Source organism: Spirosoma pomorum, assembly GCF_054776615.1.
The window spans coordinates 1-57671 of record NZ_BAAHBP010000024.1; the positions used below are offsets into that span (position 1 = coordinate 1).

The following is a 57671-nucleotide window of genomic DNA, read 5'->3' on the forward strand; positions in this document are numbered from 1 at the left end:
TGCCACCTAAGATTTTGCGAAAGCGGGCGACAGAGCCGATCTCAGACGAGGTCGGCTCTTCGCGTTTATATGGTATATAATAAGGAAAGTCCTAAAAGACTGACTGCACTTCTGCACTTTGCTTCAGAGAAACCTTTTCCGCGAACTGTTCTTCGAGCAAGCTTGCCCAGGTGTTCATGTACGTAATAACATCTTCGCGTACGTTGTGCCGTAAATGACGTTTTTCTAATGGTAGGCGTTGAAGCACAGTTCGGTCATCGAGCTTCTCCAAGTGCTTTAAATCTTCAATTTGGAGGCCAGCTGCAATCATTTCGTTAATGATTACGTCAATTGGCATCTGGCTGGTAGGACAGTAATCATCTAGTTGCCTGTTCCAGTCGCCATATCGCTCCATAGCATAGCGATGTATTTGGTTCTTATCCAGTTTCGTTAGCTCCTGCGCTAAATTACCGCAATTACAGCCTCCCATGTGTCCCCACTGGTAAGAAACTCCATGTTTAAGATTACGCGCTGTCTGGCGAAGCGCTTCGATAAGCATCGGTGTTGGACGCGCCATAGCTTTCTTGATGAATTGGTTTACTTAAAGCTAACAAAATTTGGGGCTAGAAAGCTGCAATTTGATTATAAAAAAAACCCGCTCTGAGCGGGCTTTTTGTTATTTGACGAGTTCTACTTTGACAAGCTCCATTAGATCTTTATCGTTGACTTGCTTACGGATGTCAGCCATGTCCAGGAATCGTGCGTAGATTATGTCAAGAGCTGGTTTATCGTATTGAAAGCCTAATAGCTCTAATCGATGGCGCAGGGCATGGCGACCACTACGAGCGGTTAGGACGATAGATGATTCAGGAACGCCAACGTCTTGTGGGTTCATGATTTCATAATTCTCCGAGTGTTTCAGGAAGCCGTCCTGATGGATACCCGACGAGTGAGCAAAAGCGTTACGTCCAACAATCGCTTTATTAGCCTGAACGGGCATGCGCATCAGCTCTGACACCAACTGGCTAACCGGGAAAAGGCGAGTTGAATCGATATTAGTGTAAAGGCCAAGCTCTTTACGGACTTTCAGGGCCATTACAACCTCTTCTAACGACGTATTTCCTGCACGCTCGCCGATACCGTTCATCGTCACTTCCACTTGTCTAGCGCCGTTCATGACGCCTGATAAGGTATTAGCCGTTGCTAAACCTAAATCATTATGGCAGTGGATCGAAATCGTTGCCTGATGTACATTTGATACGTGCTCGTAGATGTAAGCAATCTTTTTACCGTATTCGTCGGGTAAGCAATAGCCGGTTGTGTCGGGAATATTGACAACGGTAGCCCCAGCTTTGATTACCGCTTCCGTTAGCTGAGCCAGGAAAGCAAGGTCGGCACGACCAGCATCTTCAGCGTAAAATTCAACATCCTCAACGTATGTTTTCGCATGCTTCACAGCAGCTACAGCTTGCTCGACAATTTTCTCGCGGGTACTGTTAAATTTATTCCGGATGTGAATGTCCGAAGAGCCGATACCCGTATGGATACGTCCCCGCTTGGCCCATTTCAATGCTTCACCAGCTGCATCAATATCACCCTTAACGGCACGGCTTAGCGCACAGACAGTCGGTTCGGTAACAGCTTTTGAAATCTCGACAACAGAACGGAAATCTCCGGGGCTCGAAATTGGGAAACCAGCTTCAATTACATCAACACCCATTTGCTCCAGCTCTTTGGCAACGATGACCTTTTCATCAGTAGTAAGCTGGCAGCCGGGAACTTGCTCGCCGTCCCGCAGAGTGGTGTCGAAAATATAGACTCGTTGGCTCATATCCGGTTTGTATTGAAATGTTTACAAGTTTACAGACTTTCAAGCAAAAAGCCCTTTCTGGGGAGAAAGGGCTTTTTAAGCATCATATAACTTTCTCCGTCTTACAAAACGATTAGCTTGGGCAGTCGATTGATAAGAATGAAGGTTATCATCAGATTTTGCGAAATTTCGCTGATTGCGTAAATGCGCTACAAAAGTAGCTAATTGTCTGAAATTTGCAAGCAGTCAATATTTTTTTAGCAAGTGTAAGCTGCTTCTGAATCAAGCGTTTAAACGCTGGAGAATTTGCTCTCCCATATCCGATGTTCCTAATACCTTTTCGGAATCTGTGGTGGCATCAGCAATATCGCGCGTCCGATAACCAGCTTTCAGCACGGCGTCAACAGCGTCAATAACGGTTTGCGATTCTTCTTTCAAGCCAAAAGAAATATCGAGCAGCAAAGCAACCGATAGAACTGAGGCTAATGGGTTAGCTACACCTTTGCCTGTAATGTCGTGAGCAGAACCGTGAATTGGTTCGTAAACGCCCGTTTTATCGCCTACGGAAGCTGATGCTAGCATGCCCATCGAACCGGCAATCTGGCTTGCTTCGTCCGTCAAGATATCGCCAAAGAGGTTGCCCGTTACGACAACGTCAAATCGCTTAGGATCTTTGATGAGTAACATGGCCGCTGCATCGATAAACTGGTGCTCGACCGTTACGTCCGGATATTCGGGAGCCAGCGCCTGTACTACTTCGCGCCACAGCCGACTACTTTCCAGTACATTGGCCTTGTCCACTGAACACAGTTTTTTGCTACGGGTACGAGCGGCTTCAAACGCTTTACGAACGATACGTTCTACTTCATATTTACTGTAAATCATCGTATCGTAAGCCGTGTTTCCGTCTTCAATACGTTCGCGCTTGCCAAAATAAACGTCACCCGTCAACTCTCGGAAGAACAGAATATCAGCACCCCGTAAAATTTCTGGCTTAATACTCGACGCTTCAAGGAGTTCGTCGAAGAGTTTGATAGGACGCAAGTTTGCGTACAAACCTAGTTCTTTCCGCATTTTCAGCAACCCTTGTTCAGGCCGTACCTTGGCAGACGGGTCATTGTCGTATTTAGGGTGACCAACGGCTCCAAACAGTACTGCGTCGGCAGCCTGCATCTTGTGCAAAGTCTCATCGGGAAGGGGTGAGCCAGTAGCTTCGATGGCAACGTGGCCGATGAGTGCTTCATCGTACGTGAATTCGTGGCCAAACTTCTGGGCGATTGTTTCCAGAACTTGCTTACCTACCGCGGTAACTTCGGCGCCAATACCATCGCCGGGAACAACAAGGATGTGTTTTTTCATATAAAGGGGGAAAGGGAGGAGAAGGAAAAAAGAGACAAAGGAGTAGGAATATTGTCATAGCTATTCCTTTTCTCCTTCTACGGCGAACCGTTCCCTTTCTTCCTTTCCTCCCTATTCTAAAGTATTCAACATTTTCTGGGTGGCCTTAATAGCTGATACAGTCTGATCCGAGTCGAGGCCCCGTGTTTTAAATTCGTAATTCTGGTGCTTCCAGGTAATGATGGTTTCGCAGAGGGCGTCGGTGTGGCCACCCGTTGGAATCCGCACGGCATAGTCAGTCAAAAGAGGAAGCGTCATTTTCTTTTTGCCGTAAATTTTCTTAAGGGCATTCATAAACGCATCGTACTGACCATCACCCTGGGCGTTTTCTTCAAAGTGTTCGTCGTCGATACGTACCCGCAGGGTTGCCGAGGGTTTGAGATCCTTAGAGTGCGTTAGAACGTAATTAAGCACTTCCACCCGCGACACAAGCGTGTTCGTATTCAATACGTCGGAGATGATATACGGCAGATCTTCACGCGTAACCATTTCCTTCAGATCACCAAGTTCGATTACGCGCTGCGTAACTTTCTTCAGATCACTTTCCGATAACTGAATCCCTAATTCACGCAGGTTATTTTCAATGTTGGCCTTGCCTGACGTTTTGCCCAGTGCGTAGCTTCGCTTCCGGCCGAAACGCTCGGGCAGCAGCGTATTGAAATACAGATTGTTTTTCTTGTCACCGTCGGCATGAATACCGGCCGTCTGCGTAAAGACGTTATCGCCCACCACAGGCCTATTATCCGGAATTCGCAACCCGGAGAACGTTTCGACCAGTTTACTGACCTGGTACAACGATTTCTCGACCACGCCCGTTTTAACGTCCGGCATGAAATCACGTAACACGGCGATGGCACTGGCCATAGGGGCGTTACCAGCGCGCTCGCCCAGCCCATTCACGGTCAGGTGCAGGCCGTGTGCTCCGGCCCGGATAGCCTCCATGACGTTGGCAATGCTCAGGTCGTAGTCATTGTGCGCGTGAAAGTCAATATGCAGACTGGGATACCGATTGACAATTGCGTGAATGAATTGATACGTATCGGCAGGGGTCAACACACCTAGCGTATCAGGAAGAAGTACCCGACTAATGGGCTGTGTGCTAAGAAAGTCCAGAAACTGGTAGACGTAGTCTGGCGAGGTATGCATCCCGTTGCTCCAGTCTTCCAGGTAGACGTTAGCCTGCAAATTATGCTGTTGCGCTTTGACGAGCAACTCCTGAATGTCGGCAAAATGCTCTTCCGGCGTCTTCTTAAGCTGATACGTCAGGTGATTAATCGAACCTTTAGTGAGTAGGTTCATCACCTTGGCACCCGAGGCTAATACCCAGTCGATCGAAGCCTGCCCGTCGACAAAGGTTAGTACCTCTATCTTCTGTAAATAGCCTGCGCCTTCGGCCCAGCGAGTGATCTGCTGCACCGCTTCTAATTCTCCCGCCGATACACGCGCAGAAGCAACCTCCACCCGATCTACCTTCACCTCGGTTAGCAGCGACTGCGCCAGGGCTAGTTTCTCAGATGCGGAAAACGACACTCCGCTGGTTTGTTCACCATCGCGCAGCGTCGTATCCATGATCTCAATGTAACGACGTTTCATGTCTAAAGAGCGAGAGAGTGAATGAGCGAAAGAGCGAAAGGAGGTCTAGCGGAAAATAATACAACCGCATTAGTCACTCTTTCACTCTTTCGTCCTTTCGCTCTTTAAAATGGTCTCGTATCGGCGAAGGATTCGATTTCGGTCTTCATCGATAAGAGATAATCGATGTCGTCGAAGCCGTTCATGAGGTTGTTCTTCTTGTAGCCATTGATGTTGAAGCTCTCGCTCTCGCCAGTGGCCAGCAGAGTAATGGTTTGTTCGGGGAGGTTTACTTCCAGCTCCGTGTTCGGATCGGCATTGATAGCCGCGAAGATTTTGTCCGCGAACTCCGGACTTACCTTCACGGGCAGAATGCCAATGTTCAGCGAGTTGTTCTGGAATATGTCAGCGAAGAAACTGGATACGACGCAACGGAAACCATAGTCATAAATCGCCCAGGCTGCGTGTTCGCGGCTGGAGCCGCTGCCGAAATTTTTACCCCCTACCAGAATTTTACCGCTGTAGGTCGGATTGTTCAGAACGAAATCCGCTTTGGGCGTATCATCGTTGTTGTACCGCCAGTCGCGGAAGAGGTTATCGCCGAAACCTTTACGCTCGGTTGCTTTCAGAAAGCGAGCGGGGATAATCTGGTCCGTATCGACGTTCTCAATCGGCATTGGAACGGCCGTGCTGCGGAGTATAGTGAATTTATCGTAGGCCATTGGAAAAGGTCATTTGCTAGTTATTCTGCTGTGATCGCTACACTACTGGTATAACGATCACAGCAGAATAAGGCGTTAAATCAATTGTCTTGGATCAGTAACAACACCCGTTACGGCAGCCGCAGCGGCAACTAATGGGCTAGCCAGCAGCGTGCGGGCTCCGGGTCCCTGGCGCCCTTCAAAATTGCGGTTCGAGGTCGAGACAGCGTATTTGCCAGCCGGTATCTTATCTTCGTTCATGGCTAGACAGGCCGAGCAACCAGGTTGACGGAGTTGAAAACCGGCTTGCATCAGCACATCGAGAATACCTTCTTCCTGAATCTGCTTTTCGACAATGTGCGAACCCGGAACGAGCCAGGCCGTTACGTTATCAGCTTTCTGACGACCTTTTACAATCGACGCAAACGCCCGGAAATCTTCAATCCGGCCATTGGTGCAACTGCCGAGGAAGACGAAGTCGACCGGTTTTCCAATCATACTTTCGTTTTCGGAGAAGCCCATGTACTGCAACGATTTCTTGTAGCTGGCAGCTCCGTCCTTGACGGCATCGGCTTGTGGAATGTGCTGGGTTACGCCGGTTCCCAAACCTGGGTTCGTACCGTACGTAATCTGTGGTTCGATGTCCGCAGCGTTATAGGTCAGATCAACGTCGAACGTAGCGCCTTCATCGGTTTTCAACGATTCCCAATAGGGAACCAACTTGTCCCACTGCTCGCCTTTAGGGGCTAGCTCGCGACCGTTCAGATAGTTGAGCGTCGTCTGGTCAGGGGCAATCATACCACCCCGGGCGCCCATTTCGATACTCATATTACAGACCGTCATCCGGCCTTCCATACTCATGTTTTCAAACACATCACCCGCGTATTCGACGAAATAGCCGGTAGCACCACTGGCTGAGATCTGCGCGATGATGTACAGAATTACGTCTTTCGGCAACACGGCTTTGCTTAACGTGCCGTTAACCGTAATCCGCATTTTCTTCGGCTTCGGTTGCATGATGCATTGCGTTGCCAGCACCATTTCAACCTCCGATGTACCAATTCCAAACGCAATAGCACCAAAAGCGCCATGCGTCGATGTGTGAGAGTCTCCGCAGACGATGGTCATACCGGGCAGGGTAATGCCGTTTTCCGGTCCTACTACGTGTACGATACCGTTCTTAATATGCCCCAGGCCCCAGTGGGAAATGCCGTATTTCGTTGCGTTACGTTCCAGCGCAGCCAATTGATTTGCTGACAGCGGATCAGCGACGGGCAAATGCTGGTTCATGGTCGGCGTATTATGGTCGGCGGTAGCAAACGTCCGGCCGGAATACATGACCGGTACATGCCGGCTTTCCAAACCTAGAAATGCTACCGGGCTGGTTACTTCGTGAATGAAATGCCGGTCAATAAACAACACGTCAGGACCATCCTCTACGTGCCGGACAACATGGGCATCCCATACTTTATCGAATAAGGTCTTTGGGGAACTCATATGATTTGCGATTTATGACACAAAGTTGGCAAAGTACAATTAATACCACATCTCGCCATTCGTCCAGTAAATAGCGATTTTAGTTCAAAAGACTCTTGAGAGTTTAAAACTACATCTGAGGTTTGCCGAGTAAAGCCAATGCGCTTGATAATGTAAGGAATGAATCAGCCGCTGAGATAAAAGAACAGTCTATTGATCAGATAGGCTTAGATTGGCCCGACTGCCTGTTTGGGGGTAAACCCGTAGTGGCTCTTATACGCTTTAATGAAGTGAGATACACTTTCGTAGCCAATCTCCATGCTTACTTCCGATACGTTCTTATCCGTATTACGGAGCAGAAAATGCGCGTGTTCGAGCCGTTTCCGGCGAATCCAGTTTCCGGGGGACGTATGAAAATAATCCTCAAAGTCGCGCTTAAAGGCCGAGAGGCTCCTGCCTGATAGACGCGCCAGCTCATTCATCGATAAAGGCTTAAGAAAATAAGCACTCATCAGATAATCCAAGTCAATTTTTTGCCCCTGGTAAATGTGCAGCAGGATAGCCCGGAGCTGACTGGCCGAATCTAGTTCCAGCAAATGCAGTAGCAGCTCCTGAAACTTGAGTTGCAGCAGTTCGTTCAGGAACGGTGTCGGCGAGTTGAAATACGGTAGTAACGAATCGATAAAGGTTGTAAACGTTGGCGATGCCGAGAAAGACAAAATCAGGTCGGCGGGGGGCGTTGGCGCTGGCCTCTGAAAAATAGCTAGATGCTGACTGACGAACTCCTTCAGCAAACGCTCGTTAAAGAAGAAAACAAGGCTTCGGTAGTTATTATCGATGGATTCGTTCATCGAGTAACAACCGCGCTGGAAAAACAGGATGTCACCCTTGTGAACGTGCAGTTCCTGCGTGGGGGAACTGAACTTCTTTTCACCTTTCAGGACGACAATAACGGCGTGTTCCTCAAAAAATATTTCGTTCCGTTCGGGGTAGACATCGCTCCGATAGGCCACGAACGTCATCTCCGACGCATCCGTCCGGCGGATGCTGAGCGACTGAAACTGGTTGGGCTCGATGGAGGACGGAACACGAAGCATACCGGCTGAATCCCTTCACAAGACGACTGGTTTGTGAAGGACGACTCTTATTGGGGTTTATGGCGTTTAAATCAGAAACTGGAACAGGTCTGGCTGGTCATTCAGGTATTCGTACACAATGCTCTGGGCATCCATCCGCCGGATGAGCGGCTCAAAATCTTCCCGGTTTTTCAACTCAATACCGACAACAGCTGGCCCTGTTTCGCGGTTTGTTTTCTTGGTGTACTCAAAACGGGCGATGTCGTCATTAGGCCCCAGTACGTTCAGGAAATCGCGGAAGGCGCCCGAGCGTTGCGGAAAGCGGATAATGAAGTAGTGTTTGAGGCCTTCGTACAGCAGCGAACGCTCTTTTATTTCCTCCGTCCGGGTGATATCATTGTTTCCCCCGCTAACCAGGCAAACAACGTTTTTTCCTTTGATCTCGTCCTTGATAAGATCCAGGGCAGCAATTGTCAGCGCTCCAGCAGGCTCGGCTACAATAGCATCCTCGTCGTACAGTTTGAGAATCGTCGTGCAGACTTTTCCCTCAGGAATAAGCAGGACCCGGTCAAGATTTTGGCGGCAGACTTCAAACGTAATATCGCCGATTCGTTTGACCGCAGCTCCATCAACGAACTTGTCAATTTTATCGAGGGCGACGACCTGCCCTTCGTCCAGCGAGGATTTCATGGAAGGCGCGCCAAGCGGTTCAACGCCAATCAGCTTTGTTTTAGGGCTGAGTTGCTTGAATACGGTAGAAACACCAGCTGCCAGCCCGCCCCCGCCGATAGCCATGAGCAGGTAATCAATTTTACCGCTGGCGTCTTTAAATATTTCTAGCCCAACCGTTCCCTGGCCTTCGATTACCTGTAAATCATCGAATGGGTGAACAAAGGTGCTGTCGTGAAGCTGACCGAACTCGATGGCCGCGTGAAAGGCGTCGTCGAATGTATCGCCGGTCAGGATAACATCAATGAATTCCTTGCCGAAGAGCTTTACCTGCTTAACCTTCTGGCTGGGCGTAGTTGAGGGCATAAAAATGGTACCGTGAACGGCCATTTTTCGGCAGGCGTACGCAACACCCTGCGCGTGGTTACCCGCACTGGCGCAAACGACGCCTTTCTCCAGCGCTTCGGCGGGTAAACTCGCCATTTTATTGTAGGCTCCGCGGATCTTGTACGACCGAACGATCTGTAAATCTTCCCGTTTGATGTACACATTCGCGTTGTAGCGATCAGACAGGTTGAGGTTTTCCTGGAGGGGTGTCCGAACGGCTACGCCCTGTAACCGCTCGGCGGCCAGGTAAATGTTATCGAGATCGGGGACAAGCCCTATTTTTTCAGTGTCAATCACGGGATAAAGAAGTAAACTCAAAAATACGAAAAGTCAGCGGGCGATACGTAGCCCGGCCGACGCGTCAGTTCTTTCCTGAATAGGTCTTGAGTAACGCATTGGCTTCGTCAGAAGTTAGCTGTGAAACGCAGCCATGCCGAGCTTCGGAAGGAAAATTTACGTCCTCTTCGACTGTCCAGTGAATAAGGTCTGGCGAATACGACGCGCCGAAACGGTTCGTCATGCAGTAATCATATAACAGAAGCCATCCTGGTTTGATGGGGTCTTTCATAATCGTCGGGCCTTCGGTAATGACCGGAACAATCTGCCCTTGATTCAGATGACCGTCGATGATACGGTACGGTCCTTCAAGATTTTTAGCCGTAGCGACGCGGATGGCCCGGCGCTCGCCGGTTTTAGCCCCGAATTCCTCTTCCTTATGAAAAAGATAATAAGTGCCACCCTGTTTCACTAAGGTACCGTCGATAACAGAATAAGAGGGGGCAAAGAGAACTTTAGCCGGTGTGAACGTTTTCCAGTCGCGCGTCCGGCTGTACCACAGCCGGCTTTCTTTCCAGCCAGCATCTTTGAACGAGGAGGACCAGAATAAGACGTAATCACCGGTTTTATCATCGTAAAACCACTCGGGTGCCCAGATATTTCTGGCTAAAGTGCCAGAGTCACTTCGTACGTCTTTCATAAGGGGCAAAGTACCTTCTTCCTGCCAGTGGATTAAGTCCTTGGACGTTACGTACAAACAGCTCGGTCCTACTTTCTCCCGATCAAGCCCCCTGCCGCCACCAGTCGATAGAATTCGCCAGAGGCCATCCGGGCCCCGCCGAACGTACGGATCACGCATATGGTGCTCCCATACGGGTTTGTTATCGTTTAATGGAATCCAGTGTCGACCATCAGTAGAAAGAGCAATGTGAAGCTTGTTGATCAGCATTGGGTCCGAAAGGGGGATCTCAACAACATTGCCTTTTGCATCAATCTCAACGCGGGTCGGGTAGCGCTGTCGAAAATACGTCAGCATCCAGACCGGTTCTCCGTTTTTGATCGTGAACTGTTCAGTTGCAAGCTTGTTAGTAGAAGCCGGTTCTTTACTGGTTTGTGCGAAAGCACTTACGTAGCCAAGCAGTATTGTGAAAAATAACGCGAGTTTCATGAGTATAGCTTTTGCCCGTAGTTAGGAAGAGTCAATGCTGTTTTAAAAGCAATTCTGTTAGCTAGCTTTATGCTGATTTTAGACACAACACTATGATACAGATCGATTTCACAGATAGTCAGGAGCAAGGTTGGGAACAGGTGAGTGAAGGCGTAGAACGGACATTTCTGCGGTCGAAACCAGGCGAAAACAGAGTTCTCATTAAAATTGGGGCAGGAAAAGCGTATCCTCATCACGATCATTTAAGTCCGGACGAAGTATTCGTGGTCGATGGCGTTTACGTTGATCCAGGCGTGGAGAACAGCAAAGAATTTGGGCCGGGATCGTATCTGTATTATCCCGTCGGAACAGAACACAACGCAACGAGTCCAAGCGGCTGTACCATACTGGTCTGGAATGCGGGGAATCCTAAAAAATAACCCATCGTCTGACCCAAAAATTGAACGGGCAGTCATCTGTCTCAAGTGACTGATGACTGCCCGTTGAAGACAATGAACAAGTACTAGCTCCGCTCTGGACGCAGCGAACGAACGGCTTTGCCCGCCTGCCACATTTCAGACTCACGCAGTTCGGCCAGTTCAACTTCCAGTTTCTCACGGTAGTCAGGCTGTGAGTTACGAGTAATGCTGATTTCAGCCTGCTCCTGCGATTTTACCGAGTTATACAGTTGCTCGAATACAGGTTTGGTCGCGTCGCGGAAAGGCTTCCACCAATCGAGTGCTCCCCGCTGTGCCGTGGTCGAGCAGTTTGCGTACATCCAGTCCATACCATTTTCGGCAACCAGTGGCATCAGCGACTGCGTCAGTTCTTCAACCGTTTCGTTGAATGCTTCCGATGGGCTGTGACCATTGGCACGTAACACTTCGTATTGAGCCGCGAAGATCCCCTGAATAGCACCCATCAGCGTACCGCGTTCGCCGGTCAGGTCGGAGGTTACTTCTTTGTAGAAATCTGTTTCGAACAAGTAGCCCGATCCTACGCCGATACCCATAGCGATAGCTTTGGTGCGTGCGTTGCCCGATGCATCCTGATAAACAGCGAAGCTCGAGTTCAGACCCTTCCCTTCGACGAACATCCGGCGCAGCGACGTACCCGATCCTTTTGGCGCAACGAGGAATACGTCAACGTCGGCGGGAGGAATGATACCCGTTTTCTCTTTGTAAGTCACACCAAAACCGTGCGAGAAGTACAACGACTTACCAGGTTTCAGGGCTGCTTTAACCGTTGGCCACAGTTCGATTTGAGCGGCATCGGAGAGCAGAAAGCAGATGATAGTACCTTTTTCCAGCGCTTCTTCAATTTCAAAAAGCGTTTCGCCTGGAACCCAGCCATCAGCTACAGCTTTGTCGTAGGTTTTGCCTTTCCGCTGACCAACAATGACATTGAAACCATTGTCGCGCATGTTCAACGACTGGCCGGGGCCCTGTACACCGTAACCGATAACGGCGATGGTTTCATTGGCCAGCACTTCGCGGGCTTTCTCCAGTGGGAACTCATCCCGGGTAACAACTTGCTCTTCTACTCCTCCGAAATTAATCGTTGCCATGTGTAATTGATTTTGGGTACTCGTATTTGGGGTAATGCGTTACAGATAATAAGCCCATTCAGCTTCGGGCAGGTACTCAACCAGTCCCTTCTCCGTCTTGCCAACGGCAACCCGACCGGAGCGGACAAACTCCAGGATCTCGTGTTGCTTCAGGTATTCGAAGAAACCGAAAATGTCGTCTTCGTTACCGGTTTTCTCAATCACTACGTAATCAAGACCCCAGTACACCACCCAGGCTTTGTACTGCTTGTTGATCGTTTCTACGTCCAGTGACTTAGCGCCCAGCGGGGTGGCTATCTTAAAAAGAGCGATTTCGTTGTAGACGATTTCGTCATTGAGATAGCCGAAAACCGCCATCACTTCCACGATCTTCCGAATCTGGCGAACCAATTTCTCAACGTCCTCCCGCGATTCGTTCTTGATAACAATCGTGAAGCGTGATACCCCTTTTCGCTCGGTTTCCGATACGGTGAGGCTTTCGATGTTGAGCCGCCGACGGGTAAAAATGATCGTAATGCGATTTAGCAGCCCGATCGTGTTCTGGGTAAATATGCAGATTGTGTAGGTGGTCATGACAGTCGGATCTGGGATACGGTGGCGCCTGCCGGTACCATGGGAAATACGTTTTCTTCTTTTTCAACGATAACTTCCAGCAGGAATGGGCCATCGTGCGCCAGCATAGTATCCAGAGCACCCGCCAAGTTTTCCCGACCGTCACAGGTCATTCCGTCCATGCCGAAGCCTCGAGCAATGGTGATGAAATCAGGATTCTGCAGCTCAACGAACGAATACCGGCGATCATGGAAAAGCTGTTGCCACTGCCGCACCATACCCAGGAAGTTGTTGTTCAGAATAATGATCTTGACGGGCTGTTTATTTTGAACGATCGTGCCCAATTCCTGAATAGTCATCTGGAAACAGCCATCGCCGATAATCGCCACCACATCGCGATCGGGAGCGCCAACTTTGGCGCCAAACGCTGCGGGCAAGGCAAAGCCCATCGTGCCCATACCGCCCGACGTAACGAGGCTATTGGGCCGGTGGAACTGATAATACCGGGACGCCATCATCTGGTGCTGACCAACGTCGGTAACCAGAATAGCTTCGCCGTTCGTTTTCAGCGAAAGCGTATCAATAACCTCCGCCATCCGGATCTTACCTTCGGGGTTTGTCAGTGCGGGTAACGTAATCGTGTCGTACTCGATGGTGTCGAACTTCCGGAACTCATTCCGCCAGACAGTATGATCGTTGGCGTAAACGAGCGGTAACAAAGCTTTCAGTGCTTCTTTCGCGTCACCCACGACCGGCGCGTCAGCCCGGATAATTTTGTCGATCTCGGACGGGTCAATTTCGATGTGAACGACCTTAGCCTGTTTGATATAACGGCTGGCATCGCCTGTAACCCGGTCATCGAAACGCATACCGATCGCAATGATCACATCGGCTTCGTCGGTCATTACGTTAGTGCCGTAATTACCGTGCATACCCAGCCAGCCGACATAGAGCGGATGGTCGGTTGAAATGGTGGACTGCCCCAGTAACGTAGTTGCCACGGGAATGCCCGTTTTCTCTGCAAAGGCAATCAGTTCGTTTTCAGCATGCGCAATTTGCACTCCGTGCCCGGCGAAGATGTATGGCCGTTTAGCGTTGTTAATCAGGCGAGCCGCTGCTTCAATCTGCTCCTTTTTAGGTATCAGACGAGGCCGGTAACTAACGAGGGACTGGCAGCAGTCGTACTCGAATGGCTTCGTCATCAACTCCAGCTGGGCACTCTTGGTAATGTCGATCAACACTGGACCCGGCCGGCCAGACTTGGCGATATAAAACGCTTTTGAAATGATTTCCGGAACCTCGTCAGCAGACGTGATCTGGTAATTCCATTTCGTAATAGGCATGGTTACACCCATGATATCGGCTTCCTGAAACGCGTCAGTACCCAGTAACCTTTTTGCTACCTGACCAACCAGGCAGACGATGGGTGTTGAATCGATCAGGGCATCGGCAATACCCGTTACCAAGTTAGTGGCACCAGGTCCCGACGTAGCAAGACATACCCCAACCCGTCCGGAGACGCGGGCATAGCCCTCAGCCGCGTGGGAAGCGCCCTGCTCGTGCCGAACCAGAATGTGATTAAGCCGGTCCTGGTAGTCGTAGAGCGCATCATAAACCGGCATGATGGCCCCACCAGGGTAACCGAAAATAGTATCAACCCCTTCGGCCAGAAGCGCTTTCATAAGCGCCTGAGAGCCGTTGATTAAGACTGGAGTCTGGATTGTCTCCTGAGTGTCTGTGGTTACACTGGCGATTGCTTCCATAACAGTTGGAGTTGGTTGTAAAGCGTTCAGTTTGTTGTTTATAACGTCAATGAATTAGTCTTCGTCCGTAACGCAGCCTTCGCTGGCTGATTTTACGCTCCGGATATATTTACCGAGAACGCCTTTAGTGAAACGAGGTTTGGGTTGTACCCACTCGCTACGCCGTTGCTCCAGTTCCTCGTCAGAAATGTGCAGGGTCATTTCCCGGCCAACGGCGTCAATAGTAATCAAATCGCCGTCTTTAACCAGGGCGATCGGTCCACCTTCGAACGCTTCCGGCGTTACGTGCCCAACGACGAATCCGTGCGTACCGCCCGAGAATCGGCCGTCGGTGATCAGAGCTACTTTATCGCCCAGACCGGCCCCAATGATGGCGGAGGTTGGTTTCAGCATTTCGCTCATACCCGGCCCACCCTTTGGTCCCGCATTACGGATAACAATAACTTGACCCGGAAGAATTTCACCTTTGGACAAAGCTTCGATAACTTCTCCTTCGTGTTCGCAAACTTTGGCAGGTCCTTCGAAGCGTTCGCCTTCTTTACCCGTGATTTTTGCAACCGAACCGGTTGGCGACAGATTGCCGCGCAGAATTTGAATATGACCCGTTTTCTTGATTGGGTTGGTCAGCGGAAAAACGATTGACTGGTTGTCGAAGTCGAGTGTAGCAACTTCGTCCAGATTCTCAGCTACCGTTTTACCGGTTACGGTCAGACAATCGCCATGAATCATACCCTGTTCGTACAGGTATTTCATCACGGCAGGAACGCCACCAATGGCCAGCATGTCTTCCATGTAGTATTTACCACTTGGTTTTAGATCGGCCAGGAGCGGTGTGCGGTCGCTGATTTCCTGAATGTCATCGAGCGTCAGCGGAATGCCAGCTGCGCGCGAGATGGCCAGGTAGTGCAGGACAGCGTTGGTTGAGCCGCCCAGTGCCATGACGATCGTCAGTGCGTTTTCTAATGACTTCCGGGTAATGATGTCAGCTGGCGTAATGTTACGTTCCAGCAACAGGCGCATGGCGGCACCAATCTTCTTGCATTCTTCCTGCTTGCCTTCGTGCGTGGCGGGGTAGGTGCTGCTTAGTGGTAGGCTCAGCCCCAGTGCTTCGATGCTGCTGGCCATCGTGTTGGCCGTGTACATACCTCCGCAGGCACCGGGACCAGGGATGGCGTTCTGAACGACGCCGTTAAAATCTTCGTCGGAAATGTTACCGGCGTACCGCTTTCCAAGTGCTTCAAAAGCCGAAACGATATCGAGCTTCTGCCCTTTATAATGCCCCGACCGGATTGTACCTCCGTACACCATGATACCGGGACGCTCAAGACGCGCCATGGCCATGATAGCACCAGGCATATTTTTGTCGCAACCAACTACCGTCACAACTCCATCGTACCACTGAGCCGCGACAACTGATTCAATCGAGTCGGCAATCAAATCCCGGCTGGGTAGTGAGTAACGCATGCCATCATTACCATTCGTCATGCCGTCAGAAACCCCAATGGTATTAAAAATAAGCCCCACCAGATCGTTCGCCTGAATCCCTTGCTTTACGTAAACAGACAGCCCATTTAAGTGCATGTTACACGGATTCCCTTCGTAGCCAGTGCTCGCAATGCCAATCTGTGGTTTTTTTAGATCTTCCGTTGTCAGGCCTATACCATAGAGCATAGCCTGAGCAGCTGGGTTGCTTACTTCCTGGGTTAGCGTGGCGCTGTATCTGTTGAGTTGCGTGCTTTTCTCCTCGGCAATCATATTTTCTTTATTAGCGAAATTTCGCTGATAGTGTAATGACGCTGTAAATAAACATGGAGTTCCCGGACGAAGCAAGCATTTTTTGAAAAATTTGTCGGAAAAACGGTCTCTACTAGGGAGGAGAAAGCGAACGGTGGGGTTTACGCGCCTTCGCGAAACTATACGTACTTTTGCCACATCTACTGACAACGTTGACCCAACTATGATAACAGAGACCGCTTCGCACTATGATCATTTAGAGCAAATGCCCGTTCGCGAGCTGCTTACCTCTATTAATAATGAAGACAAAAGCGTTCCACTAGCCGTGGAGAAAGCGATTCCTCAGATAGAAGCCTTGGTAACGGAAGTCGTTGTCCGGATGCAGCAGGGGGGACGTTTATTCTACATCGGTGCTGGTACCAGCGGTCGGCTGGGCGTAGTCGATGCATCCGAATGCCCACCAACGTACGGTGTACCCTTTGACCTGGTGGTCGGGATCATTGCCGGTGGTGACGGAGCTATCCGGAAAGCGGTTGAGTTTGCAGAGGACGACGCAGAACAGGCTTGGAAAGATATGGCTCCGTACGAGCCAACCGAATTGGATACCGTGATTGGTATTGCGGCTTCTGGTCGAACGCCCTACGTAATTGGTGGGCTAAATCAGGCGCGGGCGGCCGGATTGCTGACGGGCTGTGTTGTTTGTAATCCGGGTTCGGCTGTAGCCCAGGCGGCAGAGTTTCCGGTGGAGGTCGTTACCGGGCCGGAGTTTGTAACGGGTAGCACCCGGATGAAGGCGGGGACAGCGCAGAAGCTGGTGCTGAACATGATTTCAACGTCGGTTATGATTCAGCTTGGTAAGGTAAAAGGAAACAAGATGGTTGATATGCAGCTGACGAATATCAAACTTCAGGACCGGGCCGCCAAGATGGTTATGAGCGAAATCAATGTAAGTCGCGAAATGGCTGAGGAACTGCTGGCTAAATACGGAAACGTACGTAATGCTGTCGACGGCTTCACCAACGAGAGACGGTCGTAGTCGAGAAGAAGGAATAAGCTAAATTCTAAACCGGGAGAACGGTCTGGGCTGCCGGACCTGGGCGCAGCTTGTTAAGGCCTGAGCCGTTTCAGTCAGGCACTTGATCTGAGAGTAGCAACCAAAGTCTGGCGTAGCCTTTACCGGTAGAGCTGGCTGGCCGCTTTGATCAACAACCTGATGCCAGCCAACGTGTTGTGCATCCGGGAAATGCTGAAACGTGTAGTCATGTAACCGCTTGAACCACTTCAAGCAGTCTGGATTGGACGTTTGCACGTATCCTTTTGCCAAGGCCGAAAGGGCTTCCATCTGAACCCAGGCCCATTTATAATCATGGCTGATCCGTACGAGTGGCTGGTTTTTGAAGTCAACGTACGAATGTAACCCGCCGGAAGATTCATCCCAGGCTTGCTCACAGATGTGTAAACACCAACCTACTGCTTGCATTACTAGTTTGCGGTTGGCGGCAACCGACTGGAATTCCGTTTTACCCAGATCCAGTAAATAACCTGCCGTCTGACAGATGAGGCCAACGCTCAACTGACGTCCCTCTGGGGTATTGATGAACCCGCCATCAGACAAAACGTAGTTGCGTAACGTGTCTGTTCGCCGGTCCAGAAACTCATGCATCAGGACGTCAAGGACATGCTTAACGTCTTCTTTCCAGATATCCTCGGCTAGTAACGGCTGCATGTCGAGCGTGACCTTTACTTGAGCCACCGCTTCCTCCAGGCGTTTACCATGCCGAAATGAACCCAAGTCCGACTCAGAAGCAGCAAGTTGCCAACGGTGTCGTAAGCGGGTGTATACTTGTTTGGCCAACATAGCCCATTCATCCTCACCAGTGGCTCGGTACAACTGCGTATAGGCCATCACTGTAAAACAGTCTGGTAACCCGTCGTTAGCAGGCGCAACTGGTCGGCCCCGCCGATCTACCTCAGCGTAACAAGTCAGCGTCTGACTATGGGCGAACTGGCTCAGAAAGTTAACCCCGTGCCGGGCGTGGTTTAGCCAGTCGGGACGAGCATCAAACGTGTTGTAAAGCCAGGCAAAAGCCCATGTCTGCTGGGCCTGTAACGTAACGAATTTGTCGCCTTCGATCACTTCGCCAGTTGCGGTCAACAGATCGAAATAACCTCCACAGAGTTCATCACGGCTATGCTGCAACCCAAACGGAACTACCTGACGTAACAACGCCTGCTGGTATTCGGCTGAGAGTTTGGGGAAGTCGAGCATAGATACAAACATAAAAACGCGGATTCAGACCGCTACTATTCAAAACGAATCACTTCGCTCAGACTTGTAGTTATTCTGAATCCGCGTTTCTGAATTCGATTAATAGACGCGCTCGGTTTCGCGCTGTTCCTTCCGATAGGAGGAGTCCTCGTCGGGAAGGATGAATTTCATCGGCTTGCCTACCTGGCCAGGAAGAAGCGCAGCTTCTAATACCTGATCGACGGTATCAACGTAATGAAAAGACAGGTTTTTGATATACGCTTGGTTGATCTCTTCGATATCTTTCCGATTCTTAGAGCATAGAACGATTTCCCGAATACCTGCCCGATTAGCCGCCAGAATCTTTTCTTTGATACCACCCACGGGCAGTACTTTACCCCGTAGCGTGATCTCACCCGTCATAGCCATGTAAGGTTTGACCTTGCGCTGTGTGAAAATAGACGCCATCGACGTCAGCATTGTGATACCGGCGGATGGGCCATCTTTGGGCACAGCTCCGGCCGGGATGTGAATATGCAAATCGTAATGGCCAAAAATTCGATAATCGATGCCCAGATCATCAGCATGCGCTTTCAGAAAGGACAAAGCCGTAACTGCCGATTCTTTCATGACATCGCCGAGCTGCCCAGACAGGGTCAGCACACCTTTGCCGCGGCTGAGGCTTGATTCGATTAGCAGAATTTCTCCGCCGACCTGCGTCCAGGCTAGTCCGGTAACAATACCGGCAATGTCGTCATCGGCGTAGAGTTCCTTGTCGAAAATCTCTGCCCCCAGCATTTTCGGAACATCGGTCGCTTTGATGGTATGGTTGTACTCCTCCTCCATAGCAATGGATTTGGCTACTTTCCGAATCATGGTACCGATTTTCTGCTCCAGGTTCCGAACGCCTGATTCGCGTGTGTATCCTTCAATAATTCGCAGAACCGCCTTGTCTTCTAGCTGAAGATCTTTGGTTTTCAAACCGTGGTCTCTCCGTTGCTTCGGGATCAGGTACTTTTTGCTGATTTGGACCTTCTCCTCAACCGTATAACCCGTAATGTCAATGATCTCCATCCGGTCGCGCAGGGCGGGGTGGATGGTATCAAGCGAGTTGGCTGTGGCAATGAACAACACCCGCGACAGATCGAACTCGGTTTCGAGGTAATTGTCCATGAACGTCGAGTTCTGCTCGGGATCCAAAACTTCGAGCAGCGCCGACGACGGATCGCCCCGGAAATCGGAACTTACCTTATCAATCTCATCCAGAATAAACACCGGATTGGCAGTGCCGCATTTCCGAATGTTCTGAATGATTTTTCCTGGCATAGCGCCAATGTACGTTTTACGGTGCCCCCGAATTTCGGCTTCGTCATGAACACCACCCAGCGCCATCCGGCTGTATTTGCGGCCCAATGCTTTCGCTATGGATTTTCCCAGCGACGTTTTCCCAACTCCCGGAGGTCCATACAGGCATAGGATCGGCGCTTTCATGTCGTTTTTCAACTTCAGAACGGCCAAGTACTCGATGATACGTTCCTTTACTTTTTCTAATCCGAAATGGTCAGCATCCAGAATCTTCTGAGCGCGTTTCAAATCGAAGTTATCTTTGGTGTATTCGTTCCAGGGCAGATCGACCATCAGTTCGATGTAGTTCATCGTGACCGGGTATTCTGGTGCCATTGGGTTAATCCGTTGCAGTTTATTCAGCTCCTTGTCAAAATGAGCCCGTACTTCCGGCGACCATTTTTTACGGTCGGCTTTCATACGTAGTTCATCAAGATCACGGTCGGGTGCATCAATGCCCAACTCGTCCTGAAGCACCTTCATCTGCTGCCGCAGGTAGTAGTCGCGTTGCTGCTGATCGAGATCGGACGAGGCCTTTGACTGAATTTCCCGTTTCAGCTCCAGCAATTGCACTTCGCGAAGCATGTACTCCAACAGCAGCGTTGCCTGTTGGCTACCGTCAACCGTTTCCAGCAAGCGTTGCTTATCGGCTACATCAGCGCTGAGGTTCGACGACAGGAAGTGCAGCAGAAACGTCGGACTTTCGATATTGTCGAGTGCAATCCGGGCTTCCTGTGGTATTTCGGGGTTCAGACGTAACGTTTTATAAGCCGCATCCTTTAACGACTGCAACAGCGCTTTTCCTTCTTTCTTGTTGACATTCGGGAAAACATCGTCAATCTGCCGCACCTGCGCCGTCAAGTAAGGCTCTTCTTGACTAATTTGCTCAATCTCGAACCGCTTTTTCCCCTGAATAATAATCGTAATGTTCCCATCGGGCAACGTAATCATCTTGATGATATACGCCACTGTACCAAACCGGTATAAATCATCCGCGGTGGGCTCATCTTTCTGCTGATTCAGTTGAGCCACAACACCGATAATCCGATTTCCTTTGTACGCTTTCTTTACCAACCGAATCGATTTGGCACGCCCAACCGTAACGGGAATAACCATGCCGGGAAACAGCACTGTATTTCGAACCGGCAGAATAGGCAGGTTGGCTGGTAACTCGTAATCTTCATCTATACCCTCCGGCGATCCCAATGGGACAATCTCCAGATTGTCCGAATCGAAATCTGCCAGTAACAAACGGGTCGCTAAATCTCTATCTAAACTCATAAGAACACTGTCAAACTGACAGCTTTCAAGTCATTGTGGGAATTAAATCTATTGAAGGGCAAGGAGATACATCAGGGGCAAGACCCATGCCAGTCTTGTTAAGTAGGCCGTAAAGTGAGTCTTGTTGTAGTTAATACAAAATAACGATTCCCATCAGGTTATGACTAAATAAATTTATTATTTAGAGCGAAATGGCCTGAATAGGCTGATTCTTTCGAAACACAAACGTCTTCTTCTGACCCTTGTATTGAATATTAACCATGTTGACTTGGTCGTCAAAAACCTCCATCAATATGTTTTGCCGCATCACCCCGCCCTGAAAGGCCTCATCGTATGGCATCTCTAAATAGAGCCAGTTTGCGTCGTCCTCTACCTCATGACCAACGTAGGTGAATGGCTTCGCCTGGCGCTGTGGATTCAGATACGTAAAATGCGCTCGAATGTATTTCTCCAGCAGGGGATCATTTTTCGCTTTTACCGACAGATCTACTGGTTTGCCTACCTCTTTTGCTAAAGTTTTTTCTAAATCGTCGGTGAAGATGCGGATGCTTATTTCAAACGCCTTTTCCTGCGGATTATACTGCATCTGCGTGACGCTGGCATGAAAGTCATGAAGCGTCAGCGGCCGACTGCTTATTAAGCAACCGGCCACCGCTAAAAGAACAAATGAGAAAGCCCTGAATTTTATCAACTTAAAAAACAGCTTTGAATACGTCGTTGAAAATTGCGAAAGCCATCAGACCCAGCAAGATAACCATACCCACACGCTGGGCTCCCTCCAGAAAACGGTCGGATGGCTTACGTCCCGAGATGATTTCATAGCCCAGAATAGTGGCGTGACCACCGTCCAGCGCGGGAATTGGCAGCGCGTTCATAAATGCCAGTGCCATCGATAGCAGACCCGTTACAGTCCAGAAGCGATCCCAGACCCAAATACCGCCGAACAGATTCTGCGCAATACCAATCGGGCCGCTCAGGGCTTTCGAAGCCGATACTTCTCCCCGGAAGATTTTACCGAATCCTTTGATGTTGTCGTAAACGACGCTGAACGCTTTTTCTGTGCCAATGGAGAGCGCCTGCCCAAAGGTGTAATCCTCTTTAGTAACAGGAAGCAGGAATTCGGCGTAGAAACCGATCGTACCGTCTTCGGTCGTCGTCAGATTTAACGTTTTAGATTGGCCGTTCCGATTGACGCCCAACGTAATAGGCTTGTTCTTCAGGGGCTTTACCAGATCAACAAACTCATGGTAGAAGCGAACTGGCTTTCCATTGACGCTGGTAATCATGTCACCAGCTTCCAGACCAGCTTTATCCGCCGGCTGACCCGGTGCCACCTCCCGAACCTTGAAGGGTTCGATGGGATCGATGAACTGCCCTACGCTTTTCTTGTCGGCCAGCTTGTCGATAAAGTCATTAGGAATATCGATATCGATCAGCTTGCCATTCCGCTCAACAGTGTACGTACTGTTGTCGCCCAGAATGACATCGGAGCCCCGTATTTCGTTAAAATCCGTAATGGTTCTGCCGTTCACCTTGACAATTTTATCACCGGTTTGCAGACCAATGCTTTTGGCCAGATCATAGGCAACAATACCGTATTTAGCGTCTTTCGCGGCCAGATACGTATTCCCGTTTTTGTAAGACAGAACAACAAAAATCAAAATTCCGACAATGACGTTGACGATAATACCGCCAAGCATAACGATAAGCCGCTGCCAGGCTGGTTTCGCCCGGAATTCGTACGGAAGCGGTTCGGTATTGGTATGGGACGTATCGAGTGATTCGTCGATCATTCCCGAAATCTTAACGAAACCACCAAGCGGGATGGCTCCCACGCCGTACTCCGTTTCTCCGCGTTTGATACTCCATATTTTCGGCGGGAAGCCGATGTAATATTGTTCAACCCGCATGCCGAATGCCTTGGCTGCCAGTAAGTGCCCTAACTCGTGTAATCCAACCAGAATAGACAGCCCCAAAATGAGCTGTCCGGCCATAACTAAAACTTCCATTTACTACTGAACAATGATATGCGCGGTTAAGCGAATGAATAAATGCACGAATGCCGGGTTATTTTGATCGGCGGTTAAACAGCCTAAGGACAAAGAAACCAAGTGCCAAACCGATAATAAACCAAACCCAGTAGTCCACGTGCTTAAAAACGTTAAGAATGTTCCCTCTTGTACAAACAGTTATACCAAACTTTTAATTCGCTCAGTAGCAAGTAACCGAGTTGCCTCGTCGGTGCCTACGTAATCGTCATAAGACGGTGCTTGAATAAACGGAACCGAATGTAAGCAAGTCTCAATAATTTCGGAAATATCAAGGAAGCCAATCTGGTCGTGCAGGAAGGCATCGACCGCTATTTCGTTGGCAGCATTGATAATACAAGGGGCATTTCCGCCCTGCGCCAACGCATCGAACGCCAGTTGCAGGTTGCGGAAGGTTTTCAAATCCGGCTGCTCGAACGTAAGGGATGGATAGTCCAGGAAATTAAAGCGTGGGAAGTCAGAATGTAGTCGATTGGGGTAACCCAGTGCAAACTGAATGGGTAACCGCATATCGGGTAGACCCATCTGCGCTTTTAAACTACCGTCCTCAAACTGAACCAGCGAATGAATAATACTCTGAGGGTGAACAATCACGTCAATCTGCTCAGGCGTGAGACCAAAGAGCCATTTGGCTTCGATCACTTCCAACCCTTTGTTCATCAGGGTGGCCGAGTCAATGGTTATTTTGGCGCCCATTGTCCAGTTGGGATGCTTGAGTGCTTGCGCTTTCGTTACGTTTGCCAGAAACTCCTGCGATTTTCCACGGAACGGACCACCCGAAGCCGTCAGAATGATCTTTTCAATTGGGTTATGAAACTCACCAACCAGACACTGGAATATAGCTGAATGCTCTGAGTCAACCGGAAAAATGTTGACGCCTTTCTGGGCTGCCAGTTGCGTAATTAGCTCCCCGGCCACTACGAGCGTCTCTTTGTTAGCGAGCGCAATAGCTTTGCCCGCTTCAATGGCTTTGATCGTCGGTAGTAGACCCGCGTAGCCAACCATAGCTGTCAGGACGATGTCGATGGTATCCATCTGCACGACCGAGGCAATGGCGTTAATACCAGAGTAGACTTTAATCCCCAGTGGGTCCAGCGCCGAAAAAACCTGGTCGTAGCGGTCGGTGTTGCAAATAACAACTACGTTCGGCTTTAGTTCAACAGCCTGCTGGATAAGCAGTTCGGCGTTGTTGTTTGTTGTCAGGACCTCAACCTGAAACTGGTCGGGATGGGCTTTTATCACCTCGATGGCCTGTGTTCCGATGGAACCGGTCGAACCGAGGATAGCGATATGGCGTTTTTTTATTTCAGTCATTTAAGTTTGGTGCGCAGGTACTGAATATGCTGGTAATAAGGAGAGTCAAGAGCTTCTGCAAGAGCTCCGTCTTCATAATCCACACTGTCAATCATATGGATCAGCGCTTCTTTTAATTTAGTGAGGCTATAGCGGCTGGTTTGATAAACCAGTTCTTTATCGACTCCTCTGTAATCATGCGCTAAATAGTTACGCATACCAGCCATTTGCTGCCATGCAATATCAGAATAGATATGTTTAAGCTCTTTGTCAATCTTTTTAGACTCTTCTCCAACGACTAATAGTAAGCCCCAAGTAGCATTAAAATTCAGCTGGTCGTTTGCCAAAGCAAACTCTGTTGCGTCGTTGAAACCGTCACTATATAAGAAAATCTTTTCGATACACTCGAGTAGTGTACAGATGTACGTAAGATTACGGTTGCTAAACATAGATTACATCCTTGCGCATGTAGTAGCTTATGAAAGGGTTCATGACTTTATCGTTTACCAGATCCAGCTTCCGTCCCAGGTTTCTTCTTAATACTCGATAAAGACGTTCGCGAGTAGGCAGGTCCAAAAAACGGCCATCCTGCAAATGATATACCAGGTCAATGTCGCTCTTTTCATTCTGCTCATTACGAGCGAAGCTACCATATAGTCCAATCCGTTCGACGCCAAACTCGGTCCGTAATCGTTCCCGGTTGGCACGTAACGTTTCCAGAATAAAGTCGCGAGTAACGGCGGTTGCTTTCATTGATTAAATAGATGCGTTAACCTCCAACAGCCCCTCAGCAATATTGCGATCATTGGCCAGGCGGGGGACTTTATTCTGGCCACCCAGCTTGCCCTGTGATTTCATGTACCGCTGGAATGACCCCCGGGGGAGACTGGTCAACTTCAACGGCTGCAAAATAGAACCCGTGATTAGGTCGTCGTAATAAACGTTTAGCTTCGTCAGGCGTTCGTCAAGTTGCTTTGCGAACGTTGCTACGTCGTTTGGGGGCGTAGCGAATTCGATCAGCCACTCGTGATAGGGTAACCCTTCCCTTGGACTCACCATTGGTGCGACCGTAAACTCAACGACTTCTGTTTCCGGATGTTGCTGCATCGCGTATTGCAAGGCCTTTTCCACTTCCTCACCGATCACGTGTTCGCCGAAGGCAGAGATAAAGTGCTTGATACGTCCGGTTACCAGCAGACGATACGGCTCGCGGGAAATGAACTTGACCGTGTCGCCTAACGAATATCCCCATAGTCCCGCGTTATTGTTAATGATCACCGCGTAGTTCTTTCCTAATTCGACTTCGTCAATCGTTAGTCGTCGTGGGTTTTCGGAAAAATATTCATCGGCTGGGATAAACTCAAAAAAAATACCGCTATCCAACAGCAGTAGCAGGCCTTCCTGATCCTGCGTATCCTGAAAAGCGATGAAGCCTTCGGAAGCCGGATACGTTTCAATAGAATCAACCCGTTTGCCAATACTCTCAAATAACTTGGCTCGATACGGTTCAAAATTGACTCCGCCATATACAAAGACCGAAAAATCGGGAAAAACGTCTTTGATCAGCTTGCCGGTACGTTCCTGGATCCGATCGAAATACATCTGCACCCAGGGCGGAATACCCGAAATCAGCGACATGGGCTGCGTCAGCGTTTCGTCGATGATTCGTTCCAGCTTCGTTTCCCAGTCGTCGATGGTATTGGTTTCATAACTGGGGAGTTGGTTCGTGCGCAGATAAGCGGGGACGTGGTGATTAGCAATGCCTGATAATCGGCCAATGTTGATACCTGCTTTCTGCGTTAGTTCGGGACTGCCCGACAGAAAAATTAGCTTCTTATCTAGAAATCCGCTTTTTCCGGTTTGATAGACGTAATTCAATAGCGCATCACGGGCCGAATTGATGTGGTTGGGAATCGAGTCGCGGGTGATGGGAATATACTTGGTGCCCGATGTAGTGCCTGAAGTTTTGGCAAAGTACAGGGGCTTACCCTTCCAGAGAACATTTTCGTCACCAGCCAGGATTCGCTCAACGTATGGTTTGAGGGCTTCATAATCTCGAATGGGTACTGCCTGCCGGAAATCGTCAACCGTCTGAACATCACGAAAATGGTGATCCCGGCCAAAAACAGTCTGCTGCCCCCCGGCAATTAATTGCCGTAGCCAGCGTTGCTGTGTTTGAGCAGGCTCATACATCCAGGTTTGTTGCCGCTCAACAACCCACTTGGCTAATGGCTTACTTACGACCGAACGAATTCCCATAGTGGTACAAAGGTATAAGTTTCGCTGTTAACCCGCACGGAATGGGATTTCGGAGAACCGAGGGCAATTTCATCACAAACCAACTGATTGTCATCTGAAAAATAGGAAGACCTATTCCGAAAGCAGACGTTGTTTCTTTTGAATAATCTATATTTTTGCAGTCTTTTCAACGACTGCACTCGTAATAAAGCGTTCAGCGCTAACCAGGAATGGGACTTTTCAATTTTTTAACCAGCGACATTGCCATTGATTTAGGTACGGCCAACACCTTAATCATTCACAAGGATCGGATTGTTGTCGATGAACCGTCCATCATTGCTATGGATAAAGTGACTGGCAAAGTGCTGGCGATTGGTCATAAAGCCATGCAGATGCATGAAAAGACCAATGAAAACATTAAGACAATTCGTCCCCTGAAAGATGGGGTGATTGCTGACTTTACCGCTGCCGAGCTCATGATTCGGGGTCTTATCAAGATGATTGATACGGGCAGCAAGCTTTTCTCGCCGTCGCACCGTATGGTAATCTGTATTCCATCGGGTATTACGGAAGTAGAGAAGCGGGCCGTAAAGGATTCCGCCGAACATGCCGGTGCGAAAGAAGTGTACATGGTTCATGAGCCTATTGCGGCCGCTATCGGTATCGGTATCGATATCACGCAGCCGAACGGTACAATGATCGTTGATATCGGTGGAGGTACGACAGAAATCGCCGTTATTGCCCTGTCAGGTATTGTCTGCGAGCAGTCGATCCGGATTGCGGGTGACGTATTTACCCGTGATATCGTTGACTACATGCGCCGGGAGCATAACCTGCTGATCGGCGAGCGCTCGGCAGAGCAGATCAAAATGGAAGTTGGTTCGGCGCTACCCGAATTGGACAATCCACCAGCCGACTACGAAATTCGCGGTCGTGATTTGATGACCGGTATTCCAAAGGAAATCAAGGTAACGTACAGCGAAATTGCCTACTCACTCGATAAGTCAATCTCGAAGATCGAAGAGGCTACCATGAAAGCCCTGGAAATTTCGCCACCAGAGCTATCGGCTGATATTTACACCAACGGCATTCACCTGACCGGCGGTGGAGCGTTACTGCACGGACTGGATAAACGGCTAGGTGCTAAAACCAAGTTGCCTATTCACGTAGCCGATGATCCCCTCAAAGCCGTTGTAAAAGGTACCGGCGAGGTGATCAAAAATCTGGATATGTACAAATCCGTATTGATTAGCTAATTAGGATCAGGGAATAAACTGGACGGCTACGTCCGGGTGAACTAGCTGCGTTGGCTAATCATCCGAACGTAGCCGTCCGGTCTAACAGCCCACCCACTATATGGGAGAGTTAGTCGACTTTTTCCTGCGGAGCCGTAACTTCATTCTGTTTGTGTTGCTGGAAGTGTTGTGTTTTTACTTCATCATCAACACCAGTAACTATTGGAGCGCTACGTACTTTAATACCGCCAATCGATATTCGGCGCAAATTCTGGCGTGGTCGAATACAGTGAATACGTACGTTCAACTGCGGCAGGTTAATGCAGATCTGGCGGCAGAGAACCAGCGGCTCAATATGCGGCTAACTCAGCTGTTGCAAAGTAAGCCGGCGGCTCCAGAACAGTACAAAGCAGACTCTGCTTTTGCCGACCGCTTTAAGTTTACGGTCGCTAAAGTGGTGAACAATACCACTCAGTTCGCTAACAACTACATCACGATTGATAAGGGGACTGATGACGGTATTCGTCCCGGTATGGGCGTTATTTCGCCGACGGGTATTGTTGGCCGGGTTAAAATCAGCAATCGCCACTTTTCGGTCATTACGTCCATTTTACACTCTGAATACTTGGTCTCTTCGCAATTAGTAAAAGCGGAAGAAATTGGAACGGCCAAATGGGATGGTGTTGATCCGCATCTGATTAAGCTGAACGACATTTCGCTCACAAAGCCGGTTCATAAAGGTGATTCCGTCGTGACTTCTGCGCGGAACTCGACGTTTCCACCTGGTATTCTGATTGGCCGTGTCCGGACAGTTGGTGAGCAACCCAACCGGGTATTCCACGATATAACGCTTGATCTGGCTACTAACTTCAGCAGTTTGGCGTTCGTGTACGTCATTGAAAATCGTCTGCAGGACGAGCAGAAGAAAATAGAGCAACAAGTCAATACTGAGAAATGACGCTGCGCGAAATCTTAACAACTTTATTCTTATTCGTGCTGTATCTGGCGCTGCAGATCTTGATAGCTCGTAATCTTGTTCTGTTCGACTACGCGTTCTGCTTTGTCTACATCGCCTGTATTTTGCTGTTGCCTACGGAAATCAGTCTGACATGGACGTTGTTGATCGCGTTTGCTACGGGCGTGATTGTGGACATTTTTTACAATACGTTGGGAATGCACGCTGCGGCTACGGTCTTGATGGCTTATTTCCGGCCGTTGATCGTTCAGTCACAGATTGACGTACCGGGCATGGAATCCCGGCTTGAGTTCTCGTTGCAAGGCCTGGGAGTGGCTACCTTCTTTCGTTACGTCCTGATTCTGGCACTAATTCACCATTCCGCGCTGTTTTTCATTGAAGCTAGCAGCTTGTCATTGCTGCTGCCGACGCTGATCCGAATAGGCGCTAGTGCATTGTTTACGACGATCAGCATCGTTTTGATTCAATTTTTTACCCGTAATTAACGATGGCTGAAACGCTCATTCTACCGCAAACTACCGATCGGAGCGTGGTTTACGAAAGTCTCGTTCCACAGATTGATGCTCTTATCGACGGCGAACCGGATCTGACGGCTAATCTGGCCAATGTAGCAGCCGCACTCAAAGAAGCTTTCGGTTTCTTTTGGGTCGGCTTTTACGTAAAGAAAGGAAACCAGCTCGTCTTGGGACCGTTTCAAGGCCCTATCGCCTGTACTCGAATTAATTTTGATAAGGGCGTTTGCGGGGCTGCTTATTCGCGTCAGGAAACAATCCTGGTGCCTGATGTAGAGCAGTTTCCCGGACATATCGCCTGTAGTTCGTCATCCAAATCCGAAGTAGTTGTTCCGGTATTCGATCAGGCTGGAGACGTGGCGATGGTGCTTGACGTTGACAGCGACCAGCTTAATGATTTTAGCGACGCTGACGCTAAGGGGCTGGAACAGATAGCGGCTCTGCTAACAAGATCGATATAAAGAAAATCAGATTGCAACTAAAAATGAATCGCCCAACCGTCAAGCAGTTGGGCGATTCATTTTTACAAGAAAAAAGCATCCGGTAAACAACCAAATGCTTTTTTAACCACACTATTAACCCTTCAGCGTGTTAGCGTGAAGTTTTTGTGCTTTTTTTCTTGGCGTCAGTAGCGGTCTGCGCTTCTTTCTGGCTAACGACTTCACCTTTCAGATAGAGAACAGCCTGGCTAGAAGCAGCATTGCTGGTTACTGTTACCGTTTTAGTGAATTGACCTGGAGCTGCTGCGTTGAACGTAGCCGAGATCTGACCGCTTTTGCCTGGCATGATTGGCTCGCGGCTGAAGCTAGGCTTAGTACAACCACAAGAAGCTTGCGCATCGTTAATGATTACAGGATCCGAACCCGTGTTTTTGAAGTCAAATACGTGGGTTACTGGCTTGCCTTGCTCGATTTTGCCGAAATCATGCGTTTCCTGAGCGAACTTCATCACTCCTTTTTGTGCATAGCTAACTGCAACAAATACAAAAAAGGCTACGAAAAGCGAAAAGATCTTTTTCATTATACTAAGGAATTATTATTGGGTTGATTAAAAATTTCCTTCCTTTCAACGTTTGTCTAGCAAACAGTTTGCCAACTAATTGCGATTTCTCAACGACTCAACAAAGAAACTCAAAAATTCGTTTTTTTGAAAGCTGCCTTGTTTTACCGTACTTTTACTTTTACTTGGAATTGGTCTTAAGCCAATTTGATGGGAAATAAATTATTGCACGCTCTCAAACCGTAGCTCCGTTGTGATAGCAAACGAACAACTCCGCTCGACCGATATTCTGACTCGCGAAAATATACTTTGGGATTATCAAATGGCTTGCGAAAGCCGACAGGCTAGTCTCCTTGGTAGGCGCGATGTTATGGGCGGACGGGCCAAGTTCGGAATTTTTGGGGACGGCAAGGAACTGGCACAGTTAGCGGCAGCCCGTGCTTTCAGACGGGGAGATTTCCGGTCGGGTTATTATCGGGATCAGACATTTGTTGCGGCTTTGGGGGAACTGTCCTGGCAGGAATTCTTTGCGCAGTTATACGCTCACACTGACGTTGAGGCCGAGCCAAATACGGCTGGTCGGTCTATGAATGGTCACTACGCTACCCGATGGCTGGATGAACAGGGCTTGTGGCGTAATCAGACGGAACTCTTTAATTCAGTTTGTGACATTTCGCCAACGGCGGGACAAATTCCTCGTTCGGTCGGGCTGGCGTATGCTTCCAAGTTATACCGGGAGAATCCAGCCTTGCATGGCATGACTAATTTTTCCCGGAACGGCAATGAAATTACGTTCGGAACGATTGGTGATGCGTCAACCTCGCAGGGTATGTTCTGGGAAACCATGAATGCGGCCGGGGTGCTACAGGTTCCGTTGCTCATGTCAGTCTGGGATGATGGCTACGGCATTTCGGTACCGGTTGAATACCAGACAACGAAGGGTAGTATTTCTAAAGCAATGGCTGGTTTTCAGCGGGACGCTGATGAAAAAGGATTTGAGATTCTGACCGTAAAAGGTTGGGACTACGTAGCATTGCTGGAAACGTATCAGCTGGCTGCCCGGATTTGTCGGGAAGAGCATGTTCCGGTGTTGGTACACGTACAGGAGTTGACGCAGCCACAAGGGCATTCAACTTCTGGCTCGCACGAACGCTATAAATCCAAAGATCGGCTGGCCTGGGAAGCAGAACACGATTGTAACCGTACCTTCCGGCAATGGATTTTAGAGAACGGCTACGCGACAAACGAGGAGCTAGAAACTATCGAGTCTGAAGCAAAGCAAACGACTAAGGAGGCACGAGCGCAGGCATTGTCAGCCTATCAGCAGTCGATGCAGAGTGATTTCAACGAAGTACTTGATTTGCTTCAGCAGGCTGCTCGACACAATTCAAAATCAGCCGAGTTGATGGCGATCCGGGAGGAGTTGCGCAAAAGCTTCTCGCCCCAGCGTCGGGAAGCTACATCGGCTGTTCGAAAGGCACTGCGCGTTTTACGGAGCGATACGGGAGCGGCCCGCCAGAATCTGCGTGACTGGCTGGAGCGTACTAACACCGAAAACAGCGAACGATACAGCTCGCATCTGTATAGCCAATCGCCCGAATCGCCGATGTTGATTCAGGGGGTTCCGGCTCAGTATTCGGAAGAAAGCCCGACCATCGACGGCTATCAGATTATGCAACGCTATTTTGATAGCCTGTTTGGTCGCGATGCCCGCGTGGTGGCACTGGGCGAAGACGTAGGGCAGATTGGTGATGTGAACCAGGGTTTTGCCGGTTTGCAGGAAAAATACGGCGAGATACGTATTACGGATACGGGCATTCGCGAAACGAGCATTGTCGGACAGGGAATCGGTATGGCGATGCGGGGTCTGCGCCCTATCGTTGAAATTCAGTACTTCGATTATGTTTATTACGCATTAGCCACCTTAACCGACGATTTGGCTTCGCTGCATTATCGTACGAAAGGCGGCCAGAAGGCACCGTTAATCATCCGCACGAGAGGGCACCGTTTAGAAGGAATCTGGCACTCCGGCTCCCCACTGGGCGCTATGTTGCACAGTCTGCGTGGTATTCATGTTCTGGTACCACGTAACATGACCCAGGCCGCCGGTTTCTACAATACGCTTATTCAGGGCGATGATCCAGCACTATTGATTGAGTCGCTGAATGGGTATCGGTTGAAAGAAAAATTGCCAGATAACCTGACTGAATTCTGCCTGTCGTTGGGCGTACCAGACGTATTGCGGCCCGGTACGGACGTAACAGTAGTTACCTACGGCTCCATGTGCCGAATTGTAATGGAAGCCGCGCAGCAGCTATCAAGTATGGGGATCAGCATTGAAGTGATGGACGTGCAGACGTTACTACCCTTTGATGTGCATCACCTAATTCTTGAGTCGGTAAAAAAGACGAACCGAATTGTGTTTGCCGATGAGGACGTGCCCGGCGGTGCGTCGGCATTCATGATGCAGGAAGTTCTCGAATGCCAGAACGCGTATCAGTACCTGGATTCGGCACCCAGAACGATATCGGCCAAGGCCCATCGTCCACCGTACGGCTCTGATGGGGATTATTTCTCAAAACCAAGCGTTGATGACGTAATCGAGCTGGTTTATGAGTTGATGAACGAAGCTGAACCAGACCGGTTTCCTGAACTATAGCGAAAGAGTGAAAGAGCGAAATAGCGAAATCGGACCACAAAAGCGGAGCGAGATAGCTACTTTTTCATTCTTTCGCTCTTTCGCCCTTTCGCTCTTTAGTAATGTCTTACTTTGACGATATAAAATCTGGGATTCGGACGACAGTCAAAGGTCTCAGTTTAACATTGCGGCACATACGTAATGCAACGAAGCGCCGGACCCCCGAGGGCATCGCCAGCGATAATTACTTCGATCTGCAAAACGGTCTTGTTACGCTTCAATACCCGCACGAGCAGTTGCCTATTCCGGACAATGGTCGCTACAGGCTTCGGAATGAAATCGAGGACTGCATTGTCTGCGATAAGTGCGCTAAGGTTTGCCCGGTGGACTGTATCACGATCGATGCTATCAAGGCAACCGAAGAGGTAGGTCGCGCATCGGATGGCTCTCCCATTCGGCTGTATGCCGCCACCTTCGACATCGACATGGCCAAGTGTTGCTACTGTGGCTTGTGTACGGCCGTTTGCCCGACGGAGTGCCTGACGATGGACAAGAAATTTGATTACAGTGAGTTTGATTTAGGTAAATTAACGTACCAGTTCGCCGAGTTGACGCCCGCCGAGGCCGACGAAAAACGTGCGCTTTATGAGCAGTTCGTTCGGGAGAAGGAAGAAGCCAAGGCGGCCGCCAAAGCAATTGCCACTCCGGCCGAAGCCAAAAGTCCTGCACCGGCCAAACCGAAACCAGCGTTCCGTCCGACAGCCAAACCTGCTGCTTCAGCAACGCCACCGGTCGAGTCAATCGACTCCGGTGAAGGTGCGGCCAAACACCCATTAACCGATGCGACGCCAGCCGAGATGGAGCAGATTGCGCAGGGAGGACTGGAAGTCGAGAAGCATCCAACGTTTGAAGCTACTGACAAATCCGCTACGCAGGATATTATCCGGGATGAGGTAACGGAAAAAACTGAATCCGCTGAAGAGGCTCCGAAACTAAAACCAGCGTTCCGACCCAGCATGAAGCCGCCTAAGCCGACTTCAACTGAAGCGACTGCATCAGAAACGCCAGCGGAGCCAGCTAAACCGAAGCCTGCCTTCCGCCCGTCAATGAAACCGCCGGGCAAACCTGTTGAACCTACGCATGAGGTTAGTGCTGATAGTACGAATGAGGCACCAAAGCCGAAGCCTGCTTTCAGGCCAACGATGAAACCCCCGGGAAAAGCAGCTGACTCGGTTACACCGGCGCCCTCTGTTTCAGAATCAGTAAGTGATGAAACCGCGCAGCCAGCGGTTGAGGCTTTAAAAACTAAACCGGCGTTTCGGCCAACGATGAAGCCTGCCAAAGATGCTGAACCAGCGGGTGCTGAGCCAACAAACAAAACGTCTTCCCCTGTGCCGGATGAATCGCCGAAACCGAAACCCGCTTTTCGCCCAACGATGAAACCGGCCCCGGTAACTGCGTCCGAAAAAAATACGGAAGAGAGCGCTGCACCACTTGGGGCTGATAAACCAAAACCGGCTTTCCATCCGACGATGAAACCGTCAAAGCCAGCTGGGTCTACAGAGCCGACTGCATCAGCGGAATCAATACATGAAGCATCTGAGACTAGCCCGGTTGAGCCACCGAAGTCTAAACCGGCGTTTCGACCAACGATGAAACCTAGGTCTGCTCCGCCTTCTCCACCTTCCGATGAGACATCGGTATAATCTGTTACGTCAGTGATTCAACTTGCTTTTTACGGGTTTGCTATCCTCATCATCGGCAGCGCATTAGCCGTCCTGCTGACGAAGAACGTATTATACGCAGCCTTCTTTTTGCTTCTGACCTTATTTGGCGTAGCGGGCCTGTTCGTCCTAGCGAGTGCGGACTTTCTGGCGATCGCTCAGTTGATGATTTACGTAGGTGGCGTACTGGTGCTGGTTGTTTTTGGCGTGATGCTAACTCACAAGCCCGAACCGCCCGGCGACACTAATAGCCAGGTTCCTAATACCGTACCAAGTTTAAATCGCAGTTGGGTAGTAGCCCTGTTGGTGTCAGGAAGCCTTTTCGCGGCTTTGTATACGTTACTGTTACGGGCTAATTTTCTGATTTTTGAGCAGCCGATCGGATGGCAAAGTACCATTACGACGATCGGTAAGCAGCTCATGACCGAGTCGGTTCTGCCGTTCGAATTGATCGGAATACTGTTACTGGCAGCGTTGGTTGGCGCTACGTATCTGGCCGCCCCAGTCCTTAATCAAAAGAAAAATGCAGGCCATTAATAGTCATTTGTTTTTACTGGTTGGGGCCGCGTTGTTTAGTATCGGCCTGGCCATTGTCCTACTTAAGCGACACGCTATTGTTGTGTTGATGGGGATCGAGCTAATGCTTAATGCCGTCAATATTAACCTGGTTGCCTTCAGTCAATACGATTCGGATCGGTTGCAGGGGCAGATGCTGGCCCTGTTCGTAATGGTTGTGGCGGCTGCTGAATCAGCCGTGGCGCTGGCAATCGTGTTGCAGGTGTACCGCCATTTCCGAACAGTACAGTTAGACAAGCTCAATGAATTGAAACAGTAATGGAATCTCAGTTTGAGACAATCATAGATGGTATTCTAAGTGCGGGCTACGGCATAACCGATCACTTTCTGACTGCTGCTGAGGTAAATGCCCTCGCCAGTCGCTTGCAGGATCGCCGGGCGGCCGGTACATTCAAGTCCGCGGGAATTGGCAATCAACAGGCTACCGTTGAGCGACAGATCCGGGGGGACGAAATTCTATGGCTTGATGAAGCCGCCAGCACGCCCGAAGAAGCCGCCTTTTTGGAACGAATTGGCCAGTTTGTCGACTATGTCAACCGAACCTGTTATTTGGGGTTACGGGATTATGAATTTCATTACGCGCTCTACCCGCCGGGTACGTTCTACAAACGGCATCTCGATCAATTTCGTAGCGATTCGCGTCGGAAACTGTCCGTGATCTGCTACTTAAACGTCGACTGGAAAGAAAACGACGGCGGTCAGCTCGCTCTCTACCTGCCTGACGAAGCCGGAAATGAACAAACTATTACGGTCGAACCAATGGGCGGGCGGCTGGTCTGTTTCGAAAGTGGTCGGCTTGAACATGAGGTTTTGCCTGCCACCCGCGAACGATTGAGCGTGACGGGCTGGCTGAAAACAAGTTGAGTTGGTTTGTTTCCCCAGTCATCAATCTGGATATTTGCGGCCATAATCGCCTGCCTGCCTAATGTCTCACTCATTCCTCGTTACCATATTGTTACTGCTGCCATTCGCCGGTTTTCTGACCGTAGCGAGTGTCAGCCGTCAATTGGCAGGCAGATTGGCTGTAGCTTTCACGGGAGTTGGGCTGCTGTTATCTATACTGGCTGTCAGCTCAATGCCAGCGCAGGCTGAAACCTTCTCGATTACCTGGGCGCAGATGCCGCAGGTACCCATCCATTTTAGTCTCCGACTAGATACGCTGACAGCGTTAATGCTGCTGCTGGTGCATTTTATTGCCCTGCTGGTACAGCTTTACTCCATTGACTATCTCCACGACGAACCTAAATTAACCCGTTATTTTTCTAGTCTTCAACTCTTTGTGGGTGCCATGCTGGGCATTGTACTGGCGGGAAATCTGCTGGTGCTTTACGCTTTCTGGGAACTGGTGGGGCTGGCCTCGTACTTATTGATCGGTTTTTATTCAGATCGCCCGGCTGCCGGGCAAGCCGCTAAGAAAGCGTTTTTGATGAACCGGGTAGGGGATATTGGCTTTCTGCTGGGTATCTTTCTGACCTATTATTACTACGATACGTTCGAGCTGAGTATTCTGCTGGACGGCGACTTAGTGACGGCCCCCGCTACGGTTATCGGGCTCTGTCTGTTTATGGGATGCGTGGGTAAATCGGCGCAATTCCCGTTGCTGACCTGGTTGCCCGACGCGATGGAAGGCCCCACGCCGGTATCAGCGCTGCTCCACGCAGCGACCATGGTAGCGGCTGGTATCTTCCTGTTGGCTCGTATCCAACCGCTACTATCGCCTGACGCCTTGATTGTTATTACGGTTATTGGCACCATCACAACGCTTTGGGGGGGCTACTCCGCCATATTCCAGACGGACATTAAGAAGGTACTGGCCTTCTCGACTGTTTCGCAACTAGGCATGATGGTGGCGGGGATGGGCACGGGAAGTGTCAGCGAAGCGCTGTTTCACTTGCTGACTCACGCATTCTTCAAGGCTGGGTTATTTCTAAGCGCCGGTTCTATAATCCACGCTGTTCATACGCAGGACATGCGCCAGATGGGCGGCCTCCGTCGGGTGATGCCAATGACGTTTGTCGGTTACACGATCTGTGCCGCGGCTTTATCTGGTGTGCCGCTGCTATCGGGTTTTCTTTCGAAAGAAGCCTTGATTGGGGGGGTATTTACCTGGGCCGGGCAGCAACCTGGCTCAATGGCGTACGGAATACCAATCTTATTATTGGTGTCGTCAGGTATGACCGCTTTGTACATGACACGGCAATGGCAGCTCATTTTCTTCGGCAATTATCGGAATGAGTCCGTATCCATTGAACAGCTCCACGAACCGAGCTGGCTCATGCGGGGGCCAGTGCTACTGCTGGCGCTCCTGTCCGTCGCGTTCTGGTTTTCGCTTAACCCGGTTTCCGCACACGGCAGTTGGTTTCTGCATCTTTTCCCCGCAACTGAATCGGCAGAGTACATCTGGCTGGCTCCGGTGTCCATTGCGCTGGTACTAATAGGCGGTTGGGTTGGTTTCCAGATGAAAAAGGCAGATACCAGTCGGCTGGCGGTGCGTTTGTCGATTGAATATGGTTTCCTGGATAGTCTGTATAAAGACGCCATTACTAACCCATCGCTCCGCTTTGCGCACTGGCTCAACAAAACAGATCAGAAAGTAATTGACGGAGTGGTCAATGGTTCTGGCGTAACTACTGTTGTACTTGCTCACCTGGCTAACGGCTTCGATCGGTTTGGGGTAGATGGCCTGGTAAACGGAGCAGCCTGGTTAGCTGGCCAGTTGGGGAAGCTGACCAGGTCGGTGCAAAACGGGCTAGTTCAATCTTACATCACAGCCGCAGTAGTAGGTCTGCTACTGATGTTGTGGTGGCTTTTGTAATTTAATGACGACAGAATGCTTCTTACGCTACTTATATTTTTACCGCTACTGGGTGCCTTGTTGGTAGCGTTACTGCCCGACAGGCAAAGCAGCAGTTTCAAGTGGATTGCATTGAGCGTTACGTTCGTTGAGTTAGTACTGGCGGCTTTTGTTTATGTAGCGTTTGATACCAGCGTAGCCGATTACCAATTATTGGTGCAGGCTGACTGGATTACGTTGCCACTGGGTAGTCTGGGGATTATCTCTATCGATTATCTACTTGGAATCGATGGTATGAGTTTACCGCTGGTGCTGCTATCAGCTGTCGTTATGCTTATCGGCGTCGTGTCTTCCTGGAATATGACCCAGAAGCTGAAGGCCTACTACTCTCTCTATCTGCTCCTGACGGGAACGATCATGGGCTGCTTCGTCGCGCTGGATTTTTTTCTGTTCTTCCTCTTCTTTGAGTTCATGCTCCTGCCGATGTATTTCCTGATCGGGCTCTGGGGTGGACCACGTCGGGAATATGCCTCGATTAAATTTTTCCTGTATACGCTGTTAGGATCGCTGCTGATTCTGCTCGTTATGATCGGGTTGTCCCTTTCCGTGATCGATCCTATTAGTACAGCCGTGCAGGCAGGATTAGTCCCGGATGGCACGCTGGTAACAGGTGACGTAATTCGAATGCTACAGGGGCAATTACAAAGTAGCCAGCTCGAGTTGTCGCAGGTGGTGCACACGTTTGACATGCGCCACCTGGCCGATGGGAATAACTACCTGCCCACGGCCTTTCTCCACCCCGCGTCGGAGCTAGTTCTGTTCGGAATGCCCGTTCGGATGGTCGCCTTCTGGTCTATCTTCCTGGGGTTCGCGATAAAACTGCCGATCGTGCCTGTTCATACCTGGCTGCCGGATGCGCACGTCGAAGCGCCAACACCCGTATCGGTGGTGCTGGCGGGCGTTCTACTGAAGATCGGTGGCTACGGCTTTCTGCGAATCGTATGGAATTTCTTCCCGGATGGAGGTATGGTATATGCCCTTCCATTAGCTGGCTTGGGCGCTCTGTCGATTGTATATGGCGGCTTGAATGCCCTGGCACAGAACGACGTAAAGAAGATGATCGCCTACTCGTCGGTGTCGCATATGGGCTTTGTTCTGCTGGGGGTTGCTTCTCTGACGGGCGAAGGCATCAACGGAGCCATCTATCAGATGGTTAGCCACGGGGTTCTATCGGCAATGCTATTCCTGATCGTTGGGGTACTGTACGACCGTACGCACGACCGACGTATCGATTCTTACCGAGGCTTACTGCACGTAATGCCGCAATACACCATCCTGACCGCCATTGCTTTCTTTGGTTCGCTGGGACTGCCCGGGTTCTCCGGTTTCGTCGGCGAATTATTTACGTTGATGGGCAGTTTCCAGTCCAGCTATTTACCTGGTTGGTTGACCGCCGTTTCCGCAATAGGCTTGCTCCTGGCTGCCGCTTATTTTCTCTGGACCTTACAGCGTATGTTCTTCGGAACGACCTGGGTACGGCCCGTTGAGGAACGTAAATTTACCATGGCGGTGCTGCATGATCTGACGGCTCGGGAGAAGCTACTATTGATCCCGCTGGGGCTGATAGCGTTGCTGATTGGGCTGTTCCCCAACCTCGTTTTCAACCTGACAAACGCGTCCGTTGGCCAGTGGATGTTGAAGTTCGTTGCTGAATAACGCTTCATCCGTTCGGTACTGATTTTTTAATTTGTTAATTCAGCTATCGACGCGCTGAAAACCTAGTACCTTTGCCCTCAGTTTGTTATCAAATTGTCAAAAAACACGATTATGTCTGCCACGCTCGACACAGTGAGTTTGTTAGCCGACCGAATTAACGCGCTGGAAGAGTCGTCAACCCTGGCGATGACCAAAAAAGCCCGTGAACTGGCTGCGCAGGGTCATAAAGTAATTAGTCTGAGTGTCGGGGAGCCTGATTTCAAGACGCCCCAACACATCTGCGAAGCCGCCAAAAAGGCGATCGATGATGGATTTCATGGTTATTCGCCGGTGGCAGGCTACCCCGATCTGCGCAAGGCCATTGCCGATAAATTCAAGCGGGACAACAATATTGACTGGAAGCCCGAAAATATCGTTGTCTCGACGGGGGCTAAGCACTCACTGGCGAACGTCATTCAGGTACTGGTAAATCCAGGCGACGAAGTGGTGATCTTCTCGCCTTACTGGGTGAGCTACTCCGAAATGGTGAAGCTGGCCGAAGGTAAGGCGGTTGTGGTTGATGGCTCATTTGAGAACAACTTCAAAGTGACGCCGGAGCAGTTCGAAGCCGCTATTACGGACCGGACGAAGATCGTGATGTATGCGTCGCCTAACAACCCAACTGGTTCGATCTACTCAGAAGCAGAACTGCGGGCTATTGCCGACGTAGTCGCTCGCCACGAGAACGTCTACGTTCTGGCTGACGAAATTTACGAATACATCAACTTTACGCCCGAAGGTCATTTCAGTATCGGCTCGATTCCGGAGATCGCGGAGCGCGTCATTACGGTAAATGGCGTTGCGAAGGGCTTTGCCATGACCGGTTGGCGGATCGGCTACATTGGCGCAGCTAAATGGATTGCCGAAGGAGTCGAAAAGCTACAGGGTCAGATTACGTCCGGTACGAACTCGATTGCGCAGAAAGCAACCGTGGCCGCGCTGAATGGACCACTGGAACCGTCGAAAGAAATGACGAAAGCGTATCAGCGTCGCCGGGATCTGGTGGTTGGCCTGCTGAAAGAGGTACCTAACTTCCGCGTGAACGTACCGGAAGGTGCTTTCTACGCGTTCCCGGATATTAGCTATTATTACGGTAAATCAGACGGTACGACAGCGATCAACAACTCCGACGATTTTGCGTCCTGGCTCCTCAATACGGCTTATGTATCGACGGTTGCCGGATCGGGCTTCGGAGCACCAAACTGTCTACGTATTTCAACAGCCGCAGCTGACGAACTGCTCGTCGAAGCGGTTCAGCGGATTAAGGATGCCGTCGCTACGTTGAAATAAGTACAAAGGATAAATTAAGACGGGAGGACAGGCCGAAAAGAAGTGTACACTTCTTTTCGGCCTGTCCTCCCGTCTTAATTGGTAATAGTCTTCAGAAGGAAAAACGGACTTTCTGGACGATTTGCGTGGGACGGAGCACGTAAGCCGATTCAATGTACGAAAAGGACGTAATTGAGACTGTGGTGAGCGTCGACGTATTCCACACGTTAAGCCAGCTGGTTTCCAGGTCTATCTTTTTTCCGGGTAACGCCCAGCGAAATAGGATATTCGTAAAGAAGTTGCGGTTGGTGCTTGTGCTGAGTTGATTAACGTAATACTCGTTTTCGATGCTCAGCGAGCTGTGCTTGGCAGGATAAGCGTTGAGCTTAAGCTGGTGCTTCTGCTGAGTAGTCGTTTGCGTGCTGCTTTCGGATAGATTCACCTTGTACAACGAAAGCTGATACGTATAACTTAGGTCAGCCCACTTGCCCGCGTTAGTAGCGACACTCAGGCCAGGGGAAAGGCTTTGATTGGTCAGGTTAACCAGGGAACCGTTGATAATCTGTGCGTTGGTCGTGGTGAGCCAGTTCAGCCGGGCTGAAATATTGGTTTTTAGCTCCGGTAGGTACTTACCCAGCTGGCCATCAACGGATTGAACAGACGCATAATTGATCTGGTTGATGGCCGAGTAGTCTACAGCGCCCTGCTCATTAATCCGCGAGCGGTAAAGCAAATTGAGCTGGGAAAGGCTGTACTGGTAGGAGAGGCTACCGAACAGCGAGGTGATCGGGTTACGGTAGTTCAGGCCAACCGAGCCCAACACAGTTTGCCGATTTTGTAGGGGTACATCCCGGCGTTGTAGCGTTCGGTAGGTGCGTAGCAGGTAGCCGTAATGAACGTCGTCGATTTCGCCGAAACGGTTTCGATATTGGAATGTACTATGAATCTCCCAAAATTGGGTCAGATTATTATGGGCCGTTAACCGCGGTTCCAGGACGAGTCGTTCTAATCGCTGGCCTTTATTGGCGAGTGGGTCGCTGAGCAGGAATCGGTAGTAGTTGAGCGGAGAGTCTAGCTCCAGTCGCCAGGCGTTTCTGCGGTACTGGGTCTTGAGCCTGAGATAGCCGTTGAGACTAAACCAGTTTAAATTGTTGCTGAAGTTGTTAGCCAACAGGCGGGACGTACTAGTATCGTCGATCTGAATTGTGCTGTTCAGCGTTTGTTGCTCAACGGTTACGCCTAGCTGCGGGAGCAGTGTAAACTGACGCCATTGCCGGGTTAGACTGAGCGAATTGTCTGTTTCAAACGAAGTCGCCAGTACCTGCTGTCGGATTTGAGCGTTTGGTATGTCTTCGTCCAGCAGATTGGTTAGTTGGCTCGGTTTGACTATCAGCGATTGCGGAGTACGACTGATCCGGGTAGCCGAACGGAGCGTAATAAGTTGTTTCCCGACGTGGAGAATGTCCTCGAACTGATTACTGATCCAGAAGAAAGGGTTACTGACCCGCTGACTGCCCAGGACATCGTTCAACGTAACAGCGCCCTGTTGTTGATCCCAGTTGCCTTTTGCCGACAACTCGTTTTTAAGGTATTTCTTCGGACTATTTTTCTGAATGGTTAGCCGGGCTTCGAGCGAATGAAAAAAAAGCCGGTTGTACTGATCCTCCCGTATCCTGATGGTGTCTTCCGGTGTGAAATAGGTGGTGTTGGTGTACCCCCGCTGCTGCTGGTAGTCGTTCAGATAGGCTACGTTCCAGCGCAGGTCGACATCGTTAGCCATCTTTTTCAAGTGGTTAAGTGTACCCAGGTGAGTGTTGTTATTCAGCCAGCGGGTTTCGTCAAAAAGGGGGGTAGCGAGGGGCTGAAGCGAAACCCAGTCCTTTTTCTGGTCATCGTTTTGCTTCGGGTTAAGCACCGTTCCCGGTGAAAAGCTACGCAACTGCTGAGCGACGTTGTTACCTGTGTTGTTGGTCTGGTATGAACCAATGAACTGATTCCGGCGGGTGAACAGCATGGGCGTTACGTTGGCATCCCATAACAACGGCGCAGCGCCCCCGCCCACCTGGGCTGTACCCGTCACGGTGACGTTATTTTTGAGGCTGATGTTCAGAGCCGCCCGATCAGAAAAAACCAGGCTGTCGAGCATACGAATAGGCTGATGATTTTCGATGACCTGTACCTTCACCACGGACTCGATGGGTAGGTTGTCGTTGGCCAGCCGGTATTTGTTGTCCAGCAGGTCCATCCCTTCGATGTAATATTTGTTGATGGGCTTACCCTGATAAAGGATACGCCCGTCGGCTTCCATTTCGATTCCGGGTAACTTTCTGATCACGTCGGCAATGACCCGGTCGGTCTTGCTCTTAAAAGCATCCACGGCGTAGGATAATGTATCGCTCTGTTTGGTAACGGGGGGGACTTTCACCCGCACTTCTTTCAGGGCGATGGGTTGAGCAACCAGACTAAACGACAGTGTTTGGGTGCGGTTGGGCAGGCGCTTTTCCTGCACGGCCCAGCCTAGGCCAACAACCCGGATGCGCAGGGAATCCTGACTGGACTTCGCGGGGATAGAAAACCGGCCGTCTGGGTCTGTGATACCAAAAGCAACGATGGCCGTACCCGTAGGGGGATGCAGTGTGACACTAATACCGGGTAGGGGGGCGTGTGTCGCATCGGTTACCCGGCCCGAAAAAACCGCCTGCGCCGACGCCTGACAGGTCGCGACGCAGCAAACAAGCCACAAAAGAAGACGCGGCAGGACAGATAGCACCGTTAGTAAAGAGGTTAACTAAGAAGATTATTTTAACTCCAGCGGGTTGTTGTCCCAGCTCCGGTCCAACGACCGCGTAGCTGACGAACCGTCCCGTTGAAACGAACTCAAGTCAATACCGCTCGTCCGCTTGATCTGACCAACTGGATCTTTTCGCATGTCTTCGCGCATAGTAAAGGCTTGCTGACGAGAGATCGCTACCGGCTCTCTTTTTCGGTAGGTAGGTGCTTCGGTGAGTTTGCCCGTGTAAGGGCCAAACTGGTCAAGTGTAAAGACGTAATGGTTGCGGCTGTCGCTGAGTTTGACGATCAGGCCCGGTAAGCCGCTAAATACGTAGGGGCCGTCGGAGATTGGAATATCGGGTGCAAACCAGGCATTGTAAGTACGGCCGGCATAGGTCGTTGTGGCTTTTGTGCAGGCAAAGCCAGCAATGGAATCCTGTTCCGCACTGAGTTGCCACTGTAATTCGTTGGGGAGCGTTATGACAAAAGGCTGTATACCTAAGGTCTCATACAGCTTACTTGTTTTCTGACCATACTCCTTGTGTATGTATTGCCTGAACCGGGTGCGAAATCGGTTTCGGCTATCAAGCAAATCCGTCTCTGGAATGACCCCGTTCTTGACCAGTACGCTGACGGAGTCGCTTTTTAATGCGTTTTCGGATCCGTAGAAGGACCACTCGTTCGGTTTGATAAAGAGCACAAATCGCTCGCTGTCAATACGTTTGAGGTTAGTCGAGTCGGGTTTGTAGGTAAGCTGGTATTGAACCCGGTAGGCAGTTGGCTCCTGCTGGAAAAAGCCGCTGCTGAGGAGCAGGGCGAACAGAAAAATCATAAAGAGGAACGGCTAATAAGACGTATTGGTGTGCAATTAATGGGTCAATATAAAAGGGAACGAGTGTCCATTGCGCTCGTTCCCTCGATTTTTTAACAATAATTAATCAACAAAAGTCAGTTAGTTCAGTAACTGACTTTTTAGCAGACACCCGACTCGGGGCGTGTTTGGCTGGAATAACAGCTGTTTATTCGTTACCTCAGACTATTTTCTCAGATAAGCTAAATCAAGGCGGGGACCAATTTTGCGCATGCGTTATTACCGATTTGACTACCGTAAAGCGTGCTACGTTAGTCGTTGAGTTTACTTTCGCCCAATGGGGACAACGGCTTTTAGGCTGACGTTGCGTCCCATATTATACACCCCCTGCCGACCAGTGGCCTCGTTGACACCAAAATACTTTAGACGGTTCTGGTGGCTTTGATACGCTACGTCAAAGACATTTTGTACCGTCAGGTACAGCGAAAACAACGTCCGGCCTGAATTATTCGTGATGTCCGTTCCTCCGCCCAAGTTAACTAGTGTGTAGGCTGGCGTCGTGGTTTCGGTGCCATAAGCCAGCAGTGCCTGATTCTGGGCTGAATTATGTTCTACTTCCAGCAACGCGTATAGATTACGCCAGTGATTACCCGCTTCGGCGCGAGTCAACTTCAGCTGGCTGATCACACGGGGTGGCGGCAGGAAGGGCAGGTATTTTGTCGAGTCGCTCGTAGACGATAGGTTGCGCGACCGAACCAGCGAGTAGGAGGTTGTGAAATGAAACCACGGAGCGGAACGAGGATTGATGCTGAGTTGGCCCTCGCCCCCGAACAGAACGGCATTGCCTTGCACGTATCGATACGTTAGGATAGGACGGCTAGGATCGACAATTGAGTCGCGGCCAAAGCGGTCGGTCACTTTCTCCGAATAGGTGTAGTTGTTTATTCGGTTCTGGAACAGACTTATCGTGACCGATACGTCGGGTGTTTCGTAATTGATGCCCAGATCACCCTGCCAGGACGTTTCTGAACGCAGACTCGGGCTACCGATCTCGTAACGAAACGTACCCGCGTGTTCCCCGTTGGCTGATAGCTCGGGCGTAGCGGGCGCCCGGAACCCCCGGCCCAGATTAGCTTTCACCGTCCAGCGGTTAGACAGGTTATACGTAGCGCCCAGGCTAGCTGTCGGGTTCGAATAGGTTTTATTCAGCCCCCCAAACCGAAACTGGCCTCCAGCAATGGGCGTTTCGCTAAAATTTCCTTCACTGTCGGCATACAGCCGATTAATTCGCATCTGGCGGATGTCCATACGGATACCCCCGTTGAGCGTTAGGCGATCGGTTTTCTTCTGCCCGAACAGGAATAATCCATTGTCCCAGGAGCGGTAACCAGGGTAGAGGACCTGTAAACCTTTATTTTGATTATACTGCCACAACCCATTTCCACCAATGGTGAAATCCCAGCCGTTCCGACCACCGAAATAGTATTTCAGGTCGTAGAAAACGTTTTGCAGGTAAAAATAAAGCGCAGGTTGATCCGTCAGCGTACTGGCAAACTCCTGCCGTCGGTTCTGGCTGTAGCTCACAATAGCCGACAGGTTACCACTACCAACTTTGGCGAACGTGTTCCAGGAAACTTTCATGTTATTCAAGTTCTGGTAGTTCGCCAGATCGATTTGGCGGCTTCGTAAATCGGCGTTGGTAACAGGAGCTAGTGCCTCTGAATCAGCAGCAACCTGAACGAGTTTTAAAAAGCGCCCGTTGGGAGCCCGCTCACCCGTGACGATGTTGATGTCCTGGTGCCAGTTCGAGAAGTAAAGCTGTGAGTAACCCCACTTCCGGTTTATGCCCACGGTCCCGTTAATGTCGTACTCGCGGTACGCTGAACCGTACACCCGCCCATCGTAGCGATTCTGATAATTGCCGGCGCTTTTTCCACTCAGCCGTAACCGGGCGAAAACACCAGACTTGCTGGTGCCTTCAACCATTGCCGAGAGACCCATCATGCCATTATTACTCTGATAATTCGCCAGGATTTGCCCCCGCGTTACGCCCGCTTCGGGCGGCCGGGCTGAAATCAAACTCATAACGCCCCCCAAGCCATCGGAGCCATAAAGCAAGCTTCCTGAACCTTTGATAATTTCGTAGCGCTCAATGGAATATTCGTCGACCTGAAGCGCATGTTCTTCGCCCCACTGGTTGTCTTCCTGCCGCACCCCGTCGTGAACCGTAATGACTCGGTTGAAGCCAAGTCCCCGGATAACAGGTTTGGATAAACCCACGCCCGTCGTGATTTGCGACATGCCCGGCAGTTTTCCAACGGCATCGACCAGGTTAGTTGAACTGGTTTGCAGCCATTGAATTTTGTTGTACGTCATGATCGGAACCGGACTGTCTTTTACCGTCGACCCCGTCGTCAGTCCCGTAACAACAACTTCATTTAACTGAGTCGATTCCGGAGCAAGTTGAAAGTCGGTGGTCATACCAGCCGTCGTAAATTGAATAGTGTGATTTATCGTTTTGTAGCCAACGAATAACACCTGAACCCGGTGTGGACCCACTGGTATGTCTGCAACGCGAAAGCGGCCCAGCGAATCGGTTAAATCACCTTTTTTGAGGTCAGCAATGTAAATCGTAACCCCGATCAGAGGTTCGTTCGTCGATTTATCCACAACCTGACCGGTAAACAGCGATTGAGCTGTGGATAAAAAAGGAATAAATAAGAAAGCAAGAAGTAGTCGGATCATACAAAGCTGGGTAACAGTTGATAAAAATCAGTTATGAGCCACACGCAAACGCATACAGCTAGACCAATACGCATTGGCTAGCTGATATGTAGCTGTGGGAAAACCAGAATTAAATCAACTGCACCGGCGGACCGCGATGCTGAAAGGCAAGATGAGGTAACGAAATAACAAACCGTACCTGAATAGAAAGAATACGGCTTAACAGGATAACTACGGCAAGGATAGTTACCCATAAGAAGGCACCCGGGCTCTCGTAGAGGGCATTCGTGAACGCATCAAGCCGGACCAGTTCATCCAGGCTGTGCGTATGGTCAGGAAAGCGGGTACCAGAGGAATTTTTGTACGGGTGTGCGTGGCACACAATCGTTCCGTCGGATAGTCGGTGCGCGTGGCGAAAGATAATCCCGTTGGCAAGTATCGCGAGATACAGGCCAAATAGTAGACGGGCAATCCCAAACCGATATGCACTAATGCGAAACAACAAACAGAGAAACAGAAGGAATTTTTGTAAAAGTATCGAAAACCATGAATTCTTCTTCTAAGAGTCGGTATTTAGTGCCCCTTTATAGAAAAAAGAGAGGCTATGGCTGGTATTACGTTATTGGCTAGCCTTGTATGGAGAGGCAAGACTACTTATTCCGGAGTTTTGGATAGGGTGTTATTTCACAAAGCGTTACGTTACTGAATGGTAAACAAAAAGATCGGTACCCGAGTAATCAGGCACCGATCATCAGGTGAGGGGTTTCTATTAGAAGCTTTGCTCGTCGGCGCTTGGGCCATAACTGCCCGGAATAGGTATGTCAAGCAGGCGCAGATAAACGCCCATTTGTGCCCGGTGGTGAACGATCTGGCTAAACGACATACGGATCATCTCGCCCGTGGACGAAACGCTCAATACCTGGTCGCCATGACGTAACGTCCACGTAGGGAGCAAATCAGCGTCGGTGGCTTCCGCCAAAGCGGCCTGACCCTTGGCTTGAGATTCGGCTAGAAACGTTAGTAACGTTGCTGTATCATTAACGACTGCTGGCTCATACGGAGTCACCGCGAAATCAAGTCCATCAGTTGTCAGCGCCAGTTGCGTCCAGGCAGGCAAGTCCGCAATGTGCGTAGCCAATTGCCGAATCGTCATACTTTTGGGATGAGGCTGCCAGTCGTATTTATCGTCAGGAATACGTTCCAGCATCTTCCGCGTGGTGATGGCTTCCTGATCAAATTCTTTCTGGAGTAACGGAACGATAATCGACATGAGGTGCTGTTGTTTTGTTTGAAACAAAGTAACAGCCGCCTAGTGACAGCCCTGTGTCAGTAGCTTTTCAGAAGTATTGAGCCATGCCGCGAATAATTTCCTGGGCGCGCTCACGCAACGAACTTGGCTCCAGAATCTGGGCTTCGTCGCCGAAGGAGAGGTACCAGCGGACTAGTCCTTCGGATGAATAGGTAAGGAACGTCATATCGACATACTCATCGTGCTCTTCTTCTGACACCAGGCCATTATAATATTTCTGCTCAGCCAAATGTCTGACGATTGTTTTATTAATCCGCAGAACGACCCGGTCCAGATTGCGGTCAGGATAAAGATTGCGCAGGTATTCCTGCAAAGGCGGATGAACGGGCTGAAAGCGTTCGTTGCCCAGTTGGATGGCGCTCATACGGTCCATGCGAAAATCGCGATAATCCTGCCGCAAGCGACAAAAGGCAATGAGATGCCAGTAATGGTCCAGATAAAAAACACCAATTGGCTCAACGCAACGAGTCGTCTCCTGCTGTTGGTAGGCCAGGTAACTCAGATGGAGAACCTTACGTTCAGCAATGGCCTGTAGAATGGTTTGAAGCGGATTGATCGTCATTAATTCGGGCCGTGGCCGACGACCCTGAACGATTTCGATGCGGTTGTCAATGTGATCAAGAATATCTTTCTCGGTGCTTCGAAGTACCGATTTTATCTTGAACATAGCTGACTGATGGTCGGTAGTCGTGGCGGTGTCCGTCATTTTCGCAACCAGTTTTTCGGCCGTAAGCAATGCGATGGCTTCTTCCCGCGTAAACATAACAGGAGGGAGACGGTACCCGTCCATAATGGTATAACCTACCCCAGCCTCGCCCAGAATAGGGACGCCAGCCTCTTCTAACGTCCGGATATCACGATAGACCGTGCGTAGGCTGATGGCAAAGCGGTCCGCAATATCCTGTGCCTTGACGATGCGTCGAGATTGTAACTGAATTAATATGGCGGAAATGCGGTCGATACGGTTCATAGAGTGGTAACAAAAGCGATAGCTCAGGCGGGGTTATATTAACAGGATAGCCTATTCTGTGTAATAGGCTAGACAACAGGTAATTGTCATGTGTTAAGTAACGAAAAAGGAAAATTTATATATTTTTATAGAAAATTTAATGAGATTTTAGTTAAATAAAATATTTATTAAATTATATAATTTGTGTAAATTTGGTTGTTCGTAAAAAAGCAAAAGAAAAATTGTGATCAGCATAATTCACATTTGACTTTTTTGTAAACTTATAGACATTTTCCCCCGTAAACTGATGAAAAACGTACGAATCCATATGATCTTTCAATGGGTATTCTTCCTGCCCATCATCTTACCGTTATGTTTAATTTATGGAGCCATACGCGGAGCCATGCAAATGACCGAGCGTGTGCTTGAGCAAATGATGACGGACATCACACAGGTAAAAGAAACCGAAACCTCACCGATTTTGAGTGATAGATCGTAAAAGATCAGGTTTCCAGTCATATAGCTTTTATAGCCGAAAAGCGCCCTAACGTAGTCGTATGACTTATTAGGGCGCTTTTTCGTGGTAGCGAGTGGACTACTCGAAAATAAAATCCATGTTCTTGTCTTTGAATTTCTCGTCGTCCAGTGCCAGAAATTCTTCCCAGAAGGGATCATTCGGTAAAGCCGCTTTGCAGACCAGCGGCTCTTTCTTAACCGGGTGGGTAAAGTAAAGTCGACGGGCGTGCAAATAGATCTTTTTGTCGGGCACGGCGCGATCGTACCCGTACTTCACGTCACCGCGAATCGGGCAGCCCATGTGCGCTAACTGAGAGCGAATCTGATGCGGACGACCCGTGATCGGATTCACTTCAAGCAGATAGTGCTCGTTTATTTTGCCCAGCAGACGATACGATAGTTCTGCTTTCTGCGAACCAGCTACTTCAGTGTCATAGACCGTTACCTGGTTTTTTTGTTCGTCCTTAACGAGCCAGTTGACCAGCTTGTCGGCATCTTTGGGTGGTTTCCGACGGACAATAGCCCAGTAGGTTTTCTGGACCTGACGTTTGCGGAAAATTTCGTTCATCCGCTCCAGCGCTTTCGACGTCCGGGCGAAAACAACCAGACCACTCACCGGGCGGTCCAGCCGGTGGACCAGACCCAGAAATACTTCGCCGGGCTTATTGTACTTTTCTTTGACGTATTCCTTCAGTAACGTTAGCAGCGTTACGTCACCGGTACGGTCACCCTGTACCAGGATACCCGGATCTTTATTGACAATCAACAGATGATTGTCTTCGTAAATAACCTGAAATGGTTGATGTTTCATGCTTTTGTGAACAAAGAAGCCTATACTTATACAGTAACTAGCTCTGCATCTGTGTATTTGCTCTTTCTACTAACTCAATACGCTTCTTTCTCGTTCGGGAAGTCACGTGCTTTTACGTCATCGACGTAATGCGCGATGGCCTGGGTCATGGTTGTATGCAGATCGGCATACTGACGAAGGAAGCGTGGTTTAAACTCATTGGTGATGCCCAGCAGGTCGTGAATAACCAGGATTTGGCCGTCGGCATCCGGACCAGCACCGATACCAATGGTAGGAATTGTCAGGCTCTGCGAGACCTTTTTCGTTAAAGCCGCCGGAATTTTTTCGAGCACCGTAGCAAAACAGCCAATCTCTTCGAGCATTTTAGCATCGTCCAGAAGCTTCTGGGCTTCGGCTTCTTCTTTCGCCCGGACAGCATACGTACCGAACTTATAAATTGACTGTGGAGTAAGGCCGAGGTGACCCATAACGGGAACACCCGCACTCAAAATCCGGATGATAGATTCCTTAATTTCAAGGCCTCCTTCCAGCTTGATGGCGTGCGCGCCGGATTCTTTCATGATACGAATGGCCGAACGTAACGCTTCCGATGAATTGCCCTGGTAAGACCCGAATGGCAGATCGACTACTACCAGCGCTCGCTTTACGCCCCGCACCACCGAGCTGGCGTGGTAGATCATCTGGTCGAGCGTGATGGGAAGTGTCGTTTCGTGCCCTGCCATGACGTTGGATGCCGAATCGCCCACGAGAATAACCTCAACCCCGGCCGCATCGACTACTCGTGCCATGGAGTAATCATAGGCTGTTAGCGCTGAAATCTTTTCCCCTTTATTTTTTAGCTCCTGTATTGTATGCGTTGTAACACGCTTGATGTCTGGATTATGAACTGACATGATTCCGTAAGCAACGTAAGGCCGCAAAGGTAGGGCTTTTTGTGGACTGCTTATTGGCCAGAATCAGTGTGGCTGGAGCCAGGACTCTGGATTAAGTTTAGTAAACGCCTTCCAGATCTGGAACTGAATTTCGGAAACTCCATTTTTGTCGGTCGCTACTGTACCAATGGTTTCGCGTGCTTTTACGCGCTGACCTGTCTGAACCGAAACACTGCGTAGCTTGGCGTACACCGTGAAATAATCACCGTGTTGAATGGCAATTACGTTATTCATTCCGGGCATGCTGGTTACGTCCTGAACGATACCGTCATACACCGCCCGAACGTTTTCTCCCGCGTTTGTTTGAATATCAACGCCCTGATTTTCTACGTAAATTCCTTTTAAAACGGGGTGCGGTTTCCGCCCAAACCGATCGGCAATAAATCCTTTAGAAACCGGCCACGGAAGATGAGCGCGGGAGGCCGTAAACGATGAGGCCAGCGCTGTTTCTTCGTCGTTCAGATTGTTATTACGTCGTTCGTCAGGTTTCTTGACTTCGGGTTCAGGTTCCGGCTCAATTGGACGAGTGGCTTTGGCTACGGTTTCCGGATCGGGCTTTTCACCCGCTTTCTCCGCGGCCGCTACCGCTTCTTCGGCCTTCCGTTTCGCTTCGGCTTTCCGGGCTGCTTCAAGACGAGCCAGGCGGGCAATGCGTTCCCGTTCAGCACGCTCCCGTGCTTCGCGCGCTGCCCGTTCTCGCGCTTCCCGCGCAATGATGCGGGTAATCATGTTTTCCAGCTGACTAATCGCTTTCCGGCTTTCGGCCAGTTCGGTACGCAGGTCCGCTTCTTTCTTGCTCAGTTCCTGAACGACGGCGTTCTTTTCACCTTTCAGGGTTTCGAGTTTTTCAGACTCCTTAACTTTGGAGACCAACGTACCTTGCTGCTGCTGGCGTTTGCGTTGCGTAGCCTGCTGCTTCCCCTGCAAAGAAGACTGTACGGTGTTGATCTGACGGACTTGACTCTGCCGTGCATCCGAATACTGCCTCAAATAACGATAACGGGCAACAAGCTGATTAAAATTATCCGAGGCAAAAAGGAAACCCAATGGATTTACCTGCTGACGACGGCGGTCAGCCGCGTAGACCATAGCTCCGTATTCTTTCTTCAACTTACCAAGGTCCTGTGTCAGTCGGGCGCTTGCTTGTTTCAATTCCGAAATCTCTGACTCTGTTAAACGCAGGTCTTTATTCAATAAACCGATCTGTTTGGACTGCGTCTGGATTTGCTGATCCAGCGCTTTCAATTGTCCTAAGCTGACCTGTTTTTCAGAAGATGTTTGCTTCAGTACCGTATTGATCTGGCTCATACGCTCCATATTCTGCCGCTTCTCTTTTTCCAGCACTTGTCGGTTTCGTTGGGTTTGTTGCGCCATCACAGCGCTCGACAGCAGGAGCAGGCCCAGCAGCACAAATCCAGATCGTTGGAGAAAAAAAGAAAACATCGCTAAAGAAAGACGCATAAATACGGGAAGCCAACAAATTAGTTAAGTCGACGCTGATAGCTGGCCGGCACTGAAAAAGGAAATCCTGGATTTTTATCGCTTAACTCAACCCGACTGTGTCTGATTTGTACGTCGGTTTGACCCGCCTGATCCGTAGCTCTGGGTTTGTAGGTTAGTGAAATGAGATTATTGTACGGAAAAAGAACGTTCGCTACCGCGGTAAAATCTTCGTAAGTAATCTGGAGGGTATTCCGGGTGGGTTGGTCGGTAAGGAGCACCTTGGTCAGTTTCTGATTCGGTACGCTGACGTAGTTTTCGACTAAAATTGGTCCCGCCTGCTGACGGTTTAACACCATCGACTCCGACGTGGAAGCGAGTGTAGCAGGTTGTTGGGGATAAGGAGGATTGCCCAGCAGAATCGACTGTAACAAAGCAAAGTCGATCTTGAAGTTAAACTGTCGGCTTAGCGTAGGGAAATCGAATGAAATAACTTCTTTGTGAATCTTATCCAGAACAATAATCGAATCGGGAGTAATCAGCGTTCGAACGGCCTCCAGGCCCAGCTTGCTAACCGATAACCAGATTAAACTGTCTTTTCGGGCACGAATGGTTAGGCTGGCGTTGTCGAGATCCTGCTTGGGGCCTTTAAACGATAGCTTAGACCGCGTGGTCAGGTACTGAAAGTCGATTTCGGCAACGTTGAGCCGTGCATCAGCTTTAGGCGACGTTTTCGCTATTGTGTCGGTAGCCACGGGCTGAACGGGCGCTGCCTGCGTAACCGAATCACTCTTGGTCGTAACGCCAAAATTTCTGGAGTCCGTCGCTGGTGGCCGACGGCAGGCATTACTCAGCATCAATAAACTGAGCAGTCCAGCCATGCCAATGTATTTAGTCATTGAGTTTTCCCGTTGAGATTTTCTTGTCAAGCGCAGGGGTAGCGTTTCCTTTCGTTTTTGCTAATTTCCATTGTTCCAGCGCTTTGTCGTGCTGGCCAAGCTGATATAGCACATCGCCGTAGTGCTCGACAATGGTTCCACTGACTGTGGCTGGATTAGCCATGGCCTTTTCCAGGTATTGCCGAGCTTTCGCGTAGTCTTTCGATACGTATAGCACCCAGGCATAGGTGTCCAAATACGTTGGATTGGTTGGATGCCGTTCCGCCAGCTTCTGCGCCAGTTGCTGAGCCCGGGGCAGGTTCGCCTTCCGTAGCGACAAGAAATAGCTATAGTTGTTCAGAACGTAATCGTTGATGGGGTCAAGCTTAAGCACCGCTTCATAGGCTTCATCTGATTTGGCGTAATCGCCCACGCCATTGTACGCATCACCCAATTGAGCATCGATACCACGTTTCAGAGCCTCATCATTACTGGCTGCCAGGAGCTTCTTACTTTCTTCCAGTGCATCGACGGCCGCCTGGTAGTTACGTTTGTACAAATTCGCGGATCCGTTCGAATACCAGAAAACTCCCTGCGTCGGAAACATTTCAAGCGCTTGCTGGGAGTGAGTCAGCAGGCTGTCGGCCTGGTTGAGTTCGTTATCCAACTGGAGTAAAGCGCCCCAGACTTCAAACGTGGATCCATCCAGTCGGGCGGCTCGGGCGTAGGCGTCGCGCGCTTCTGCTTTTTTTCCCTGTTGCGCGAGCAGATCGGCCATCATCACCTGCGACTTCGGATCGTTGGGGTTCGTCTGGGCCAGCGTCTGCGCCATGTTCAGCGCATCCTTCTGGGCCGTTGGGTTCTGTTCGGTCATACCGACGTAGCTAGACAGAATCCGGGCCTTCAGGCCGGCTTCCAGATTTGGGTTCGCCAGTACCTGATTCAATTCTTTACTGACGCGGGCCATGTCCCCTTTTTTGCGGTAAATGTCGGCCAGCAGGACGTGGGCCTGGGGGGAATCAGCGTTCAGCTTAAGCGCTCGGTCAATCCAGGTTAGTGCCTGATCCGATCGATCGTTGGCAATCAGGAGTTCGGCACCTTCCAGCAGGTAATCTGGCTCCCCTGGCTCCGAAGCGACCAAGCGTTCGGCTTCTTCAACCGCCTTGTCAACTTTATTTAACTTCAGATAGATACGTTGCTTCTGTCGGATAATCTCTTCGTTCAGGCCCAGTTCACGCTCTACCAGGTTATACGCGTTCAGGGCTTTCTCCGGTTTATCGTCGAATAAGTAAATGGCAGCTAATTCGACTCCGTATTCGGCGTTTTCGGGACCCTGCTTCAGCAGTTTCTCGTATAATTCTTCGGCCTCACCGTACCGCTTCTGTTTGACGTATAACTCGCCCAGAAGTAATGCGTAGAACTTGTTCTGGGAATCTAACGAGTAAGCTTTGGTCGCATGTTGTAGTGCTTCGGCTGGCTTATTGCTTTTGATATAAGCATTGGCGAGCGAATAGTGAGCCGCGGCATTATTCGGCGTTTTCTTCAGTACGTTCTGAAATTGCGTAATGGCCCGGGCTGGCTCTTCCGTCATCAGAAAGCGCATCCCGTCGGCAAACTGCGTTTCAATAGCGAGCCGATCAGCCGTGGTTGAGGCAATACTTGCCAACGATGTGTCAGCCGAGAGGCCCCGGTCGCGCTTGCGTTGTGCCTGCGCCGTGAGTTGACCGGTCCACAGTAGCAAGCTTAGCCCGCCAATCCATGCCAGTAGCTGACGCCCGGAGAAAAACTGGTATAACGTATTCATACTGGTCAGCGTGTCAAGTGCGTACGGAAGAAAAACGCGTGAAAAACCGTTCTATTGCCGCTTTGACGGGTTGTAGGCCCTCACACAAAGTTAGTTTAAATTCCGGCATGTATTCATGAACGTGCAAAACGCCTGCCAGCCTGCTACAGACTCTAACAGTTTCGGGATTCCGTTGGTTGTGTAAACTGGTGTTACAGTACCACAACAAGTACTGAACGGCCAATACAACTAAATATACTCGATAATGGAAACCCTGTACACTGCAACCGTCAGCAACATCGGTGGTCGCGATGGTGATGTTAAATCGCTCGATGGTATTCTGGAAATGGATGTAAAACGTCCACTGGAAATGCACGGTGAAGGCGGAGCGGCTAACCCCGAAATGCTATTTGCTGCCGCCTATAGCTCCTGCTACAATGGGGCGCTCATGGCCGTTGCGAAACGTCGGGAAATAATTCTGCCGGAGCACGCCGTTGAGGTAAGCATCTCGCTGAATCAGGATGGCAACAATATGTTCTTGTCAGGAAAGATTGTCGTGAAAGCCCCTGGAATGAATCATGACCAGCTGCAACAGTTGGCCGAAACAGCTCACTCTGTTTGTCCCTACTCGAAAGCCATCAAAGGGAACATGGAGATGAAAGTAGAGGTGCTGGTATAATACACTGAACGTGCCGTTCATGCATGGAAGCGCGACCGAAAGAAAGAATAGCCAGCTCACTCGTTCTTTCTTTCAGTCGCGCTTTCACTGTTAGGCGGCTACGTCGTAAATCTGAACCCGCTCCCACAGATGCGAGCACTCTGACACAAACTCCTGATGAACTGGGTGAACCTGATAGGCATCATGGGCGGCTTGGTCGGCGAAGACAAGGATCAGCGACAAATCATACGTATGATCAATGACCGGACGACGGGTTTCGGCCGGACCGCCAATGTAAACCGTCGCTATTTCCTGAACGCCTTTCAGTGAGTTAAGACCTGCCTTGAGTGCGTCGCGGTCTTCCTGATTCTCGGGGTGTTTTAGCCAGAAATAAACAGAGTGAACAAACATAATTTCGTCGATAAGTTAGAACGGGCAAATTACAGGCTCTAACCTTACTTTCCCCGCTTCCGCTACGAAAACTTCTCCAACTGCTTTACCAGAACGCCAAAATCCTTGGGATAAGGAGCGACAAACGTTTGCTCCTCGCCGTTCAGCTGAGTAAAGGTCAGCGAATAAGCGTGGAGTGCCACGCGCTGAATCAACGGTAATTCTTCGGTGTCTTGTTTCAGATTGAACTTTCGTTTGACCTCCGACAGATAAACCGGTTTACCGCCATACGTAGCGTCGAACACGATGGGCGCCTTCAGGCACATCAGGTGCACCCGAATCTGGTGCATACGGCCCGTGATGGGCATACACTCCACCAGTGTCGCTGTCCGGTAGGCCTGTAGCGTGTTGAAGATTGTTTCGGCGACTTTGCCTTTCTCCCGGTCGATACGTACTGCTGTACCATCTTTAATGGGGGAAATCGGTAAAAAGACCGAAACACCATCAAAGTCATGGACGCCGTTCGTTACAGCATGGTAGCGCTTGGTCACCTCCCGGTGTTCAAACTGCATGGCCAGATGCCGATAGGCTTCGGGATGTTTGGCGATGGCCAGCATACCCGACGTTTCTTTATCCAGCCGATGCCCGAGCTGAGCGTCGG

51 protein-coding genes (1 of these 51 running past the window's edge) are annotated in these 57671 nt (G+C 50.0%); 16 read left to right on the top strand and 35 right to left on the bottom strand.

Going from position 1 to position 57671, the window contains the following annotated elements; translation table 11 throughout:
• Positions 1 to 91: 91 nt before the first annotated feature.
• From ACYVAD_RS13555 to ACYVAD_RS13595, 9 genes are all read right to left on the bottom strand, one after another.
• Positions 92 to 556, bottom strand: coding sequence for a hypothetical protein (locus ACYVAD_RS13555; protein ID WP_461140038.1), 465 nt, complete (start codon positions 554 to 556; stop codon positions 92 to 94).
• A 99-nt stretch (positions 557 to 655) separates the two neighbouring features.
• A complete protein-coding gene (locus ACYVAD_RS13560) occupies positions 656 to 1810 on the bottom strand; it encodes a 2-isopropylmalate synthase (protein WP_461140039.1) in 1155 nt (384 codons plus the stop codon).
• A gap of 261 nt (positions 1811 to 2071) precedes the next feature.
• Positions 2072 to 3148: a 3-isopropylmalate dehydrogenase gene (gene leuB, locus ACYVAD_RS13565; protein ID WP_461140040.1), complete on the bottom strand. Its 1077-nt coding sequence runs from the start codon at positions 3146 to 3148 to the stop codon at positions 2072 to 2074.
• 111 nt (positions 3149 to 3259) lie between these two features.
• A complete protein-coding gene (locus ACYVAD_RS13570; protein WP_461140041.1) occupies positions 3260 to 4780 on the bottom strand; it encodes an alpha-isopropylmalate synthase regulatory domain-containing protein in 1521 nt (506 codons plus the stop codon).
• A 104-nt stretch (positions 4781 to 4884) separates the two neighbouring features.
• The gene (gene leuD / locus ACYVAD_RS13575) at positions 4885 to 5481 is read right to left on the bottom strand and encodes a 3-isopropylmalate dehydratase small subunit (RefSeq protein WP_461140042.1); all 597 of its coding nucleotides are present in this window, start codon (positions 5479 to 5481) and stop codon (positions 4885 to 4887) included.
• A gap of 75 nt (positions 5482 to 5556) precedes the next feature.
• Positions 5557 to 6957, bottom strand: coding sequence for a 3-isopropylmalate dehydratase large subunit (gene leuC, locus ACYVAD_RS13580; protein ID WP_461140043.1), 1401 nt, complete (start codon positions 6955 to 6957; stop codon positions 5557 to 5559).
• A 206-nt stretch (positions 6958 to 7163) separates the two neighbouring features.
• Complete coding sequence (locus tag ACYVAD_RS13585; protein ID WP_461140044.1) at positions 7164 to 8033, bottom strand: helix-turn-helix transcriptional regulator; 870 nt, start codon at positions 8031 to 8033, stop codon at positions 7164 to 7166.
• 66 nt (positions 8034 to 8099) lie between these two features.
• On the bottom strand, positions 8100 to 9365 hold the full coding sequence (ilvA, locus tag ACYVAD_RS13590) for a threonine ammonia-lyase (RefSeq protein WP_461140045.1): 1266 nt from the start codon (positions 9363 to 9365) through the stop codon (positions 8100 to 8102).
• A gap of 64 nt (positions 9366 to 9429) precedes the next feature.
• Positions 9430 to 10512, bottom strand: coding sequence for a glycoside hydrolase family 43 protein (locus tag ACYVAD_RS13595; RefSeq protein WP_461140046.1), 1083 nt, complete (start codon positions 10510 to 10512; stop codon positions 9430 to 9432).
• A gap of 92 nt (positions 10513 to 10604) precedes the next feature.
• On the opposite strand from ACYVAD_RS13595, the gene ACYVAD_RS13600 reads away from it, so the two are divergent.
• Entirely contained in the window at positions 10605 to 10931 is a 327-nt protein-coding gene (locus tag ACYVAD_RS13600) for a cupin domain-containing protein (RefSeq protein WP_461140047.1), read from the top strand.
• An 83-nt stretch (positions 10932 to 11014) separates the two neighbouring features.
• Here the strand turns inward: ACYVAD_RS13600 and ilvC are convergent, their stop codons facing one another.
• Genes ilvC through ilvD form a run of 4 tightly spaced genes read right to left on the bottom strand, consistent with a single transcriptional unit; the run spans position 11015 to position 16128 of the window.
• Positions 11015 to 12058 carry a ketol-acid reductoisomerase gene (gene ilvC, locus ACYVAD_RS13605; RefSeq protein ID WP_461140048.1) on the bottom strand — a complete coding sequence of 348 codons (1044 nt, stop codon included), beginning with the start codon at positions 12056 to 12058 and terminating at the stop codon, positions 11015 to 11017.
• 39 nt (positions 12059 to 12097) lie between these two features.
• Positions 12098 to 12631, bottom strand: coding sequence for an acetolactate synthase small subunit (gene ilvN, locus ACYVAD_RS13610; RefSeq protein ID WP_461140049.1), 534 nt, complete (start codon positions 12629 to 12631; stop codon positions 12098 to 12100).
• On the bottom strand, positions 12628 to 14373 hold the full coding sequence (ilvB, locus tag ACYVAD_RS13615; RefSeq protein ID WP_461140050.1) for a biosynthetic-type acetolactate synthase large subunit: 1746 nt from the start codon (positions 14371 to 14373) through the stop codon (positions 12628 to 12630). Before ilvB ends, ilvN begins: the two co-directional genes overlap by 4 nt.
• A 54-nt stretch (positions 14374 to 14427) precedes the next feature.
• Complete coding sequence (ilvD, locus tag ACYVAD_RS13620; RefSeq protein WP_461140051.1) at positions 14428 to 16128, bottom strand: dihydroxy-acid dehydratase; 1701 nt, start codon at positions 16126 to 16128, stop codon at positions 14428 to 14430.
• A gap of 202 nt (positions 16129 to 16330) precedes the next feature.
• On the opposite strand from ilvD, the gene murQ reads away from it, so the two are divergent.
• Positions 16331 to 17143, top strand: a complete 813-nt coding sequence (gene murQ / locus ACYVAD_RS13625; RefSeq protein WP_461140052.1) for an N-acetylmuramic acid 6-phosphate etherase — start codon at positions 16331 to 16333, stop codon at positions 17141 to 17143.
• An 18-nt stretch (positions 17144 to 17161) separates the two neighbouring features.
• Here the strand turns inward: murQ and ACYVAD_RS13630 are convergent, their stop codons facing one another.
• From ACYVAD_RS13630 to ACYVAD_RS13665, 8 genes are all read right to left on the bottom strand, one after another.
• A complete protein-coding gene (locus tag ACYVAD_RS13630; protein ID WP_461140053.1) occupies positions 17162 to 18388 on the bottom strand; it encodes an AGE family epimerase/isomerase in 1227 nt (408 codons plus the stop codon).
• A gap of 87 nt (positions 18389 to 18475) precedes the next feature.
• A complete protein-coding gene (gene lon / locus ACYVAD_RS13635; RefSeq protein ID WP_461140054.1) occupies positions 18476 to 20980 on the bottom strand; it encodes an endopeptidase La in 2505 nt (834 codons plus the stop codon).
• Between the two features lie 181 nt (positions 20981 to 21161).
• Positions 21162 to 21632 carry a DUF6702 family protein gene (locus ACYVAD_RS13640; RefSeq protein WP_461140055.1) on the bottom strand — a complete coding sequence of 157 codons (471 nt, stop codon included), beginning with the start codon at positions 21630 to 21632 and terminating at the stop codon, positions 21162 to 21164.
• 40 nt (positions 21633 to 21672) lie between these two features.
• Positions 21673 to 22989, bottom strand: coding sequence for an RIP metalloprotease RseP (gene rseP, locus ACYVAD_RS13645; RefSeq protein ID WP_461140056.1), 1317 nt, complete (start codon positions 22987 to 22989; stop codon positions 21673 to 21675).
• A 180-nt stretch (positions 22990 to 23169) separates the two neighbouring features.
• On the bottom strand, positions 23170 to 24342 hold the full coding sequence (locus tag ACYVAD_RS13650; protein WP_461140057.1) for a 1-deoxy-D-xylulose-5-phosphate reductoisomerase: 1173 nt from the start codon (positions 24340 to 24342) through the stop codon (positions 23170 to 23172).
• Positions 24339 to 24770: a HepT-like ribonuclease domain-containing protein gene (locus ACYVAD_RS13655; protein WP_461140058.1), complete on the bottom strand. Its 432-nt coding sequence runs from the start codon at positions 24768 to 24770 to the stop codon at positions 24339 to 24341. Before ACYVAD_RS13655 ends, ACYVAD_RS13650 begins: the two co-directional genes overlap by 4 nt.
• Complete coding sequence (locus tag ACYVAD_RS13660) at positions 24763 to 25074, bottom strand: nucleotidyltransferase family protein (protein WP_461140059.1); 312 nt, start codon at positions 25072 to 25074, stop codon at positions 24763 to 24765. The genes ACYVAD_RS13655 and ACYVAD_RS13660 overlap by 8 nt, the downstream gene beginning before the upstream one ends.
• A gap of 3 nt (positions 25075 to 25077) precedes the next feature.
• Complete coding sequence (locus ACYVAD_RS13665; RefSeq protein WP_461140060.1) at positions 25078 to 26580, bottom strand: GH3 auxin-responsive promoter family protein; 1503 nt, start codon at positions 26578 to 26580, stop codon at positions 25078 to 25080.
• A gap of 209 nt (positions 26581 to 26789) precedes the next feature.
• Between ACYVAD_RS13665 and ACYVAD_RS13670 the strand changes: the two genes are divergently transcribed.
• The 4 genes from ACYVAD_RS13670 (at position 26790) to ACYVAD_RS13685 (ending at position 29743) form a co-directional block, all read left to right on the top strand.
• Complete coding sequence (locus tag ACYVAD_RS13670) at positions 26790 to 27815, top strand: rod shape-determining protein (protein ID WP_176564948.1); 1026 nt, start codon at positions 26790 to 26792, stop codon at positions 27813 to 27815.
• Between the two features lie 100 nt (positions 27816 to 27915).
• Positions 27916 to 28752 carry a rod shape-determining protein MreC gene (gene mreC, locus ACYVAD_RS13675; protein WP_461140061.1) on the top strand — a complete coding sequence of 279 codons (837 nt, stop codon included), beginning with the start codon at positions 27916 to 27918 and terminating at the stop codon, positions 28750 to 28752.
• Positions 28749 to 29255 (top strand): hypothetical protein, encoded by a 507-nt coding sequence (locus ACYVAD_RS13680; RefSeq protein ID WP_461140062.1) that lies wholly within the window; start codon positions 28749 to 28751, stop codon positions 29253 to 29255. Before mreC ends, ACYVAD_RS13680 begins: the two co-directional genes overlap by 4 nt.
• A gap of 2 nt (positions 29256 to 29257) precedes the next feature.
• Complete coding sequence (locus ACYVAD_RS13685; RefSeq protein WP_461140063.1) at positions 29258 to 29743, top strand: GAF domain-containing protein; 486 nt, start codon at positions 29258 to 29260, stop codon at positions 29741 to 29743.
• A 130-nt stretch (positions 29744 to 29873) separates the two neighbouring features.
• On the opposite strand, the gene ACYVAD_RS13690 is transcribed toward ACYVAD_RS13685, so the two are convergent.
• A complete protein-coding gene (locus ACYVAD_RS13690) occupies positions 29874 to 30302 on the bottom strand; it encodes a DUF1573 domain-containing protein (RefSeq protein ID WP_461140064.1) in 429 nt (142 codons plus the stop codon).
• A gap of 232 nt (positions 30303 to 30534) precedes the next feature.
• Between ACYVAD_RS13690 and ACYVAD_RS13695 the strand changes: the two genes are divergently transcribed.
• From ACYVAD_RS13695 to ACYVAD_RS13730, 8 genes are all read left to right on the top strand, one after another.
• Positions 30535 to 32940: an alpha-ketoacid dehydrogenase subunit alpha/beta gene (locus ACYVAD_RS13695; RefSeq protein WP_461140065.1), complete on the top strand. Its 2406-nt coding sequence runs from the start codon at positions 30535 to 30537 to the stop codon at positions 32938 to 32940.
• 101 nt (positions 32941 to 33041) lie between these two features.
• On the top strand, positions 33042 to 34625 hold the full coding sequence (locus tag ACYVAD_RS13700; RefSeq protein WP_461140066.1) for a 4Fe-4S dicluster domain-containing protein: 1584 nt from the start codon (positions 33042 to 33044) through the stop codon (positions 34623 to 34625).
• Positions 34626 to 34637: 12 nt separating this feature from the next.
• Positions 34638 to 35180, top strand: coding sequence for an NADH-quinone oxidoreductase subunit J family protein (locus ACYVAD_RS13705; RefSeq protein ID WP_461140067.1), 543 nt, complete (start codon positions 34638 to 34640; stop codon positions 35178 to 35180).
• Positions 35167 to 35478 carry an NADH-quinone oxidoreductase subunit NuoK gene (nuoK, locus tag ACYVAD_RS13710; RefSeq protein WP_461140068.1) on the top strand — a complete coding sequence of 104 codons (312 nt, stop codon included), beginning with the start codon at positions 35167 to 35169 and terminating at the stop codon, positions 35476 to 35478. The genes ACYVAD_RS13705 and nuoK overlap by 14 nt, the downstream gene beginning before the upstream one ends.
• On the top strand, positions 35478 to 36083 hold the full coding sequence (locus tag ACYVAD_RS13715; RefSeq protein WP_461140069.1) for a 2OG-Fe(II) oxygenase: 606 nt from the start codon (positions 35478 to 35480) through the stop codon (positions 36081 to 36083). Before nuoK ends, ACYVAD_RS13715 begins: the two co-directional genes overlap by 1 nt.
• 61 nt (positions 36084 to 36144) lie before the next feature.
• Positions 36145 to 38034, top strand: coding sequence for an NADH-quinone oxidoreductase subunit 5 family protein (locus tag ACYVAD_RS13720; RefSeq protein ID WP_461140070.1), 1890 nt, complete (start codon positions 36145 to 36147; stop codon positions 38032 to 38034).
• A 15-nt stretch (positions 38035 to 38049) separates the two neighbouring features.
• Positions 38050 to 39729 (top strand): complex I subunit 4 family protein, encoded by a 1680-nt coding sequence (locus ACYVAD_RS13725; protein ID WP_461140071.1) that lies wholly within the window; start codon positions 38050 to 38052, stop codon positions 39727 to 39729.
• A 111-nt stretch (positions 39730 to 39840) separates the two neighbouring features.
• Positions 39841 to 41058 (top strand): pyridoxal phosphate-dependent aminotransferase, encoded by a 1218-nt coding sequence (locus tag ACYVAD_RS13730; protein WP_461140072.1) that lies wholly within the window; start codon positions 39841 to 39843, stop codon positions 41056 to 41058.
• A gap of 91 nt (positions 41059 to 41149) precedes the next feature.
• Here the strand turns inward: ACYVAD_RS13730 and ACYVAD_RS13735 are convergent, their stop codons facing one another.
• From ACYVAD_RS13735 to ACYVAD_RS13760, 6 genes are all read right to left on the bottom strand, one after another.
• Positions 41150 to 43807 carry a carboxypeptidase-like regulatory domain-containing protein gene (locus ACYVAD_RS13735; protein WP_461140073.1) on the bottom strand — a complete coding sequence of 886 codons (2658 nt, stop codon included), beginning with the start codon at positions 43805 to 43807 and terminating at the stop codon, positions 41150 to 41152.
• A 27-nt stretch (positions 43808 to 43834) separates the two neighbouring features.
• The gene (locus tag ACYVAD_RS13740) at positions 43835 to 44641 is read right to left on the bottom strand and encodes a GLPGLI family protein (protein WP_461140074.1); all 807 of its coding nucleotides are present in this window, start codon (positions 44639 to 44641) and stop codon (positions 43835 to 43837) included.
• Between the two features lie 303 nt (positions 44642 to 44944).
• Positions 44945 to 47365 (bottom strand): TonB-dependent receptor, encoded by a 2421-nt coding sequence (locus ACYVAD_RS13745; protein ID WP_461140075.1) that lies wholly within the window; start codon positions 47363 to 47365, stop codon positions 44945 to 44947.
• 109 nt (positions 47366 to 47474) lie between these two features.
• Positions 47475 to 47849 carry a hypothetical protein gene (locus ACYVAD_RS13750; RefSeq protein WP_461140076.1) on the bottom strand — a complete coding sequence of 125 codons (375 nt, stop codon included), beginning with the start codon at positions 47847 to 47849 and terminating at the stop codon, positions 47475 to 47477.
• Positions 47850 to 48113: 264 nt separating this feature from the next.
• Entirely contained in the window at positions 48114 to 48614 is a 501-nt protein-coding gene (locus ACYVAD_RS13755) for a DinB family protein (protein ID WP_461140077.1), read from the bottom strand.
• A gap of 67 nt (positions 48615 to 48681) precedes the next feature.
• Positions 48682 to 49623 (bottom strand): helix-turn-helix transcriptional regulator, encoded by a 942-nt coding sequence (locus tag ACYVAD_RS13760; RefSeq protein WP_461140078.1) that lies wholly within the window; start codon positions 49621 to 49623, stop codon positions 48682 to 48684.
• A 286-nt stretch (positions 49624 to 49909) separates the two neighbouring features.
• Between ACYVAD_RS13760 and ACYVAD_RS13765 the strand changes: the two genes are divergently transcribed.
• Entirely contained in the window at positions 49910 to 50101 is a 192-nt protein-coding gene (locus ACYVAD_RS13765; RefSeq protein ID WP_461140079.1) for a hypothetical protein, read from the top strand.
• A 96-nt stretch (positions 50102 to 50197) separates the two neighbouring features.
• Here the strand turns inward: ACYVAD_RS13765 and ACYVAD_RS13770 are convergent, their stop codons facing one another.
• The 5 genes from ACYVAD_RS13770 to ACYVAD_RS13790 all read right to left on the bottom strand — a co-directional run bounded on the left by ACYVAD_RS13770 (position 50198) and on the right by ACYVAD_RS13790 (position 55983).
• A complete protein-coding gene (locus ACYVAD_RS13770) occupies positions 50198 to 50929 on the bottom strand; it encodes an RluA family pseudouridine synthase (protein ID WP_461140080.1) in 732 nt (243 codons plus the stop codon).
• A 74-nt stretch (positions 50930 to 51003) separates the two neighbouring features.
• Positions 51004 to 51822, bottom strand: coding sequence for a 3-methyl-2-oxobutanoate hydroxymethyltransferase (panB, locus tag ACYVAD_RS13775; protein ID WP_461140081.1), 819 nt, complete (start codon positions 51820 to 51822; stop codon positions 51004 to 51006).
• Positions 51823 to 51885: 63 nt separating this feature from the next.
• Positions 51886 to 53304: a murein hydrolase activator EnvC family protein gene (locus ACYVAD_RS13780; protein ID WP_461140257.1), complete on the bottom strand. Its 1419-nt coding sequence runs from the start codon at positions 53302 to 53304 to the stop codon at positions 51886 to 51888.
• 38 nt (positions 53305 to 53342) lie between these two features.
• Positions 53343 to 54200 (bottom strand): DUF4292 domain-containing protein, encoded by an 858-nt coding sequence (locus tag ACYVAD_RS13785; RefSeq protein ID WP_461140082.1) that lies wholly within the window; start codon positions 54198 to 54200, stop codon positions 53343 to 53345.
• A complete protein-coding gene (locus ACYVAD_RS13790) occupies positions 54193 to 55983 on the bottom strand; it encodes a tetratricopeptide repeat protein (protein WP_461140083.1) in 1791 nt (596 codons plus the stop codon). The genes ACYVAD_RS13785 and ACYVAD_RS13790 overlap by 8 nt, the downstream gene beginning before the upstream one ends.
• 244 nt (positions 55984 to 56227) lie before the next feature.
• On the opposite strand from ACYVAD_RS13790, the gene ACYVAD_RS13795 reads away from it, so the two are divergent.
• Complete coding sequence (locus ACYVAD_RS13795; protein WP_461140084.1) at positions 56228 to 56641, top strand: Ohr family peroxiredoxin; 414 nt, start codon at positions 56228 to 56230, stop codon at positions 56639 to 56641.
• A 90-nt stretch (positions 56642 to 56731) separates the two neighbouring features.
• On the opposite strand, the gene ACYVAD_RS13800 is transcribed toward ACYVAD_RS13795, so the two are convergent.
• Complete coding sequence (locus ACYVAD_RS13800) at positions 56732 to 57031, bottom strand: Dabb family protein (RefSeq protein ID WP_461140085.1); 300 nt, start codon at positions 57029 to 57031, stop codon at positions 56732 to 56734.
• 62 nt (positions 57032 to 57093) lie between these two features.
• Positions 57094 to 57671, bottom strand: partial view of an RluA family pseudouridine synthase gene (locus tag ACYVAD_RS13805; protein ID WP_461140086.1) — the 3' portion only. Its footprint extends 142 nt past the window's final position; the window shows 578 of its 720 coding nt (coding positions 143-720); its start codon lies beyond the right edge, outside the window — the gene reads right to left on this strand; it ends in the stop codon at positions 57094 to 57096.

Coding starts and splice junctions, on each gene's coding strand:
- ACYVAD_RS13555 (WP_461140038.1), bottom strand. CDS start 556: ATGGCGCGTCCAACACCGATGCTTATCGAAGCGCTTCGCCAGACAGCG.
- ACYVAD_RS13560 (WP_461140039.1), bottom strand. CDS start 1,810: ATGAGCCAACGAGTCTATATTTTCGACACCACTCTGCGGGACGGCGAG.
- leuB (WP_461140040.1), bottom strand. CDS start 3,148: ATGAAAAAACACATCCTTGTTGTTCCCGGCGATGGTATTGGCGCCGAA.
- ACYVAD_RS13570 (WP_461140041.1), bottom strand. CDS start 4,780: ATGAAACGTCGTTACATTGAGATCATGGATACGACGCTGCGCGATGGT.
- leuD (WP_461140042.1), bottom strand. CDS start 5,481: ATGGCCTACGATAAATTCACTATACTCCGCAGCACGGCCGTTCCAATG.
- leuC (WP_461140043.1), bottom strand. CDS start 6,957: ATGAGTTCCCCAAAGACCTTATTCGATAAAGTATGGGATGCCCATGTT.
- ACYVAD_RS13585 (WP_461140044.1), bottom strand. CDS start 8,033: ATGCTTCGTGTTCCGTCCTCCATCGAGCCCAACCAGTTTCAGTCGCTC.
- ACYVAD_RS13595 (WP_461140046.1), bottom strand. CDS start 10,512: ATGAAACTCGCGTTATTTTTCACAATACTGCTTGGCTACGTAAGTGCT.
- ACYVAD_RS13600 (WP_461140047.1), top strand. CDS start 10,605: ATGATACAGATCGATTTCACAGATAGTCAGGAGCAAGGTTGGGAACAG.
- ilvC (WP_461140048.1), bottom strand. CDS start 12,058: ATGGCAACGATTAATTTCGGAGGAGTAGAAGAGCAAGTTGTTACCCGG.
- ilvN (WP_461140049.1), bottom strand. CDS start 12,631: ATGACCACCTACACAATCTGCATATTTACCCAGAACACGATCGGGCTG.
- ilvB (WP_461140050.1), bottom strand. CDS start 14,373: ATGGAAGCAATCGCCAGTGTAACCACAGACACTCAGGAGACAATCCAG.
- ilvD (WP_461140051.1), bottom strand. CDS start 16,128: ATGATTGCCGAGGAGAAAAGCACGCAACTCAACAGATACAGCGCCACG.
- murQ (WP_461140052.1), top strand. CDS start 16,331: ATGATAACAGAGACCGCTTCGCACTATGATCATTTAGAGCAAATGCCC.
- ACYVAD_RS13630 (WP_461140053.1), bottom strand. CDS start 18,388: ATGTTTGTATCTATGCTCGACTTCCCCAAACTCTCAGCCGAATACCAG.
- lon (WP_461140054.1), bottom strand. CDS start 20,980: ATGAGTTTAGATAGAGATTTAGCGACCCGTTTGTTACTGGCAGATTTC.
- rseP (WP_461140056.1), bottom strand. CDS start 22,989: ATGGAAGTTTTAGTTATGGCCGGACAGCTCATTTTGGGGCTGTCTATT.
- ACYVAD_RS13650 (WP_461140057.1), bottom strand. CDS start 24,342: ATGACTGAAATAAAAAAACGCCATATCGCTATCCTCGGTTCGACCGGT.
- ACYVAD_RS13655 (WP_461140058.1), bottom strand. CDS start 24,770: ATGTTTAGCAACCGTAATCTTACGTACATCTGTACACTACTCGAGTGT.
- ACYVAD_RS13660 (WP_461140059.1), bottom strand. CDS start 25,074: ATGAAAGCAACCGCCGTTACTCGCGACTTTATTCTGGAAACGTTACGT.
- ACYVAD_RS13665 (WP_461140060.1), bottom strand. CDS start 26,580: ATGGGAATTCGTTCGGTCGTAAGTAAGCCATTAGCCAAGTGGGTTGTT.
- ACYVAD_RS13670 (WP_176564948.1), top strand. CDS start 26,790: ATGGGACTTTTCAATTTTTTAACCAGCGACATTGCCATTGATTTAGGT.
- mreC (WP_461140061.1), top strand. CDS start 27,916: ATGGGAGAGTTAGTCGACTTTTTCCTGCGGAGCCGTAACTTCATTCTG.
- ACYVAD_RS13680 (WP_461140062.1), top strand. CDS start 28,749: ATGACGCTGCGCGAAATCTTAACAACTTTATTCTTATTCGTGCTGTAT.
- ACYVAD_RS13685 (WP_461140063.1), top strand. CDS start 29,258: ATGGCTGAAACGCTCATTCTACCGCAAACTACCGATCGGAGCGTGGTT.
- ACYVAD_RS13690 (WP_461140064.1), bottom strand. CDS start 30,302: ATGAAAAAGATCTTTTCGCTTTTCGTAGCCTTTTTTGTATTTGTTGCA.
- ACYVAD_RS13700 (WP_461140066.1), top strand. CDS start 33,042: ATGTCTTACTTTGACGATATAAAATCTGGGATTCGGACGACAGTCAAA.
- nuoK (WP_461140068.1), top strand. CDS start 35,167: ATGCAGGCCATTAATAGTCATTTGTTTTTACTGGTTGGGGCCGCGTTG.
- ACYVAD_RS13715 (WP_461140069.1), top strand. CDS start 35,478: ATGGAATCTCAGTTTGAGACAATCATAGATGGTATTCTAAGTGCGGGC.
- ACYVAD_RS13720 (WP_461140070.1), top strand. CDS start 36,145: ATGTCTCACTCATTCCTCGTTACCATATTGTTACTGCTGCCATTCGCC.
- ACYVAD_RS13725 (WP_461140071.1), top strand. CDS start 38,050: ATGCTTCTTACGCTACTTATATTTTTACCGCTACTGGGTGCCTTGTTG.
- ACYVAD_RS13730 (WP_461140072.1), top strand. CDS start 39,841: ATGTCTGCCACGCTCGACACAGTGAGTTTGTTAGCCGACCGAATTAAC.
- ACYVAD_RS13740 (WP_461140074.1), bottom strand. CDS start 44,641: ATGATTTTTCTGTTCGCCCTGCTCCTCAGCAGCGGCTTTTTCCAGCAG.
- ACYVAD_RS13745 (WP_461140075.1), bottom strand. CDS start 47,365: ATGATCCGACTACTTCTTGCTTTCTTATTTATTCCTTTTTTATCCACA.
- ACYVAD_RS13755 (WP_461140077.1), bottom strand. CDS start 48,614: ATGTCGATTATCGTTCCGTTACTCCAGAAAGAATTTGATCAGGAAGCC.
- ACYVAD_RS13760 (WP_461140078.1), bottom strand. CDS start 49,623: ATGAACCGTATCGACCGCATTTCCGCCATATTAATTCAGTTACAATCT.
- ACYVAD_RS13765 (WP_461140079.1), top strand. CDS start 49,910: ATGAAAAACGTACGAATCCATATGATCTTTCAATGGGTATTCTTCCTG.
- ACYVAD_RS13770 (WP_461140080.1), bottom strand. CDS start 50,929: ATGAAACATCAACCATTTCAGGTTATTTACGAAGACAATCATCTGTTG.
- panB (WP_461140081.1), bottom strand. CDS start 51,822: ATGTCAGTTCATAATCCAGACATCAAGCGTGTTACAACGCATACAATA.
- ACYVAD_RS13780 (WP_461140257.1), bottom strand. CDS start 53,304: ATGTTTTCTTTTTTTCTCCAACGATCTGGATTTGTGCTGCTGGGCCTG.
- ACYVAD_RS13785 (WP_461140082.1), bottom strand. CDS start 54,200: ATGACTAAATACATTGGCATGGCTGGACTGCTCAGTTTATTGATGCTG.
- ACYVAD_RS13790 (WP_461140083.1), bottom strand. CDS start 55,983: ATGAATACGTTATACCAGTTTTTCTCCGGGCGTCAGCTACTGGCATGG.
- ACYVAD_RS13795 (WP_461140084.1), top strand. CDS start 56,228: ATGGAAACCCTGTACACTGCAACCGTCAGCAACATCGGTGGTCGCGAT.
- ACYVAD_RS13800 (WP_461140085.1), bottom strand. CDS start 57,031: ATGTTTGTTCACTCTGTTTATTTCTGGCTAAAACACCCCGAGAATCAG.